The organism is Streptomyces sp. NPDC001843, from assembly GCF_042891955.1.
Lineage (GTDB): Bacteria > Actinomycetota > Actinomycetes > Streptomycetales > Streptomycetaceae > Streptomyces.
In genome coordinates, this window is the sequence record NZ_JBIATQ010000003.1 from 335,768 (window position 1) to 391,592 (window position 55,825).

Sequence of the window (55,825 nt, forward strand, 5' to 3'; positions counted from 1 at the left end):
CACGTCGGCATGTACATGGGACTGGACGACCAGGGCCGGCACCGCTTCTACTCCAGCCGCTCCGCCGCCAACGGCCCGACCCTGGGTGACCTGTCGGGCCACGCGCTGCTGGACGGCACCGACTTCTACGCCCGCGGCTTCCGGGCGGCGCGCCGGCTGTGACTCGGGGCGTGTGACTCACCGTGTGTGATGTCGCCGTAGGTGACGTCGCCCGTCTGTGACCGAAGCGCCCGAGACCGAGCCGCGTGTGCACCGCCGCCTCACCTGACCTGCTGATCCGAGGACCACTGCCATGACCGCCATCCCCGCCGCCCAGCCCACCGGAGTGCAGGAGAGCCGCCCGGCGGCGAACCGCCGCCCCGGCCGGCCGGAGGACGCCCCGCGCTGGGAGCGCCCGGCGCTCGCCGCGGTGCTGGCCGTCGCCACGGCGCTGTACTCCTGGGGGATCGGGCACGCCGCGCTCCACCCCTTCTACGGTGCGGCGATACGCTCGATGGCCACCAGTTGGCGTGCGTTCTTCTTCGGTGGTCTCGACGCCGCCGGCTCGATCAGCATCGACAAGCTGCCCGGCGCCTTCTGGCCCGACGCCATCTCCGTCTGGCTCTTCGGCCCGCACACCTGGGCCGTCGCGCTTCCGCAGGTCGTCGAGGGCGTGCTCACCGTATGGCTGCTGCACCGGATCGTACGGGCCTGGGCCGGGCCGTTCGCCGCGCTGATCGCCGCGCTGGTGCTCACCCTCACCCCGGTCACCGTGGTGCTCAACCGTGCCACCATCCCGGACACCGCGCTCACCCTGCTCCTGGTGGCGGCCGCCGGGGCGCTGCAGAAGGCGGTGCGCACCGAGCGGCTGCTGCCGATGATCACCTGCGGGATCTGGGTCGGGCTCGCCTTCCAGGCGAAGATGCTGCAGGCGTGGCTGGTGCTGCCGGTCTTCGCCGTCGTCTACCAACTCGCCGCGCCCGGCAGGCCGTTGCACCGGGCCGTGCGCCTCCTGGTGGGCGGGGCGGTCGCGCTGGCGGTCTCCTGCTCCTGGATGCTGATCGCCTCGGCGACACCGGCCTCCAGCCGCCCGTACCTCGACGGGACGTCCGACAACAACCCGTTCGCCCTGGTCTTCGGCTACAACGGCCTGAGCCGCTTCACCAGCGACCCCACCGCGTTCGGCGCCGTCGCGGGCACCGCCGCCAGCCGCACCACCGGCAACACCGGCTGGGACATGCTGATCAACGAAACGGTCGGCCCGCAGATCGCCTGGTTCCTGCCGCTCGCCGTACTGGCCGCGGTCCTGGGCGTCACCCGGCGCGCGGGCAGGCCGCGCACCGACCTGACGCGCGCGGGATTCCTGCTGTGGGGCGGCTGGCTGGCCATGCACGCCCTGGTGTTCAGCGTCTCCAACGGCAACCACGCCTACTACACGGCCGTCATCGCCCCGGCGCTCGCCGCCCTGGCCGGCGGCGGCCTCGCGCTCTTCCGGTCGGAGTACGAGGCGAAGTACGCGCCGGAGCGGGAGGCGGAACACGAGCCGGAGCCGGCGACGGAGCACGAGAGGGAGCGGGAGGCGGAGCACGAGACCGAGCTGGAGAGGACGTACGCGCTGAGGCTGCCGACGACGTACGCGCCGGAGCTGGACACGACGTACACGCCGGAGCGGGAGGCGGAGCACGAGACGGAGCCGGCGACGGAGCAGGAGGCGGCCGGCCGACGGCACCTGGTGCTGCCGGCGGCGATCGCGCTGACGGCGGCGTGGGCGCTGATGCTCGACTGGCCGACCCGATTCGTCTCCTGGCTGCTGCCGGTCGCCGTGATGCTCGCGCTGTGCGGTGTGGTGGGCCTGTGGAGCCGCGGGCCGCGCACCTCCCCGCGCATGATCCACGCCGCCCTCGCCGCCGGGATCGCGGCCACCCTGGTCGTACCGGCCGGCTGGGCCTTCTCCAGCCTCGACCCGCTCTACGCCGGCGCCACCACCTCGCCGATGACCGGTCCGGTCGGCAAGTCGTACAACGAGCATCCCCATCGCGCTCCGCGGAGGATAGGGCTCGACCAGCCCAGCGCCCGTGACACCGCCCTGCTCGACTACCTCACCAAGCACCGCCACGGCGAGAAGTACCTGCTCGCCACCCAGGCCGCCTACACCGCCGAGCCCCTGCTGCGCGCGAAGTCCGAACCCATCCTCGTCATGGGCGGCTTCACCGGCAGCACCCCCTTCCCGTCCGCCCAGCAGCTCGGCAACCTCGTGACCACCCATCAGCTGCGCTACGCGCTGCTCACCACCCAGCGCCCCACCACGCCCGCCACCACCTGGGTGAAGTCCCACTGCACCCGCATCCGGCCCACCGCCTACGGCCTGCGCACCGACGGCACCTTCACCCTCTACGACTGCGCCAAGCACAAGTGAGGCGCCGCCCGCGAACCCGGCGGCCGGACGTCCTTCCTCCCAGCCGACTCCCTATTGCACAGTCGTGACGGTGGGCGCACAGCGCCGTCACTCTCCGCTGGAAGACTTCCCTCATCGCGAAGGGCAGCAGGCCGATCGGACCGGTTGAGGTCCCGGGGACGGCGGGCGGTTCCCGCGACACCCTCATCAGCCTCATCGCCGAGTCACTCACACCACTGGGGGACCTGATGTCCGCTCGTAACCGTCACCGCCGGAGCACCGCAGCCGTCGTCACCGCGGGTACCGCCGCACTGCTCACCCTGGCCGGCACGGCCGCCACCGCGACGGCCGCTCCGTCCTCGAGCACACTCACCGTGCCCAGGGGACTCACCATCAGCGACGGCACCCGCCACGTCGTGGTCAACGGCAGATCGATCGACTTCGGCACCATCGTCCGTGACCTGGCCTGGAACCCCAGCGGCAGCAAGGCCGCCTTCATCGACGGGCACGGCGACCTCGTCGTCTCCGACCCCGACGGCAGCCACCGCGTCACCGTCGCCGCCAACCCGGGCGGGCAGACCTGGTCCCACCCCACCTGGCAGGTGACCGCCGCCGACCGGGCGAACCGGATCCCCGCGAAGAACAACCTCATCTTCTCGGCCAAGGTCCACGGCCACACCGTCCTGGAGGGCATCAAGGCCACCAGCAACCACGGCAAGCCCGCCAAGATCAGCCTGAACGGCGACCCGGGAGAGGGCAACGTCCCCCAGACCGACAACACCTGGCCGAACGTCGGCGGCAGCTACGGCACGGCCGTCTACGAGAACACCCACACCGGCGAGGTCTACATCCGCGACGACTACCTGCGGCAGCAGGGCGGCGCGCTGACCAAGGGTTCCGAGCCCGCGCTCGCCCCCGACGAGGAGGAGGTCGTCTTCGTCCGCTCCGTCCACGGGCACGACCACCTCTTCGTCGAGGACTTCGGCGGCTCCCACAAGGTGACCAAGGACGTCACCCCCGACGCCACCACCGACTACACCGAGCCCACCTGGTCGCCGAACGGCAAGACCATCGCCTTCCGCGCCCCGACCGGTACGTACACCATCACGAAGACCGCCCACGGCTTCGGCAAGCCCGTCAAGGTCTCCAGCCACACCGGTCTGCCCGCCTACCGCGGCTGACCGCCACCCAACCGGCCGCCGAGGCGGGCGAGTTCGGCCTGGAGCTCCGGCAGGTGCTGGTCGGCCGTGTCATGCGGCAGATACTCGACCACGTCCAGAAAGCGGAAGAGGACCTGGGTCTTGGTGACGGCGAACTCGTAGTCACCGAACCCCACCACGGCACCCATCACCCCACGAACGGCACCCCGGACGACATGCGCGGTCATGTCGTCCGGGTTCTCCGCCGTCAGCCCCCGGCGCGCGTTGGGGCGAGCCAGGTACGGGCAGACCATCGAGGCGTACAGCATGCACGCACGGTGCCCCGGAGCCTCCAGCGTCGCCGCCATGTTGCGGTACGGCCGCCCGGCAGCAAGCGCCTCGCGGATCGCGGAACTCTCCGCGGCCCCGACCACCCGCCACACCGGCCCCCTGGGGATCAGCGTGTTGCACACGGAACACAGACGCCGCCGTGCACACTCGGCGCTGCGCCCGTAGTCGGTGAGCGCGAACTGCGGCTCGTCACCCTCCCACGGGGTGATCGCGGGCACGGGATAACCACGGCTGTCACGAGGCCTGGCCTCGACGGTCGCCGGCATGGGAACGGAATCGAATCGCACACCTCATGTTCAACCACATGACTGCTCCCCGCGACGGTCAATCAGTCAAGTACCGGCCCGGTGTCCGGGCCATCCGGTGCTTCAGGTGGTGCGCGGCCGGCGCTGGCAGGTCACCTCGTGGCCATCGGCGAAGCCCGACCGTCGGTTGGGTCCCGGACGAGTCTCCGGTCCGCCCCCGGACAGGCCGGGGATGAAACCATCCCTCCGGAGCTGGAACCGTTCCGGCTCGGTCAGGGACGCCGTGACGACACGGCAGGGAGCCGCCACGGACCTGTGCACGCCAAGCGTTCGGCAAGCCCGTGACCGTCGCCTCACCCACTGCGGGTGAAACCCCACGCAGGCGTGCCAGATGCGTGCCAGACCCAGTGGGGAGCCACGGGGAACGGCGGGAGCCCACCCAGGTGGGAACATATCTCCAACACCACTCCGTCGCAGGTCAGCACAGTTGCCACCAGGAAACCCAGCTTCCCAAGCTGAGGTACCAAGTGCCCTGGGCGCAGACGAAGCCCGTAAGGTGCCGTCCATGGTGACTGCGACTGTCCGCGAGTGGAACGACGAGGAAGGCTGGGGCGTGCTCGACTGCCCCGAGACCCCTGGCGGCTGTTTCGGCCACTACTCCGACATCCAAGTGACCGGCTTCCGCACGCTGTCACCCGGGCAACAGGTGGACCTCGGGTGGGAGGCTCCCGGCTTCAAGCAGGACGGGTACGACTACCGTGCGGTGAGCATCGTGCCCCGGCCGGCCTGACATCCCCATCTGACATCCACGGCTGACATCAACGGGAGCGGTCACTGACGACCGGGGCGCCTCCTGAGCAGCCGATCCATGTGGCTCATGGCCTCCCGCTGCGTGTCCTGGACGACGTGGGTGTAGACGTCCATGGTGATGCTGATCTGCGGGTGCCCGAGGATCTCCATCACGACGCGGGGCGCGACTCCGGCCGCCGTGAGGAGCGTCGCGGTGCCGTGCCGCGGTAGAGGTTGCGCGGCTCGACCGGGCGACCAGTGCGGGTGGTGAAGACGTAGGCGGACTCCTGCCACCCCTCCCCCGCCTTGTGCCCAAACGGACTTGATGTCCTCTCAGGCAGGACGGCCCAGGCGCTCAGGGCGAGCGCGGCACTCCGCTGGGCAGGGGGGAGGCGGGGCCGGGCCGACTGGCACGAGCCCCGCCGCTGATCGTCGGGTTGTCCGTGAACTCCCCCGGAATTGTCCTCGGTCGGTAACGGACGTATCCAAGGGCCGTTCATCCTCGTCATGCTGATCAGAGGCACCGGGGAACGGTCGGGGAACAACGGGGAGCGGGGCGGAGATGGCGCGGCACGGCGGTAGGCGGGGCTGGTACGGCAAGGTGGTCGGTGCGGCGCTCGGGGTGACGCTGCTCGCTGCCGGTGCCTCGGTGTGGACCGCGCAGGCCGGTTCAGTGGGGGGCTCGTCGCCGAAGGCGGGCGCGTCGGCCAAGCGGGCCAGTGACGTCAAGCCGGTCGACGTGACCATCGCGCACGCCTCGGACAAGGGCGAGCACGGTGTCAACATCACCATCGACGACGGGCCCGACCCCGCGTGGACGCCTCAAGTGCTCGACGTGCTGCGGGAGTACGGGGTGAAGGCCACGTTCTGCATGGTGGGGACGCAGGCGCAGGCCCACCCGGACCTCGTGAAGAAGGTGGTCGCCGCCGGGCACCGGCTGTGCGACCACTCGGTGTCGCACGACACCACCATGGACAAGAAGCCCGAGGCCTACCAGTCACGGGAGATCCTCGACGCCGAACGCATGATCACCAAGGCTTCCGGGGGCGTACGGCCGATGTACTACCGGGCGCCCGGCGGGGCCTTCACCCCGTACAGCCGCAAGTTGGCCGCCTCCCGGGGCATGCGCCCGCTGGGCTGGAACGTGGACAGCAAGGACTTCGAGCGGCCGGGCACGGACGCCATCGTCGCCACCGTCGAGCAGGAGCTGTCCAACGGGCCGACGGTCCTCTTCCACGATGCGGGAGGCGACCGCTCCCAGACCGTCGAGGCCCTGCGCCGGGTCCTCCCCTGGCTCAAGGAACAGGGCTACTCCTTCGGCTTCCCGGTGCGGTGAAGCTTTAGCGTGCGGGTGGCGTCGTAGTGCTCGCAGGCGTGCCGTCAGCGCGCCTATGGGGAGTCGAATGCGTCACCTTCGCGGGAGGTGTTCGCCGGTGCTCCTCTGCCTGGACAGCGCGTTGGGCAACGGCAGCCCGATGATGGGGGGGCACCGCCGCGGCCGACGGCGCGATCGACGGACTCCCACCTGGACAGTCTGCGGATGACGAAGCGCTCCCCGCGGATCGCGGACATCGCGGCCCTGGCGACGTTCCTCGCCTCCGACGCCGGTGCCGCGGACCGCGCTCGGGGAAAAAATTCTGTACTCGCGACATGAGAAATCAACGCGGCACACGATAAATATTCCTGCGGCCACAGGCGGTACAGAATTACTTTCCGTGCAGGGTCGACACCGACGTGCTACTGTCGTCATCAGTTGCGGGTGTGGTTGCCAGTTAGGTTTTTCCGACGGCCGATCATCACGGCGACACGGAATGCGCACAGAGTGTATTCCTGACACCGTCTCCGAAGGAGAAACAAAATGGCTACTGGCACTGTGAAGTGGTTCAACTCCGAAAAGGGCTTCGGCTTCATCGAGCAGGACGGCGGCGGCGCCGACGTCTTCGCCCACTACTCGAACATCGCCACCCAGGGCTTCCGGGAGCTGCTGGAAGGCCAGAAGGTGTCGTTCGACATCGCGCAGGGCCAGAAGGGCCCGACGGCCGAGAACATCGTTCCCGCCTGACGCACCGGCACTGCCGCATACTTCGCAGCCGGGACCCGCACCTTGGGGTGCGGGTCCCGGCTCGCCGTATTCCCGGGGCGATTCACCCCCAACGTTTTCGGCCCGTTCTCGCGATTCCCTGCGCCGCTCATTCCGCTGCGGAAATTCCTTGACACGTGCCCGCATCAGGGAAGGTTCCGTATGAACCGCACACGCGCCACTCGCACCCAGAACAATCGCACGTACAGCCGTTTCGGGGAAAGTACGGCAACGGGCCGCTCCGGCGTTCCACGCCGCTCCAACGGGTACGGAGAGCGGCAGTCCGCAGGGGGCGAGTTCGCGCTTCCGGAGACGGTCACACCCGCATTGCCCGCTGTCGAGTCGTTCGCCGATCTCGCCATGCCGGCGCCGTTGCTGACCACGCTCGGCCAGGAGGGCGTGTCCGCGCCCTTCCCGATCCAGGCGGCGACCCTGCCGAACTCCCTGACCGGCCGTGACGTGCTCGGTCGCGGCCGCACCGGGTCGGGCAAGACCCTCGCCTTCGGCCTCGCGGTGCTGGCCCGTACGGCGGGCCGGCGCGGCGAGCCCCGCCGGCCACTGGCCCTGATCCTCGTCCCCACCCGTGAGCTGGCCCAGCAGGTCACGGACGCGCTCGCGCCCTACGCCCGCTCCGTGCGCCTGCGGCTCGCCACCGTCGTCGGCGGAATGTCCATCGGCAGGCAGGCCGGTGCGCTGCGCGCCGGCGCGGAGGTGGTCGTCGCGACCCCCGGTCGGCTCAAGGACCTCATCGACCGGGGCGACTGCCGGCTCACCGACGTCGGCATCACGGTTCTGGACGAGGCCGACCAGATGGCCGACATGGGCTTCATGCCCCAGGTCACCGCCTTGCTCGACCAGGTGCCCTCCGAGGGCCAGCGGATGTTGTTCTCGGCCACCCTCGACCGCAACGTCGACCTGCTGGTCCGCCGCTACCTGACCGACCCGGTCGTCCACTCGGTCGACCCGTCGGCCGGTGCCGTCCCCACGATGGAGCACCACGTGCTCCATGTGCGCGACGCGGACAAGCACCGCACGACCACCGAGATCGCGGCGCGGGACGGCCGGGTCATCATGTTCCTGGACACCAAGCACGCCGTGGACCGGCTGACCAAGGACCTGCTGAACAGCGGCGTCCGCGCCGCGGCCCTGCACGGCGGCCGTTCCCAGCCGCAGCGCACCCGCACCCTGGCACAGTTCAAGGACGGCCACGTCACCGTCCTGGTGGCCACCAACGTCGCGGCCCGCGGCATCCACATCGACAGCCTCGACCTGGTCGTCAACGTGGATCCGCCCAGCGACCACAAGGACTACCTGCACCGCGGCGGCCGTACGGCCCGCGCCGGGCAGTCCGGCAGCGTCGTCACCCTGGTGACCCCCGCGCAGCGCCGCGGCATGACCCGGCTGATGGCTTCGGCCGGCATCACCCCGCGCATCACCCCGGTCCGCTCGGGCGAGGCGGAGCTGAGCCGCATCACAGGCGCCCAGGCGCCCTCCGGGATCCCGGTGGTCATCACCGCGCCGGTCGTGGAACGCACCCGCCGCGCGTCGCCGTCCCGGGACCGTCGCGGCCGCACCGGCCAGGGCCGGCCCGTCGGCCCGGGGGTGCGCCGCAGGGCACAGCGGCGGCCCGGGAACGACTCGGCTGCCTAGGGTCCGTCCCCGGAGCCCCGTGGCCTCCCGGGAGCCGAAGTGACCGCAAGGGCCACCAAGCCGACCATCCTCACCCCAAGGAGACACCGTTGACGCCAGCGCGGCCGCAGTCCCGTATGCCGGAGCCCGCCCCCGTGACCATGGTCGAGGACATCGACGGGCACGGGCCTCGGGTATGTGACGACATGACCGTCGAGGTGGCTCTGGCCGTGATGGCGGGTGCCCGGGTCGAGTACCTGACCGTGTGCGACGGCGACGACCAGAGCACGGGTCTGATCACCCAGGTCCGGCTCACCGTTCTCCGCGACAGTCCCACATACACGGACCGAATCCGTCTGCGGGACGTCCTCGACGGATCACTGCCCTCGTCCGGCGCCCGTCCCGGCGGCATCGGTGCGTACGGGCGGGCTCCGGGCGCATGCGCCCTCTCGCGCTGATCCTCCCCGCCCTGGGCGGCCCGTTCTCCTCCTCCCCGCGACTTCTCCCGCCACTTCTCCCGCGACTTCTCCCCTGTGAGGCACCATGCGCTGCGTCATCGCCCAGTACCCGTTCGACCTGACCAAGGCCGGTGTGACGGCCGCGATGGAGGGCGTCCGGCCCGACCTCGTCACGGGTGAGTCCGTGACCATCGGCCGCCGCCGCTACCCCGTCAAGCAGGTGGGCCAGGTCATCACGCGACTGGACCCCCGTGACTTCACCGCCGGCGAAGTCACGAGGGCCATGACGCGCCTCGGCTTCACCTGCCACGGCCGCCCCGAGGCCGCACCCGTGGGCGTCAGCGGTCCCGGTCGCCTCCGCACCGCGTCCGCACTGCTCGGCGGCACCGGCCCCGGGGCGGTGTGAGGACGGGCGGGAATCCTCCCTCAGGAGCCCGGTGGGGGCCCTGCCGACGCGGGTCGGCAGGGCCCCCACCGCTGTGCCGCCGTCCGCTCGGAAACCGTGGGCCGGACAACGGAGTGGAGACGGTGTCTCACTCGTCGAAGTAGCTGAGGTCGCCCACGGTCCATGCGCTGACGTCCTTGATCGCGACTCGGTACATGCCGCCCGTCTCCGGGATCCCGAGGCTGCCCTGCAGGATCCGCGCGAGATGAAAGTGCAGATGCGTGGGCGCTGCACCGCGATCGGGGCGCTTGCCGCGCGGACCGCGCGCGAAGACGTCCGAGAACGGGCCGAGACGGTCCGAGTCCTTCAGTACCTCCGCCACCCGCTCCCGCCACACGGCCTCGGGAGCCAGCCGGCCGGTGATGACAGTGCCGCCGACGACCACGGTCAGCGACATCTGATTGCTTCCCTCGGACTCCACCGCGGCGCAGATCGCGACGAGCAGCTCATCAGGATTCGACATGGCAGCAGAGCATATTCGGCCCACCCGTACCGCCACCGCCCGAGGGGGGTGAAACAGGTGCGCCGACGGCAGGAGGAGGCGGTTCCGAGTAACTGAGAGTGCCGGTTGCGGCAGGCTTGCTCATCCGCTGGAAGGATGAAATCTACCTTTGCCAGAGTAGACATTCCCTCCTGGCGTGGATACGCTTTTTCTCATAGACAAGGTCGAACGGGACCCGCCAGACACGAAGTGGCGGGTGGCTGAATACGAAGTACGCAGGTCAGCAGTGGTTGATCCCGAGAAGGAACGGAGGACAGACGCCATCAGGATCGCCCGGCCCGAGACACTCGGCCCGGGTACCGCAAGACCCCGGATTGGATGGTGGTCCCCGGTCACGCAGCTGCGATCCCCCGCTCCGCCCTGCCGGGCCGGGTAGCGGAAACAGAAGGTCGGCACATCAGTAGGGCCGACAGATGGTGTTCAATTTCCTTCGGGGCCCTGGTGCCGTACGGCACCAGGGCCCCTCGACGCGTTGCACAGCGAGGTGACATGACATCGGACAACCCACTGAATGATCGTCTGGACGACGACGACTACCCCGCGTACACGATGGGCCGGGCAGCCGAGATGCTGGGCGCCACTCCCGCCTTCCTCCGAGCCCTCGGTGACGCTCGTCTGATCACTCCGCTCCGCTCGGAGGGAGGACATCGCCGGTACTCCCGCTACCAGCTGCGGATCGCCGCCCGCGCCCGTGAGCTCGTCGACAAAGGGACCCCGATCGAGGCCGCGTGCCGCATCGTCATCCTCGAGGACCAGCTCGAGGAAGCGCAGCGCATCAACGCCGAGTACCGCCGTGCCGCCGGCGAATCGGCGGGCAGTTCCAGCTCCGTCTGAACGCCCGGGCGCGGGGCCGCGTCCGGCGGCCGACGGAGGGCTGGCCCCGGAAAACGAACCGCCATCGGCCGAGCCGACGGTCAGCCGGTGAAGTACCGCTCGTCGAGCGCGATGGCCAGCAGCCGGTCCATTGTCAGCGCCGGCTCCGGGCGCGTCACGGGGGCGCTTTCGGCGTACGAGTTGACCTCCCGCACCGCCACCCGGCGGCCGTCCGGACGCAGGATGTCGACCAGCCACACGGTGGCCGAACCGCCCTTCTCCGAGTGCCCCTTGACCTTCTTCGCCTTGGTGCCGTCGGGCATGGTCCAAGCCTCGCAGTCACCGGCGACACCGGTGCAGCCCATGTCCTTGGCCAGCAAGGCGGTCATGTTGTACTGCGCGTCGACTTCCACCATGTTCTTCCCCCGGCCGTCGTCGTACACAAGCTCAACCAGGTCGTCGCTCGCGTCCAGGTCGGAGATGATCCCGGCATGGGGCAGGTGTGACTTCAGCACACTGGTCATACGGGTGCCGGGTACGTGCTTCGTCCCGGCCGAGGGGTCCGTGGAGTGGCCGTCGTCGGTCGGCAGCGCGGCGATCGCCCTGTCCCAGGACCGGCTGCGCGCGATGGAGGTCAACTGGTCGGTCGACAGGAGTGGTTCGGCTCCGCTGGTCGAGCCCTTCTCGCCGCCGCCACCGAACTCCTCCACCGTCACCTGCACCCCGTCGGCGGTGGTGTACACCACGTACCAGCGCTTCTGCCCGGTGTCGCTGTTGGGGTAGGTGAACGACTTCGTGGTGCTGAGCACCGCACCACCGGTGAGCTTCCGGGTGGTGCACTTGTCGTACGGGCGCACCTCGACCGGGAAGCAGAGACCATCGCCCTGTTGGTTCGCGGGGACGCCGGGATCCAGCCGCGCGAGGCGGATGTCGATGCCGGAGGACCCCTTGCCGGTGGAGTAGGTGAGTTCGGCGGTCGGTGAGACGAAGGGACCGTCCGACCGCGTCCCCCGTCCCGAGGCGTCGGAGACGGTGCCGCCGGGCGGCAGCAGACTCTTCAGCGTACTGACCATCTCCTCCCCGCTGATCGACACCGGCGCGCCGGAGGACGACCGCTCGGTGGAGTGCCCTGAGGCGCCGGGCCTCGACTGCCCCTGGGTGCCGTCACCACCCACGCCGTGCACGGCGCCCGTGGCGATCATGGTGCCCCCCACGGTGACCAGCGCGAAGACGGCCGTGGCGGCGGCGACCTGGGTGGCGCGGACCAGTTTCATCCGCCGGCCCCGCGCGACGGACCGCTGCACCAGGTCGGCGGAGTGGGGCGGGAACTCGCCGGCGGCGCGGCTCATGGCGCGGGTCAGCCCTTCGTCGAGGTCCTCGTTGCGTGACATGGTGGATCTCCGTTCGTGTGGGCGTCGGTCGGCCCGGGCGCGAGGAAGCGCCGCCGGACCGTGCTCGTCATGCGGTCAGGTCGGCCAACTGATCGCCGAGCAGGGCACGCAGCCGTTCCAGGGCACGCCTGCTCTGGGCCCGAACGGCTCCCGGCGACACGTGCAGGACCTGTGAGGTCTCCTCCACCGAGCGGTCCTCCCAGTAGCGGAGCACCAGTACGGCACGGTCCTTGGCCGTCATCCGGGCCAGGCCGTCCAGCAGGGTCATCCGCAGCTCCGCGTCCCGCGCCGGGCCGGCCGCCTCGGGCAGCCGGTCGCTGGGGCGCTCGGTGGAGCTGCGGCGGCGGCGCTGGGAGAGGAAGGTCCGCACCAGCACGGTGTCGGCGTAGGCCACCGGGGCTTCCACCCGGCTGATCCGCCGCCAGGACCGGTACATCTTGGCGAGGGTCTCCTGAACCAGATCCTCGGCGAGATGCCAGTCGCCTGTGAGCAGGCAGGCGGTCCGGAACAAAGGCCCGCTGCGGGCGGCTGCGAACTCCAGGTAGTCCGCGGGTGCTTCCCTCACGTGTGTCCCTTCATGGTCGGACGTCACCTCTTACACGCGGTGGGGGTGCTTCCGCGTTACGCGTCCGCCGTGATCGGCGCCGCGGATGTGGTGACGGCCGCGCCGGCGGTGATCCGCACGTACGGGACGTTCGACGGTACGGCCGCCCGGGCCGGTCATCGGCCCGGGCGGCCCAGGGGACGGCCGACGGATCAGCCCCAGGCCTTGTTGAGCTGGTCGGAGTAACCCGACAGGTAACCCTGCAGGTTCGGGTGGAAGACCTCGGACGCGTTGTTCAGGTCGTTGATCCACGCATCGGAGCCGCACGCCCCGTGGCCCTTGAACGTGTCGCGCATGTCGACGAACGTGACCGACTGCTGCGCCGCCGCGGCCTTGGTGCCCGCGGCCAGCGCGTCGGCGAAACCGTTCATGTAGCCGCGCTTGGCGGGGCTGAGGTCGATCACCGGGCAGGTCCCGGTCGGGGAGACCGCCTCCGGGTAGCCGAGGACGATGATTTTGGCCTGCGGGGCCCGGGACTTGATGTCCTTGTACAGACCGGCGAGCTCGGTCACCATCTGGTTCGTGGCGTAGGACGACATCCACGACGTGGCCGTCTTGCAGTAGCTGTCCGTGTTCAGCAGGCAGTCCTGGACCACGGTGGAGAACTGGGCGTCGTTGCCTCCCACCGTGAGGGTGACCACGTCGGTGTCGCTGTTCACGGCGGACAGTTGTTCGTTGCGTACGTCCGCGATCGTCGCGCCGCTGCAGGAGACGTCCTTCAGCGTGTACTGCGGGTGCGCGGCCTGCGACAGGGCCGGGTAGTCGAGCGTGCTGCGCTTGCAGTCACCACTGGCCGGGTCGTAGTAACCCGCGCCGACCCCGGATGCGTACGAGTCTCCCAGAGCCACGTACTGCGGATCTCCCGCGGCCTGGGCGGGGGCACCGGCCACCGTCGTCAGCCCGGCGAATGCCAGCACGGCGCCGGCGGCGATCGACGTCAATTTACGCATGAGTTCCTTCTGGAGCTTGGAGTCGAATGGCTGATCGAGATGTGGAGGGGGAGCGCACAGCAGGGCGCTCCTTCCAACTCACTTGTTAGACAGGGATGTTGGATTTTGCGTTGGGCCGTCCGAGCAATTCCGCTCACTGGTTCGGGTGACTTCCCGCGAGGCCTTCGCTCCGTCGGCGTACGCCGCGCGTGAACTGGGTCCTGTCACTCGACGAGGCCGGTCGTCCGGTCAGAAGGGAAAGGGACACCGGATGCGCGTACTGCGCGCCTTCGCGGGGAGCGTCCTCGCATCGCTCCTCCTGCTGACCGGCATCTCCCCGGCCACGGCCCAGACCGACCACACCCGGCCGGGGCACAGCACGTACTGCCCGACCGCCGAGCGCGCCCGCGGGACCAACTCCGCGCCGACGACGGCGCACGAGCGGTACTACCTCGACGACTGGCGGCTGGGGCCGAAGTACCTCCCCCAGTCGGGCGCCATCGGCGCGATGCTGAGGGGCTATCAGCGCACCGACGACACCTCCGCCTACTGGTTCCTCGGGTGCTACTGGCAGACGGATCCCACGACGGGGAAGTCGGGCTGGTGGTACCCCGACCACCAGGGCTTCGTGCTGGAGAACGGCAAGCCGGTCGAGCGTCCCGTGACACTCCGCAAGGGGCAGCTGGTCGACCTCTTCGGCAGCGGTCTCGGCAACTTCCTCGCCCCCGCGGGCACCCCGTACGTCAAGCGTGCGCTTCCGCCGAGCAATCTCGACACCTACGTCTCGAGGTATCCGTTCAGCTACCACCTCTACCGGGTGGACCAGCCGTTCACCGTCGAAGCCGGCCCGATCCGTCCCTGGTTCGGCCAGCCCGGTCTGGGCCTGCAGTACGTGACGACGGACACGATCCCCACGCTCGTCAGCGCGCACAAGCTGAAGGAGCTGACCTAGGGGCCCGATGGACAGAGCAGAACTCGTCGCGCGACTCCGCCAGGCGGGCGTTCCCGAGGCCTTCTACGAGATCGCCGGTGTCCACGACGTGCCCGTCCAGCCCGACGCCTACTACTTCCTGCGGCAGGAGGCGGATGCCTGGACCGTCGGCCTGCGGCAACGCTCCCAGGACAGTGTCATCCGGCGTTGTGACACCGAGGCCGAAGCCTGCGCGTACCTCTACGACACGCTGACGCGGCTGCCCGCTCCCTCCGCGACGGCCGCGGAGCCCCTGGAGGGGCTGCTGTCGGACGCCGAGGAGATCCAGCGGCAGGCTTGGGAGGACTTCCGCCGGGGCACCGGGGCGGCTGGTGAGGGTTGAGGCCCGGGCGTCGTCACCAGCTGACGGCGTCGTCCATCGACTGCTGCCAGTACGAGACCTTGAGCGAGTCGTCGACGTAGACGCCCTTCGCGGGGAGTGACGGGTGGGCGGCCGTGCCGGCGCTTCCGTTGCCTGAGCGGCCCTGGAAGTAGACGGTCAGGGTCTTCTCGGTGCGGCCGTTCGAGCCGCTGCCGTCGGTGGCGGACAGGCTCACCGACGCGTACCCGGACTCGCCCGGCTGGAGTGTGATGACCGCCTGCGGCTTCGACTCCTCGATGACCGGCGGCACGGACTGGGCCTCGCCGAAACGGACGGACGGGTAGCCGTAGAGGTAGCAGCTCTTGCTGCCGGTGTTGGTCACCGTGAGCAGCATGTGGTTCACGGGGCGGTTCAGGGGGGCCGCGACCGTCCGGGTGTTGGACCCCTCACAGGTGACCGGAGCGCCCGTGGAGGCGGGCGCCTTGGAGGAGACCGAGGTCTTCGAGAGGGACGAGCCGTTCGAGTGGGCGGAGCCCTTCGAGCCGGACGATCCCTTCGAGGAGGACGAGCCCTTCGATGGGGCCGCGGTGGTCAAGGAGGAGGAGCCCGCGGAGGGGGCGGCGGCGGAGTGGCTCGCGGAGCCGGCCGCCGGTCGGGGCTCGGTGTGGAGACCGGTCCCGTCGCTGCACGCGCTCAAGGAGAGCGCGGCGATGGCGACGGTCGCGGCGGCGCCGGCGAAACGGATGCGGGAGGTGCGGAGATTGGACATGTTGCGTGCCCCTTCGGTGTTCGGGTGGCGGTGGTGATTGGATGACCGAAGCTTGTGCGGTGATCCGTCCCAACCGCCACGCACAGCGGGGAGTTGGGGACGCTGGAACGCCGAAACGCGCTCTGACCAGGGGAAACGCAACGACCCTGGAACGCGCGACTGGAACGCGGGGAATGAGGGGAACGGGTGTCAGGGGCAGGGGAGGCCGAGGAGACCGAGGCGTTCGCACGGCGGCTGCGGGAGCTGAAGGACCGCTCGGGGCTGAGCTACGGGGCGCTGGCCAAGCGCCTGCACATGAGCACGTCGACGCTGCACCGCTACTGCAACGGCACCGCGGTGCCGGTCGAGTACGCACCGGTGGAGCGCCTCGCGAAGGTCTGCCGGGCGACGCCGCAGGAGCTGGTGGAACTCCACCGGCGCTGGATCCTGGCGGACGCGGCGCGTGGGCGCAGGGCGGAACAGGTCACGGAGCGGGAGCCGGCCCAGGACGCCGGTCCGGACGGTTCGGCCGATGTGGCGGATCCCGGACGGGGCGAGGGCGGGGCCGAGGAAAAGGTCGCATCCAATGACGGGGCCGAGGGCGAGACCGGCGGTGAGCCGGTCGTCATCGACACGGCGGCCGAGGCCGCGCTGTCTCGTCGTCCCTCCCGGCTGCGTCGTCGCGGTACCGCGCTGATCGCCTCCGCCGCGGTGGTCGCAGCGCTGGGCACCGTCGCGTACGCCCTGCACCCGACGCCCGTCCCGGCCGGGGACACCACGGCGCCGGCGTCCACCAGCCCCCTGGACGTCGGCGCCCCCGGGCAGCCCTCCACCTCCCCGTCCGCCGACGCGAGCGGACACGAGCCGTCCGCGTCGCCCACCAAGTCCCCCACCGCGGTGACCGGTTCCCGGAGCACCGGGCCCGGCGCCCCGAAGCGCGACGACAAGCAGGGTGCGGGACGGCCCGCCGGTGGGAGCACCTCCGACACCGTCCCGATCACCGTCGGCACCCGTCCCTACGTCTACGACAGCCCGTGCAGCCAGCACTTCCTCGTCGACAGCCAACCCGAGCAGGTCGGCCCGCCGGCGAGCGAGCAGGACGCCCCGCGCTGGGCCGCCGCGTACGGGGCGGTCTCCTCGGGCGAACAGCGGGTCGCGCTCACCGTCCAGGGCACCGGCGAGGACACCGTCGTCCTGCAGGCGTTGCACATACGGGTCCTCGCCAAGGGCGCGCCGCTCGCCTGGAACGACTACTCGATGGGCGTCGGCTGCGGCGGCGGCGTCGACACCAAGTCGTTCGACATCGACCTGGACGACGGCAGCCCCACGGTCACCGCCAAGAACGGCCAGCGCGACTTCCCGTACAAGGTCAGCGAGTCCGACCCGGAGGTCTTCTACGTCACCGCCCACGCCAGGGCGCACGACGTGCGCTGGGACCTCACCCTGGACTGGTCCAGCGGCAGCCGCCACGGCACCGTCCACATCGACGACGACGGCACCCCGTTCCGCACCAGCGCGGACGCGGGCCGCCCGGGGTACGACTACCCGCTGGGCGGCGGCGAGTGGATCGAACGGGACAACTGACCCGGTCCTCGCGCGCTCCGGGTCAGGGCGCGGGCGGGGCCGCCTGTACGAGGCCCGACTGGTAGGCGATGACGACCAGTTGGGCACGGTCACGGGCGCCCAGTTTCGTCATGGCCCGATGGATGTGGGTGCGCACGGTCAGCGGGCTGAGCGTGAGCTCCTCGGCGATCTCGGTGTTGGACTTCCCCTCCGCGGCCAGGGCCATGACCTCGCGTTCCCGGACCGTGAGCTCGGCGAGGCGTTCCGGCGGCGACAGGTGGGTGCCGCGGGCGGGGGTGGTGAGGAAGCGGGTGATGAGGGTGCGGGTGGCGCCGGGTGACAGGAGTGCGTCGCCGGAGGCCACGGTGCGCAGGCCGGCCAGCAGGGTGTCGGCGGTGACGTCCTTGCCGAGGAAACCGCTGGCACCGGCGTGCAGCGCCTGGGCGACGTAGTCCTCGGTCTCGAAGGTGGTGAGGATGAGGACGCGGGTGGCGGACAGCTCGGGATCGGCGCAGATGACGGACGTGGCGGCGAGGCCGTCCGTGCCCGGCATACGGATGTCCATGAGGACGATGTCGGGGTGGTGGGCGCGGGTCAGGTCCACCGCTTCGGCACCGTCGGAGGCTTCGCCGACCACCTCCATGTCGTCGCAGGAGTCGATCAGGATCCGGAAGGTGGCCCGCAGCAGAGCCTGGTCGTCGGCGAGCAGTACCCGGATGCTCATGGCGTCCTGCTTTCTTCTGCAGCGGCGGCGGCGGTGGCGGCGGCAGCCGTGGTGGAGGAGGGCTGGAGCGGCAGCGCGGTCGTGACCTCGAAGCCGCCCTCCGGGCGGGGGCCCGCGCACAGTTCGCCGCCGACGGAGTGGGCGCGTTCCCGCATGCCTATGACGCCGAAGCCCCGGCTCAGGGCCCCCTCGGGCGCGGCGGCGGCCGGACCGTCGTTGCTGACCGTGATCAGCAGACGGGAGCCGGAGTACACGAGCCGCACCTGGGCGGTCTCCGCCGCGGCGTGCTTGGTGACGTTGGTGAGCGCTTCCTGCACGATCCGGAACGCGGTCAGGTCCACCCCGGGGGACAGTCCTCGCGGCTCCCCCTCCGTGCCGACCGTGACGGTGAGCCCGGCGGACGCGCACGCCACGACCAGCTCGGGCAGCCGGGCGAGGCCGGGGGACGGCTCCAGCGTCGCGGAGTCGGGGTCGTCGTTCTGGCGCAGGAGCCCCAGCGTGGCCTTCAGCTCGCGCAGTGCGGAGGACGTGGTGCCGGTCAGGTCGGTGAGGATCTTCTTGGTCTGCTCGGGGCTGGTGAGGGCGAGGTGGGCGGCGGTGCCTGCCTGGGCGTTGGCCAGGGCCAGGTGATGGGCGACGACGTCGTGCAGTTCGCGGGCGATCCGCATGCGCTCCTCGGTGACCCGCAGCCGGGCCTCCTCCTCCCGTGTGCGCTCGGCGTGCTCGGCACGGGCCTGGACCGCCTGCAGGTAGGCGCGCCGCAGCCGGGTCATGTTGCCGGCGGCGAGCGGCAGCAGCAGCCAGAAGAACGGGCCGATCGTCCTGAGCAGCAGCGAGACGTGTCCCATGGAGTCGGAGAACACGGCCGCGACCACCAGCGCCGCCATGGTGGTGACGCCGTAGACGCGGGTGGTCCTCCGGTCGGTCTGCGTGGCCAGCCAGTAGAGCGCCGCCATGATCGGCGCCAGCAGCAGGGGGGTGAGCAGGTAGCCCAGCGCGACCGCGACCACCGTGCACACCGCGGTCACCGCGACGGAGGTGCGCGGGTGGCTCCGGTGCTTCAGCAGGGCGAGGCAGGACACGCCCATGAGGAGGGTGGCGGCCTTGTCCTGGTCGGGCGGGTCGGCGCCGGGCAGGGTGAGATTGCTGCCGAGGGTCGCGCAGCCCATCAGCGTCAGGGCCACCACGACGTCCACGGCGAGGGGGTGCCGGTCCGTGAACTGCTCCAGGCGGTCCGCGTAGCGGCGCTCCGGGCTGGTGGTGCTCATCGTGCTCTCCGGTCGGTGGGCTGGGTCCATCGTGGACGGCTCTGGGGACGAACGGCGAACGGGCCGCCCGTGTCCTTCGCCACGGGCGGCCCCTGGGTCCGGTGGTGTCAGGTGCGGGCCGCTTCCAGTTCGGCCGCCTCGGCCGGGGCCGGGTCCGCCTCGGTGCCGCGGCTGAGCGCCTCGCCCTCCACGTCGACGCGGGGCAGGACCCGGTCCAGCCACCCGGGCAGCCACCAGGCCCGGTCGCCGAGCAGGGCCAGCACGGCCGGGACGATCGCCATCCGTACGACGAAGGCGTCGAAGAGGACGGCGGAGGCCAGTCCGAATCCGATCATCTTGATCATGGATTCGCTCTCGCCGATGAACCCGGCGAACACCGCGATCATGATCAGAGCGGCGGCCACGACCACGCGGGCGCTGTGCCGGAAGCCGGACGTGACCGCCTGCCGGGACGGCTCCCCGTGGACGTACGCCTCCCGCATCCGCGAGACGAGGAACACCTCGTAGTCCATGGCGAGGCCGAAGACGATGCCCACCAGGAAGATCGGCATCAGACTCATGATCGGCCCGGTCTGTTCCACGCCGAGGAGTCCGGCGCCGTGGCCCTCCTGGAAGACCAGGACGACCACGCCGAGCGAGGCCAGCACCGACAGCAGGAAGCCGAGGGCCGCCTTGAGCGGGACGAGGAGGGACCGGAAGACCACCAGCAGGAGGACGACGGCCAGGCCGACGACGACCACGAGGTACGGGACCAGGGCGCCCTGCACCTTCGCGGCGATGTCGATGTTCACCGCGGTGGTGCCGGTGACCTCGAAGGTCGCCCCGGTCCTGGACTCGACCCCGGGACGCTCGTCCCGGATCGTCCGCACCAGGTCCTTGGTCTTCTCGTCGGTCGGCGCGGTCGAGGGCACGACCGAGAGGACCGCGGTGTCGCCGGCTTCGTTGAAGCGGGCCGGGGAGACGGACACGACGCCCTTCGTGGCGGCGATCTTCTCGGACACCGTCCGCGCCGCGCCCTTCGGGTCGGCGTCGCCCTTGGCGTCCACGACGACGGTCAGCGGCCCGTTGAAGCCCGGCCCGAACCCCTTGGCGAGGTCGTCGTAGGCCCGGCGCTGGGTGGTGGAGGTCGGCTTGGCCTCGTCCCCCGGCATGCCCAGGTCCAGGGACGTCACCGGTACCGCGAGGGCCCCGAGGCCCACCACGCCGAGGAGCAGCACGGGAACCGGGCGGCGCAGCACGAACCGCGCCCAGCGGGTGCCCCCGTTGTCCCCGGTGGTCTCCTCGACACGGCCGCTCCTGCGGGCCTTCCGCCTGAGCACCGCGTTCGGCCAGAAGCCGAGGAACGCCGGTACCAGCGTCAACGCGATGAACACGGCGACGACCACCGCGCCCGCCGCGGCCAGACCCATCTTGGTGAGCATCGGGATGCCGACCACCGAGAGCCCGGCCAGGGCGATGACGACGGTGAGTCCCGCGAAGACGACGGCGGAACCGGCCGTGCCGGCCGCGAGCCCGGCCGCCTCCTCGGGCGCACGGCCCTTGGCGCGCTCCTCGCGGTAGCGGGAGACGACGAAGACCGCGTAGTCGATGCCGACCGCCAGGCCCAGCATCATCGCCAGGGTGCCGGTCGTCGTGGACAGGCCGAGGGCGTGGGACAGGGCCAGGATCGTGGCCATGCTGACGCCGACGCCCATGACGGCGGTGAGCAGCGGCAGCCCGGCGGCGGCCAGCGAACCGAAGGTGATCAGCAGCACGACGGCGGCGATCGCGATACCGATCCCCTCCGCGGCGCCGCCCGCGCCACCGCGGTCGTCCACCGCGCTCCCGCCGGCCTCGACGGTCAGCCCGGAGTCACGGGCCGCGTCGACGGCCCGCTCCAGCCGGGTCTTGCTTTCGTCGCTGAGCTCGTTGCCCTTGACCTTGTAGGTGACGGTCGCGTACGCCGTCGTACCGTCCTTGCTGACCGCCTTCGCCCGGAACGGGTCGACGGCGCTCGCCACCTGCGGGCCGTGGGCCAGTTCGGTGACCGCCTTCTCGACGGTCCGCCTGTTCTCGGCGGCGGTCACCTTCTCACCGGCCGGTGCGACGAAGACGACGCGGGCGGTCGCGCCGTCGGCCCTGGCCCCGGGGAAGCGCTGCTCCAGCAGGTCGAACGCCTTCTGGGACTCGATCCCCGGCATGGAGAACCCCTCGTCGGCGGCCCCCGGGGCCTTGAGCGCGCCGAATCCGACGGCGGCCAGGACGGCCGCCCAGACAAGGGCGACGTACCAGCGCCGCCGGAAGGCCAGACGGCCCACTCGATACAGGAAGGTAGCCACGGCAGGAGGTCTCCACATCTGGTGCCGACTGTCCGCCAAGGCTCTCCGGGAACGTGCCCTCCTGTCGTCGTGCGCCTGCCGACACTTCCCGCTACTGAGAACGCAGTACGGACCGGCCGCCGGATCCCCCGCGGGTACTACCGCGGGGGACCTCCTGTACCGCTACCGGGACCTGCTAGTCGACGTCCACCGGGCCGTCGTTGGCCTTGCGCTCCTTGCCCGCGCGCAGCTGGAGAAGGGCGCTCTCCTTGTTCCGCTCGGAGTTCTGCTCCGGGCGGCGCTCGCCCGCGTCCTGGCCGTTCAGGTTCTGCCGGACCGAGTCGAGGATCGTCAGGCCCTGGGACACCAGGCCCGCGGCGATCTCACCGAGGCCGTCCGCGCCGTTCAGCACGTTGACGTTGGCGCCGGCCAGGCCGCCGGCGGCCTCCTTCACGATCTGCGGGAGCTGGTCGATCAGCATCCGGTCGAGCGCGACCCGGTCGTAGGAGGCCGCGGCCTCGGCCTGGATCTTCATGCGCTGCGCCTCGGCGGCGGCGAGGATCCTGACCCGTTCGGCCTCCGCCTCGGCCGGCTTGACGACCTCGGCCACCAGCTGCTGCTGACGCAGCTTGGCCTGGCGCAGCGCCAGCTCCGTCTGGGCGGCGAGCACCTCCTGCTGGGCGTGCGCCTGCGCCAGCGGTCCGGCCTGCGCGGACTGCGCCTGGGCGCGGTCCACCTCGGCCGAGTACTCGGCCTTCACGACGGCGGTCTGCCGCGCGTACTCGGCCTGCTTGCGGGCCGCCGCCTGCTCCGCCTCGACCGCGGCCTGCGTGGCCTGCGCCTGGGCGATCTGCGCCTGCCGCTGGATGGCCGCCTTGTGCGGCGCGGACATAGCGTCGATGTAGCCGGTGTCGCCGTCGTCGATCGACTGGATCTGCAGCGAGTCCACGATCAGGCCGATCTTCGCCATCTCCGTCTTCGAGGTGTCCAGGACCTCGGCGGCGAGCTTCTGCCGCTCGGTGACGATCTCCTCGACGGTCATCGAGCCGATGATGGCCCGCAGGTGACCGGCGAAGATGCGGCCGGTGAGCACCGACATCTGTTCCTGGTCGGAGAGGAACCGCTGGCCCGCGTTGATGATGCTCTCGTGGTCGTTGCCGACCTTGAAGGCGATGACCGCGCGGACGTGCAGCGATATGCCCTGTCTGGTCACACAGGTCTCGGTGACCTCGGACTCGCACATCGACAGGGTGAGGAACCGGACCTTCCGGAAGACCGGCAGCACGAACTTGCCGTGCCCCGTCACCACCCGGAACGGCGCGCCCCCCAGTCCCCGCCGGCCACCCGAGATCAACATCGCCTCGTCGGGGGCGGGTACGCGGTATCCGAACATTGCTTGTACTCCTCAACCGGCGCCGGCGGTGTCGTCGCCGAGCGCGTCCAATGGATCCACCCACTCGATGACACCGACCTCGCGGCATCCCCGTGATTCGATCACCAGCACCGTCGCCCCCGTGGGCAGGGGATCCTCCGACCAGGCGAGGAAGGTCTCCGAGCCGCCTCTGACCTTGACCAGGATCTCACCGGGGCCCGCGGATCCGCGGGTTCCGATGAGTACCTTCCCCGTGCAGCCGATCACGGCCTCGTCCTGCGGCATCACCGGCCGTCCTCCTCGTTCTGGCCCCGGCATTGACGACGATAGACCCAGCGGGGCCGGGGACCAACGGGAGGGACGCCGGCCCGTGATCGGCCCGCGCCCGGACGGGTCCGTCAGGCGTGGGAGCCGTTCCCGTCCGCCGCCGGCAGGGCGACCAGGAGCAGGGTGACGTCGTCGTCATGGGCGGCCGTGTCCGGGATGAGGGTGCCGATCAGCCGGGAGGCGGCCTCGTCGAGGATCCGCGGGTCCGCGGGAGCGCCCTTCAGCGTGACCTCGAGGGTGTGGGCGAGGACGTCGATCTGGACGTCGATGTCGGTGCCCGGCCGCTCGACCAGTCCGTCCGTGCACAGGGCGAGGGTGCTGCCGGGCGGCAGCGGCTGGGTCGTCTCCCGGAACGGCTCCCCACCGCCGCTGAGCTCGGTCACGCCCAGCGGCACACCGACCGGTGCCGGCAGCCGGTGGGCGGGCCCGTCCGGTGGCAGGGCGATGACCGGCAGATGCCCGGCGGAGCACACGGTGACCTCGCCGGCGTCCTGGTCGATCACCAGGTAGGCGCAGGTGACGAGCTGGTCCCCCAGGTCGCCGACGAACGCGTCCAGCCCGGTCATGAGCCGGCTGGGCGATACGCCCGTGCGGGCCAGCGCGTGGGACGCGGCGCGCAGCTGGCCCATGACGGCGGCGGCCTCGAGGCCCCGGCCCATCACGTCGCCGATGACGATGCCCGTACGGTCCCGGTCCAGGGGGATGATGTCGAACCAGTCGCCGCCGACTCCGGGGCCCTGGACGGACGCCAGGTACCGGTGGGCGCTGGGCAGGTGGGGCAGCCGGGGCGGTTCGCCCATGAGGCTGTGCTGCAGGGTGTAGGCGATGCGCCGTTGCTCCTCGTAGCGTTCGGCGCGGTCGGCCTCGGCCTGTCTGCGTTCGGTGATGTCCCGGACGGTCAGGAACACCAACGTCTCCTGTTCGGCCTGGAGGGTGCTGACGCTCACCTCCACGGGGAACTCCCGGCCGTCGCCGTGCAGCCCGTACAGGTCCCGGTCCAGGACCATCGGCTTGGTGTCGCGCAACCGGAGGTAACCGTCGAGGAGCGCGCTGTGCCTCCGGCGCCGCGGGCCGGGCACCAGGTCGACGACCTCGGCGCCGACGAGGTCGACCGACCCGCGGCCGAACAACCGTTCCACCTGTGCGTTGGCCATGACGATGGTGCCGTCGCCGTCCGTGATCAGGATGGCGTCGGGTGCGGATTCCAGCAGTGCGAGGAAGCGCCGGTGGGCCCGCTGGACCTCGCGCTGGGCCGCGACCCGTGCGGTGATGTCGGTGACCACGCCGCCCACGGCGTACGGTCTGCCGGACGGGTCGTTGAGCGGGAACAGCGAGGTGAGGACGTCCTTGGGGCCTGCCGGCAGGTCGAGCACCTCCTCCCGCTGCACCGGGGTGCCGCGGGCCAGCATGTCGACATCGGCGGTCCGCATGTGCCGTGCCAGGCCGGGCGGCAGGACGTCCCGGTCCCTCAGTCCCAGTGCCTGTTCGCGGGACAGGCCCGTCTCCTGCTCGAACCTCGTGTTGACCGCCAGGAAGCGGCCGTCGAGGTCCTTGACGAACACCGCCGCGGGCGTGTGGTCCATGAACGCCTGCAGCAGTGCGTTCTGCCGCACCTGCCGTTCGGCGCGGGCGTGCGCCACCTCGATACGGCGGCCCACGCCGAGGGCGGCGAAGATGACCGCGGCGAACACGGCCACGTGGCCGCCCACCAGCAGCGCGACGCCCAGCCGCGTCCCGTACAGTCCCGCGTCCTCGCCGGCCAGGACGGCCCAGCCCAGCAGTGGCGGCACGACGAGGATGGTGGCGAGCATCCGGCGGCCCAGCGCGCCCGTGGTGCCCGCGTTCATCAGCAGCCCCGCGGGGCCTTCCGCCGCACGGGCCAGGAAGACGGCGACGCCCAGCAGCACCAGGGCGAGCGCGGTGTGCAGGGCCATGGCCGTGTAGGCGCCGAACCGTTCCAGCTCGGGCACCCCGTAGGCGAACCCGTAGAGCCGGAGCATGCCCAGGGTGAGGACGGCGAGGCCGGGAATCTGGCTCGTCCAGGCGGGCAGTCGCGGTGCGCTCGCGCACAGTGACGCCACGCCCCCGAGCGTCAGCGCCGCGGCCGTGTTGGGTGCCATCCGTCCGGGTGTCCCCGTCGCCACCCTGGCGGTGTCGTCCCGGAAGAGAAGCTGGTCGATGCCCAGGTGCGCCCCGGTCACGTACTCCACGACGGTGAGCCCGCCGATCAGGCCGCCCAGGACCGCGGCCGAACGGGCCACGGCGACCGTCCGCGGGGTCAGTGGTCCTCGGGCCACCAGGAACACGGAAAGGGCCAGCGCCGGCAGGGCCACGGCCGTGTTCGGCTTCATGGACGCATCGACACCGGGCAGGACGCTCTTCAGGACGCCGATGTCGAAGATCCAGCCGCACAGGCCCACCGCGCCGATCAGGGCGGCCAGCAGACAGGCACCGAGGGCCACGACGCGGGCGGCGGCCAGGGCGGGCGCGTGGAACGACAGGACCGCGCCCTGCTCTGCTCCGGGTGCGGCGGTCGGCTCGGGCGCCTGTTGCTCTCGTTTCACCTCTCGCTTCACCGATCTATCACCTTTTGACCGAATTCCCCCATTAATATCATCCGGTTTAAGGGCGCGAAAGGGACACATCCGGGTGCGGTCATCAACCGCCGCACAGCCCACGGAGCCACCCTTCAGCCTGATCGCCTGAACCGGTCGCCGGGCTCAATTCCCTTGGCGATGCGGTGACTGGCGGTAACAGTCTCCTGAGAGCGGGCTGTGGAAGCCGTCCCGGAGGCAGCCCGGACGGGGCGCCGGCCACCGCCCCCCTCTTACCTGTTGTGACATTTCCGTGAGAACGGACGCTGGTCACCATGGGGCCGTCGATGCGCCGGAGCGCGGCGGACAACAGGGAACGCTGTGAAAACCGGTGCGAACGAGGACGGTCTTGGGCCAGGTACGGCAGCCCCGTCGCGTGCAGGCGTACGACGGGGAACTGGGCGCCGCGGTCGCGCGGGCACAGGACGGTGACGAGGCCGCGTTCGCGGTCGTCTACCGGATCGTGCAGCCGGGCCTGCTCGGCTATCTGCACGGGCTCGTCGGTGACGACGCGGAGGACGTGGCGTCCGACGCCTGGCTGGAGATCGCCCGTGACCTGGGGCGTTTCAAGGGAGACGGGGCCGGGTTCCGTGGCTGGACGGCGACGATCGCCCGGCACCGGGCCCTGGACCATCTGCGCCGCCAGCGCGTACGGCCCCGGGCCGGCGGAAGCGAACAGGACGTACTGGACCTGCCCGGCCCGCACAACACGCATGAGCAGGCGCTGGAGTCCCTCTCCACCGAGCGGGCCCTGGAACTGGTCCGCGGGCTGCCGCGGGACCAGGCCGAGGCCGTACTGCTGCGGGTCGTCGTCGGGCTGGACGGTCCCGCTGCCGCGCGCGTCCTCGGCAAGCGCCCGGGAGCGGTGCGCACGGCCGCCCACCGGGGCCTGAAAGGCCTCGCCCGCCAGCTCGGTCTGGGCGGCGAGGCGGGCGCGGGTGTGACGGATGAGGTTCCCCGGACGCTGGGGGAGTGAAGAGAACGACCGGTCGGACAGGAACGGAAGCGGACATGGGTGAACGGCTGAGCGGCGGCGGAGTTCCGGGCCGCCGGCGTGCGCACCCTGACGGCGCCGGATCCGGCCCATGGGACGCGCGGGACGCCGCGGCGCTGGAGACGGCGCTGGCCACCGCCCTGCGGGGCGGCGATCACGACCCCGTGGCCGAGCAGCGTGCCGTGGCCGCCTTCCGGTCGGCCCGGGGAGCGGACGGGCACCGGGCGCGTACCCGGCGCCGGGACGACTGGCGGGTGACAGCGGAGCGGCGTGCGGGGCGTTCCGTGCGGATGACGCTCGGCGTGGTCTTCGCCGGCCTCACGCTGGGTGGTGTGGCGGTCGCGGCCATCGGTTCGGGCGGCTCGTCCGCGGACGGGACCGGAGCCGGTGCCGGCCGGGAGACCGCCCGCCCGTCGGCCCTCGCCCCGGGCGGGCCGGGTGGTGCGGCCCCGTCGGCGTCCTCTGGCGGCCCCCGGCCGACGGACCGCCCGGCCCGCGCCCAGGACACCGAGGCCCACTGCCGTGCCTATGAACAGGTCGTCGGCCGCGGCAAGGCGCTGGAGGGGAAGGCCTGGCAGCGGCTCGTCGCGGACGCGGGCGGGAAGGACAAGGTCGCCGCGTATTGCTCCCGTGAGCTGGTGCGGGCGACGGCCGCGGCGAACGGGCACTCGCACAAGACCACTTCCGGCAACGGCACGTCCGGGAAGGGCACTTCGGGCAAGGGAACGTCCGGGAAGGGTACGTCGGGCCACGGCACGTCCGGGAACGGCACGTCCGGGAACGGCACGTCCGGGAACGGCACTTCCGGCAACACCTCCGGCGGCACGGACAGCGCGGGCGGGAACGGCCGGGCGAGCGGTGGCCAGGGCGGCGGGAAGCAGAAGTAGCCCGGGTGCGGCAGACGCCCTCACCGGATGAGCTGGGGCGCGTAGTCGCGCAGGGTGATGTCCTCGGCGGTCCTGCGGGCGATGTTCGACGCCATGTTCTTGCCCGGGAGGTAGGGCAGCAGCCGGTAGTAGCGGTTGAGGAACGCGGCCAGGGCGCGGCTGCCGGGGACCATCAGCCGGGCCACACCGTCGCCCATCTTCTGGCAGCCCCGCGCGTAGGCGCGCATCCGCTCCTCGTACTGCGCGAACGCCGCCGTGTGGTCGCCGTGTGCGGCGGCCAGTTCGCCCGCGAGGACGTACGCGCCGACCAGTGCCAGGCCGGAGCCCATCCCGGAGAGGGAGGACGGGCAGTGGGCGGCGTCGCCGAGCAGGGCGACCCGCCCCCGGGACCAGGTGTCCATGTGGACCTGGGCGACCGAGTCGAAGTAGAAGTCGGGTGCGTGCCGCATCGCCTCCAGCAGGCGGTCGCTCTCCCAGCCGTTGCCGGCGAAGTGTTCGGCGAGGACGGCCTGCTGGCGGGGCACGTCACGGCGGTGGAGGTCCAGGCGCGGTGAGGCGAAGTAGAAGACCGCCCTGGCCTCTGCGTTGTGGCGGGCGCTGTGGAGGCCGACGAACCTGCCCGCCGTGCGGAAGACGTGGCCGGTGTGGTCGAGGCCCAGGTAGTTGTCCGTGGTGAAGATCGCGCAGTGGACGCCGAGATGGCGGACGAACCGTTCCTCGGGGCCGAACACCAGGCGGCGGGTGGTCGAGTGCAGCCCGTCCGCGCCGATCACCAGGTCGAACCTGCGCGGCGCGCCGCGTTCGAAGGTGACGCTCACGCCGTCGGCGTCCTCGGTGAGCGAGGTGACGGAGTCACCGAAGACGTATTCGGTGTGCTCCTTGGTGGCGTCGTAGAGGATGCGGGACAGGTCGCCGCGCAGGACCTCGATGTCCCCGGCGAACAGGTCGGCGGGCATCTCGGCCACGGGCCTGCCCGCGCTGTTGACGTACTTCATGGATCCCGTGCCGGTCCGGGCGCGTTCCAGTTCCGGCAGGATGCCCATCGCCCGCAGGACGGACAGGTGTGCCTCACCGCGGAAGTCGACGGCGTAACCGCCGTCCCGCAGGGCGGGGGCGCGCTCCACGATCGTCGGGCGGAAGCCGTGGCGGTGGAGCCAGTAGGCGAGGGCGGGACCGGCTACGGAGGCGCCGGAGATCAGGACGTCGGTGTTCCTGGCGGTGTTCCTGGCGGTGTTCTCGGCGTTGTTCTTGACGTTGTTCTTGGCGTTCGTGGAGTTCGTCATGCCGTAGAGACTGCGCCCGGCCGCTCACCGGGCGGTCACCGCCGGCTCACCGCCTCGGTGAGCGCCTCGGGCAGGCCCAGCAGACGCAGCGCGTCCGGCAGGGCCGCCCTGGGCACGGCCGCCGCGGCGGACTCGGCGGCTTCCCGGTAGCGGGCCCGGGCCGCGGCGCGGTCGCCGCGTGTCTCGGCGATCCGGCCGAGCCCGGCCAGCGTACGGACCCGGTTGCCGAGGCCCTTCACCCAGTGCGGGTCGAGCTGTTCCAGGGCCTGGGTGTAGAGGTCCTCCGCCGTGGCCGGGTCCCGCTCCAGCAGGGCGAGGTCGGCCAGGCCGCGCTGGGCGGCGGCCAGCGCGGCCGGGCTGCCCGCGCGGCGGGCGAGGTCGGCGGCCCGCGTGTAGTCGGCGCGTGCCGCCGCCGGATCGGCGTCCACGCGGTGGTCACCCCGGTTGACCAGCAGGTCCGCGCAGTCCTCCAGGGCGCCCAGCCGCTCGGCGAGGCCGAGCGCCTCGTCCGTGAGGGCGACCGCCCGCTCGCGCTCGCCGCGCCCGGCCGCCAGACCGGCCAGCGCGTCCAGGGCCAGCGCGGCACCCCAGCGGTCGCCCAGCGTGCGGAACTCCTCAGCGGCCGTGCGGAACGCGTCCTCGGCGTCCGCCGTGTCGCCCTCGCCGAGAGCACCGAAGGCGGACACGTACCGGGCGGCCGCCCTGACCCATGGGTCGGACCGCTCCCGCTGGGCCGAGACCAGGGCGAGCGCGCCCGGGGCGTCGCCGTCGCCCGCGTTGTGCATCATCCAAAGCAGCAGGCCGGCCGGGTAGCGGCCCGGCCGGGCGGCCGACCACACCTCGGTCAGGGCCTTCCCGGCCGACGCCCGGTGCCGGTGCCACACCGCCCGGCCGCCCAGGCCGGACGCGGCGAGCAGCACGCAGATCGCGTACTCCTCGCCGAGCCCGGCCGGCGGGGTGCCGCCCAAGGTGTCGAGGAGGACACCCGCCTGCGGCGCCGCCGTGCCGGACGCACCGCGGATCCAGAGGTACGCCGAGGCCGAGGCAAGCAGTTCCAGCGCCACGCCGACCCCGTCCGCACGGTCCCGGTCCGCACCGCCCGCCGCCGCACCATCCCCCGCCGCACCGCACCGCGCCACCCCGACCGCCCAGCGCACCGCCGCCAGCAGGTCGGGCTGTTCCGCCGCGAGTGCCTCCAGCCACTGGAGTTGCTCGGCGCGCCGGAGCCACGGGTCGGCGGCGCGCAGCCGGTCCAGCAGTGTCGCGGCGTGGGCCCGCCGCACCGCGGCCGTCTCACCCTCGGCGTCCAGCCGTTCGGCGGCGTAGGCGCGGATCGTCGCGAGCATGCGGTACCGGCCGCCCGCCCGGTCCAGCAGGGACTTGTCGGCCAGCGACTCCAGCGTGTCCTCGTCGGCGCCGCAGACCCGGCGGGCGGACTCGGGGCTCGCGCCCGCCGCGAACACGGAGAAGCGCCGCGCGGCCCGGCGCTCCGGCTCGTCGAGCAGGTCCCAGCTCCACTCGACGACCGAGCGCAGCGTCCGGTGCCGTGCGTCGGCGGTGCGGCTGCCGCGCGCGGACACGGCGAGCCGGTCGTGGAGGCGCTCGGCGAGCTCGTCCAGGCTCAAGGTGCGCAGCCGGGCCGCCGCCAGTTCGATGGCCAGGGGCAGGTCGTCGAGGGCCGCGCAGATCCGCCGCACGGTGTCCGGGGCGGGGACGAACGCGCGGCGCACGGCGCGGGCCCGGTCGGTGAACAGCTCCGCCGCCGCCGCGTCGTCGAGCGGCCGTACGGGGTGGAGGTGCTCGCCGATGACGCCCAGCGGCTCCCGGCTCGTCGCCAGCACCCGCAGGCGCGGGCACGTCGTCAGCAGCCGGGCCGCCAGTGCGGCGGTCTCCTCGACCAGGTGTTCGCAGTTGTCCAGGACGAGCAGGAGCATCCTGCCCGACAGCGCGGCGACCAGCCGGTCCAGCGGGTTCCGGTCGCCGGCCGCCACATGCAGACCGTTCTCGCGCAGGCCGAGGGCGCCGAGCAGGGCCTGCGGCAGTACGGCGGGGTCGCGCAGCGCGCCGAGCTCCACGAAGCACACCTCGTCGGACTCCGCCCGGGCGACCTCCGCGGACAGCCGGGTCTTGCCGACACCTCCCGGCCCGGTCAGTGTCACCAGGCGGGCGGTGCGCAGGAGTTCGCCCACTTCGGCGACCTCGGCCGAGCGGCCCACGAAGGAGGTCAGCGGGGCCGGTGGGCCGGTGGGCGAGGGCGACGGATCGGCGTTCAGCAACTCGCCGTGCAGGCCGGTCAGTTCGGCGGACGGGTCGGCGCCGAGCTCGTCGGCGAGGTGTCGTCGTACCCGCTCGAACACCAGCAGCGCCTCGGCCTGCCCGCCGTCGGCGGACAACGCCCGCATCAGCAGCCCGGCGAGGCGTTCGCGCAGCGGATGGCGGTCGACGAGCTCGCGTAACTCCGGTACGGCCGCGCGGTGTTCGCCGAGCCGCAGCTCGGCCGCGATCCGGTCCTCCAGCGCGGTCAGCCGCAGCTCCTCCAGCCGTACGGCGGCGGCGCGGACCGGCTCGCTGTCGGCGGCGTCGGCGAACGCCTGGCCCCGCCACAGCCCAAGTGCCGTGCGCAGCAGGGTGGCCGCGCGCTCCGTGTCCCCCTCCCGCAGCCTTTCCCGGCCCTCCCGTGCCAGGCGTTCGAACCGGCCGGCGTCGACGTCGTCCGCGCCGACGACGATGCGGTAGCCTGCCCCGGCCCGCTCGATCAGCTCCGCCCGCCCCAGGGCCGACCGCAGCCGGGACACCTGCGACTGCAGCGCGTGCGGGGACGGGACCCCCTGTGTCCCGCCGCCCCCGGCCGCCGCCGCGGCTCCGGCGGCCGCGACACCGTCGGCGAGCCGGTCACCGGGGACGACCTCACCGGGCCTGACGAGCAGCAGGGTGAGCAGCGCCCGCCGCGCCGGCCCGCCCAGCGGCACCTCCGCCCCGTCGTCGCCCCACACCTGCGTCCCGCCGAGGATTCCGAAGCGCATGCGCGCGATTATCCACCCGGGTACCGAAGTTGGGGGGTGCCCCCCGGTCCGCCCGAGGGGCGCGCGCCGCCTCGTGCCTCACGCGATCGGGCCGAGATACGTGCCCCCGGACACGTCGATGGTCTGGCCGGTGATCCAGCGCCCCTGCGGGCCCGCCAGGAAGCCGACGACATCGGCCACGTCCTCGACCTCGCCGAGGCGGCCCAGCGCGGTGATCGCCTCTATCCCGGCGACCACTTCGGGAATCGAGGTGTAGCCGGCGGTCAGGTCGGTCCGCACGGCGCCCGGCGCGACCGTGTTCACCGTGATCCCGCGCCGGCCGAGCTCGTTGGCCAGGGACGGGGCCAGTGACTCCAGTGCCGCCTTGGTGACGGTGTAGCCGATCTGCGTGGAGACGGCGAACCGGCTGGCCGTCGAACCGATGTTGACGATGCGTCCGCCGTCGTTGAGCAGCGGCAGGGCCCGCTGGATCACGAAGAACGGCGAGGTGACGTTGACCGCCAGCAGCCGGTTCCACTCGTCGGCGGTCACCTGCCCGATGGAGTGCCCGGAGGAGATGCCCGCGTTGTTGACCAGGACGTCCAGCCCCCGGCCGTCGAGTCCCGTGCCCAGCTGCCGGAACAGCCGGTCCACCGCGCCCTCCTCACCGAACCGGGCCCGCACGGCGAACGCCCGCCCGCCGGCCTCCTCGATCCGCGCGACGGTCGCCTTGGCCGCCTCGTCGTCGCCGCCGTAGTGGACGGCGACCAGCGCGCCCTCGGCGGCCAGCCGCAGCGCCACCGCCCGGCCGATGCCCCGCGACGCACCCGTCACCAGTGCCGTCCTGCCCGTCAGTGCGGCCATCGTCAGCTCCTCACTCGGTGGCCGGTCCTCCGTTCGGAACCGGCGATGACCTCACTCTCGGGACGAGGGCTCACCGCGCGCTCACCGCCGGCTCACCGGGACGTCGGCCCACCGGCCGTCCTGCCCCTCCCAGAGGTCACCAGGAGCGGCACCCCGCTCGCGGACCGCCCCCTCGTCCTCGTCCTGACCACCTCGGTCGCTCCGGCATCGCCCTGGAACCCGCCCACACCGAACGCGAGGAGATCGAGGCCCGCACCCACCTCGCCCACGCCGGACTCGCCCGGCTGGAGGAGCTCGCCGAGCTGGAGGAGGCCCGGCTGACGGACGTCTGAAGACGCTCACCCGAGGACTTCCGCCGTAGACGCCCGCCCGAAGACGCCGCCCGCGTCTTAACGGACCCTTGACGCGTTCGGTGGTCTCTCCCGTGGGCCACGGCGTCACTCTCTGCTTACGCTGGTGCCGCCATCCGCGTGATGGCCGAAACCGCACGCCGAGCCGCACGTCAGAAGAGAGCACGCCGATGGCCACCACCGAGACTCCGCCGCAGAGCCGTCTGCGGACGTGGATGCTGGAGGGCCTGTCCGACATGGGCAAGCACGGCGGCCACACCGGGCCCCACGCCGAGCCGGAGCCGCCGCACAAGGGGCAGCGCTGGTACCGCGTGATGTGCCTGACCGGTGTCGACTACTTCTCCACCCTCGGTTACCAGCCCGGCATAGCGGCCCTCGCCGCCGGTCTGCTCTCCCCGATAGCGACCCTCGTCCTCGTCGTGGTCACCCTGGCCGGTGCACTGCCGGTGTACCGCCGGGTGGCCGAGGAGAGCCCACACGGCGAGGGCTCCATCGCCATGCTGGAGCGGCTGCTGTCCTTCTGGCAGGGCAAGCTGTTCGTCCTCACGCTGCTGGGCTTCGCCGCCACCGACTTCCTGATCACCATCACCCTTTCGGCCGCCGACGCCTCCACCCACCTCGTGGAGAACCCGCACCTGACCAGCGTGCTGCACGGCCAGGAGTTGTGGATCACCCTGTTCCTGGTGGCCCTGCTGGGCGCGGTGTTCCTCAAGGGCTTCCTGGAGGCGATCGGCGTCGCGGTCGCCCTGGTGGTCGTCTATCTCGGGCTGAACGCCGTGGTCGTGGTCGACGGCCTGTGGCACGTGCTGACCGCCGGGCACGTGGTCACCGACTGGACCAGCGCCCTCACCGCCGAGCACGGCAACGCCTTCGCCATGATCGGCGTGTCCCTGCTGGTCTTCCCGAAGCTCGCCCTGGGCCTTTCCGGCTTCGAGACGGGCGTCGCGGTGATGCCGCACGTCCAGGGCGACCCGGGCGACACGGAGGAGAACCCCAAGGGCCGGATCCGGGACACCAAGAAGCTGCTGACGGCCGCCGCGCTGATCATGAGCGTGTTCCTGATCGCGACCAGCTTCATCACGACGGTGCTCATCCCGGCGAAGGAGTTCAAGCCCGGCGGAGACGCCAACGGCCGCGCGCTGGCCTACCTCGCGCACCAGTACCTGGGCAACGGCTTCGGCACCGTCTACGACCTGTCGACCATCGCCATCCTGTGGTTCGCGGGCGCCTCCGCCATGGCCGGCCTGCTCAACCTGATGCCGCGCTACCTGCCCCGCTACGGCATGGCCCCGCACTGGGCCCGCGCCGTACGCCCCATGGTCATCGTCTTCACCCTGATCGCCTTCATGGTCACCTGGATCTTCGACGCCGACGTGGACGCGCAGGGCGGCGCGTACGCCACCGGCGTGCTGGTGCTGATGTCCTCGGCGGCGATCGCAGTGACCATCGCCGCCCGCAGGGCCGGGCAGCGCCACTGGACCATCGGCTTCGCGATCGTGGCGGCGGTCCTGCTCTACGTGACCGTGGCCAACGTCATCGAGCGCCCCGACGGTGTGAAGATCGGCGCCTGCTTCATCGTCGGGATCATCCTGGTCTCGCTGCTCTCCCGGCTGGCCCGCGCCTTCGAGCTGCGCGTGACGAGTGTGCAGCTCGACCCTATGGCGGAACGATTCGTCCGGGACATCGCCAGCCGCAAGATCCGGTTCATCGCCAACGACCCGGGCCGGCGCGACAAGGCCGAGTACCGCGACAAGATCGAGCAGATCCGGGCCGACAACGAACTGCCGGAGCAGGAGGACTTCGTCTTCGTCGAGGTCACGGTCACCGACCCGTCCGAGTTCGAGGCGGGGCTGACGGTCCGCGGCGAGGTGCTGCACGGCCGCTACCGGGTCCTCACCCTGGAGTCGTCCTCCATACCCAACGCCCTCGCGGCCCTGCTCCTGAACGTCCGCGACACCACGGGCTGCATCCCGCACATGTACTTCGAGTGGACCGAGGGCACCCCCTTCGCCAACTTCCTCCGCTTCTTCCTCTTCGGCCAGGGCGAGGTCGCCCCCGTCACCCGCGAGGTCCTGCGCGAGGCGGAACCGGACCGCGCCCGCCGCCCGCGCGTCCACACCGGCTGACACCACACCGGCCGGCGACCGGCCTGCGCGTAAGAATGCCGTCAAAGACGACTCCCGCCGCGTAAGAACACCGTCAGTACTCGTCGCACGGGGCCCGCCGCCGCCTAGCGTCGGTGTCATGCGAGGGAGCGGCCCGAGAAACGGCCCGATCGCCGACCGCCATTGGCGCGGCAGCGCCCGGCTCGCGGCCGCTTGCGCCCTCGCCTTCTGCGGGCTGGCCGGCCTCGTCGACTGGGACGCGCACACCCTCACCGCCGCCCGCGCCGTGGTGTGGATCGCCATGTCCGCCGCGGTCTTCGCCGTACTGCTGCCGCAGCGGGTCACGGCGGGCACCGGCTGGCTGACCGTGCGCGGCCCGGTGCGCCGACGGACGGTACGGACGGACGCGCTCGTGTCCGTACGACGTTCCGCCGGCGTCACCGACCGCCTCGTCCTGCGGGACGCCCACGGCGGACGCCTCGAACTCGACATCCGCGTCCTGACGGCGAACCCCCTGCTGTGGCACGAACTGGACACCGGCCTCCGCCGCTCCGTGCACCGCGGCACCCTGCACAGCGGGGCGGACACCTTCCGGCGGCTGGGCGAGCAGATCGACACGGAGACGGCGCGGGCGGTCCTCCGGGCGTCCGGACTGTCGTAGTCCGTCCTACGGGTGCGCCACGGCTCCGGCTCTGGCCGGGTCGAGCTCGCGGAGGATGCGGTGCAGATCGTCCGGGGCGGCCGCGAGGCGGACGGGGGTGCCGGCGTCGTCGAAATCGGCGATGTGCCAGCTGCTGGAGACGGTGTCGCCGTCGCCGCCCCGGGCGCGGCGCACGGCCTTGAGGGTGAGCCGCCCCACGGGGATCGGCTTGGCCGCGAACCTGCCGGGGCCGGGTGTCACCGCGGGCGGGCCGTCCCCGAGGGCGATGTGGGTGCCGAAGCCGTGCGGGTTGTAGTCGGTGGGCTCCAGGAAGCGGGCCGGCAGGAAGACCTCCTCACCCTCCCGCCCGACCGGCTCGTCGCTCACCGCGACCGGCCGGGGCACGCGCAGCCGGGTGGCACGCCAGGCCGCCGTGAAGAACACCAGCGAGGCGAGCGTGCCCGAGGCACCCCAGACGACCGGCACGGCAGAGGTGAACAGGGTCGTGGGGTGGAGGTAGCACAGCGGCAGCAGCCACAGGGCCGTGCCGGCGAGCGCGCCCGCGAAGGGGAGCGCCGACGGCAGGACCTCGTCGTCGGGCAGCCGGCGCCCCCGCAGGCGCAGCATCAGCTGGGCGGCGGGGTACCCGGCGGCGAGGGCGAGCACGGCGGCCCCGACGGCCAGGTCCCCGGCGCCGCCGCCATGGTCGTGCCACACGTAGTGCCGCCCGCTGACCTCCCGGACCTCCCCGCGCCATACGGTCAGTTCGACCCTGTCCCCGGGCCGGAACCCCTGCGCGGCCTCCCGGGTGACCTCGAGCCGCCTCAGCGGCCTGCTGTCGGTGAAGTACAGCCAGCTTTCGTTCCTCGGCCGGTTGGCGTCGGTCCGCTCGATCACGGCCGGCAGCGTGGCCAGGCAGTCGGTTCGGCCCCCGGCGGGCGTGCCGGCGGCGCACGGGCGGGCCGCGTTCCACGCCGCCTCCTCGGCCGCTGCCCGCGGCACGATCCACGCGGCCACGCCCGCGCCCGCGAGCAGCAGCACGCACACGATCAGCGATCCGGCCCAGCCACGGCCGGCGGTGCGGGAGGAGACGACGCGGAGGTGACTCGACTCGGGGGTGCCGTACCGGCGGTGCAGCGTGCGCAGCGCGTCCAGCGTGGCGTCGAACTCCGGGTCGTCGGACCTCCCGCTGAGCGGCAGCGGCAGGAGCAGCCTGCGGCCGTCGCGCAGGGCCGCACCGACGCGGCGGTACTCCCCGTTTCTCGTGTGCCTCAGATACACCCGCAGGTCGGCGACCTCGTGCCAGGCCACGCTCCGGCCGCCCCGCAGCGTCCGGATCCGCAGACCGGACGCGTCGGCGGTCACCCGGGCGGCGAGCGCGTGGAGCGCCATGGTCCCCGCCACGACGGACGCCAGGCCGACGCCCAGCCACAGGTACACGAGCCCGCCCCGGTACGCCAGACCCGTCACGGCCAGGACCGTCCCGGCCGCTCCGAGAGCGACGAGCGACCACAGGGTGCGCTTCCCCGGGGAAGGGCAGGTCAGTTCCCGGACATCGGTCATGCGCGGAATCCTGACATCGGCGGGGACGGGGCCGCTTGTGCCGTGTCCGGCAGTTTCCCGGCCCCCGTCGTTGCCGACGGGGCACCAGGAGCGCCCTGCGCGGAACGCAGGGGCCGGCTAGCCGTTCGCCTTGCCCGGTGTGTCGCCCCGGTGGTCGACCACGGCGCGTTCCATGACGGCGCTGACGCCCAAGAGGGTGGTGGGCCGCGGCTCCTTCTTCTTGTCCTTGGTGATGTACGAGCGGGCGCCCAGGTAGGTCAGGTCGTGCTTGTCGAAGATCCAGACGTCACGGATCCAGGACCGGGGGTCCTCGCGGGTGATGCCGATGCCGTGCCGGCCGGCGGCGTCGACGACGTCGGGGATCACGACCACGCCGGGGATCCTCGCGGCGGCCTTGTAGAGCGCGGCGTTGTTCGCGGCGGGCATGACGTCCCCCAGCAGTTCACCGATCTTGCTGAAGGCGGCCTGGTCGTGCGACTCGGTCTCGTCCCCCTTGGTCCTGGAGTAGATCAGGCGAAGCAGGGCGGCGGGGTCGGTCGGCAGGGAGGCCAGCCACTTGTAGGTAGGGCGGTCGAAGCCGGCCGGGACCGGGGCGCCGCCCTCCTCGATGGGGACCGTCTCACCGGGCATGATCGCGTCCTTGCCGGTTTCCCTGAGCCACCCGGCGGTCTTGACGGGGGCCGGGTTCTGCACCGTCCACGACTCCGACTGGTGCAGGGCACCGAGCTTCACCGGGCCTTCGAACGTGCCCTTGTTGGCGCGGAGCAGGGTTCTGACGTAGACCAACTGCCCGTCCTTCACCGGGCTGGTGCCGGTCTCCATGGCCGCGGCGGCGATCCGGCCGAGCGTCACGGACGCGCTGGCGCCGCCCTTGGCCGTCCCCGCGCTGCCGGTCGCGGCCCCCGGGGTGGAGCCGCCACCGCCGGAGAGGGTGACGACCAGCGCTCCGGCCAGCGCAAACGACGCGGCGGGCAGCAGCACGGCGGCGCGCAGCAGCAGCTTGCGGCGGGGCGGTGCCGCGGCCGTCCGCGCGGCAGGGTTCAGGTCCTGGTCGATGCGTCGCATGAGTACGTCCTTGTGGTGGAGGTGCCGGTTCCGCGGGAGGTCCCATTCCGCCGGGGCCGACAGCAGCTCCTCGGCCTCGCTCCGGGCGGCGGAGCCGGCGCGGGGCAGGTCGTCAGCGTTCATGGGGTTTCCTCCTGCAAGAACAGGGCCGCGAACGCGGCCTCACTCTCCATCTCTCCGCGGGTCCGGGGCGGTTCCGGTTTTTCCCGGTCGCCTTCACCGGGTGCGCTGAGCCGGGCCAGCCGTGCGCGGGCCCGGGACAGCCGGGAGCGCACGGTGCCGACCGGGATGCCGAGGGCCTCGGCCGCCTGCTGGTAGTCCAGCCCGGACGCCACACACAGGGCGAGCACCTCGCGGTCCTGGCGGCGCAGCCTGCGCAGCGCGTTGTGGACCAGGGCAAGCCGGCGGGCGTCGTCGATACGGCCCGCCGTCTCGTCCGCGAAGTCCTCGACCGGCCGGGGCTCCGGGCTGCGGGCCAGGAAGCCGATCCGCCGCCGTATCCCGCGGTTGGCGTTGCGCGCCTTGTGCGTGGCGATGCCGAGCAGCCACGGCTTCAGCGATCCGCCCTCCGGCTCCACCGTCTCCCGGGCACGCCAGGCGGCGAGAAAGGTCTCGGACATCGCCTCCTCGGCCTCCGACCAGTCACCGGTCAGCCGCAGGGCATGGTTGTAGACCGCCCGCGCGTAACTCTCGTACAGCTCGGCGAAGGCTTCACGGTCCCCTGCCCGTATCCGCGCACGCACTGACTCTCCTCGTTCCGTCTGCCGCCTCACACCTGTTACTCCCTGCGGAACGAGGGGAGTTCCTGTGCGCTGTGTCACATGATCGTGTGACAGGCGGCCGAGGACTCTCAGCCCGCCAGTTCGCGCGGTCCCGCCATCACCTCCGCGCCCGACGGGGCGTGTTCGGGTCCAGCAGCCCCTGGAGCGTCAGGCCGCCGAGGGGGGCGAGCGGTACCGGGCCGCCCAGGCCTGTCGGCTCACCCGCTGGACCGGCGCGGCCGCGAAGAGCAGGAGGAGGCGGTGCGGGCCGCGTTCGCCGGATGCGGCTGGGAGCCTACGTGGGTGACGGCCCGCAGTGGGTCACCTCACGCCGGCGGCCCGGAGACGAAGGCGCCGTTCTTGTCGTAGGGCCAGGCGTTGGCGACGCATCCGCGCAGGCCCTTGATCTGCTGCATCATCACGGGGGCCAGTTGTCCGGGGCCCGCGCAGGTCATGTGCGTGTAGCCCAGGAAGTGCCCCATCTCGTGGTTGACGATCAGCGCCCGGTAGTCGTGGATCGGACCGTCGAACATGGGTGAGCCCTTCACCCAGCGTTTGAGGTTCACCACCACCCCGTCGGGGATCTCGCAGTTGTACTCGCCCTGCGTGTTCTGGTGAATGCCCGCCCAGCACAGGGCGTCCGCCGTTCCCGGGGTCGCGATCTTCACCTTGAGGTCGTAGGGCTGCCCCGGGCTCACCAGCTGGAACGAGGAGAGCCCGTTTCGGGTCCAGCCCCGGGGAGCGGCGAGTATGTCGGCGATCTCGTGCGCCGCCTGGGCCGGCGAGATGCCGAGCCCGGTCTCGACCTGCACCACGTAGCGGAGCAGGTGTTCGCCGTGACCGACCTTCGCGCCACTGGCCTGCGCGGTGACGAACTTGCCGGTGCCCGTCGAGGGGACCGCGGTCTTGGGCGGGGGCGAGGCCGGGGTGGGCGTGGGCGTGGAAGTGGGAGTGGGGGGCGCGGTCGATGTGGGCGCGGGGGTGACGGCGGGGGTGCGGTGCACCGTGCTCCGCACGGGCGGTGCGGCGCTCGACGCGTCGCCTCGTCCGCCGTGCAGCAGGAACGCCGTCGAGCCGAGCAGGCCGACGGCCATCATCGCGGCGACCAGACAGTCCCGGCCCCGGCGGCGCGGACCGCCCCGGCGGTGGGCGGACCGGCGCCGGCGGTCGGCGCTCCGAGAGGGCCGGTGCGGACGGCCACCGCGGCGGGATGCCGCGGCGCTGCCGGTGGGCGGTGCGGGTTCCCGCTCTGGTACCGAATGCATGACAGCTCAAGCTGGTCATCTCAGATGATGGCCATGAGCTCAAACGGTCACGAAACGATAACGAACGATCTTCCAGTGATCCTCCGGCGAGGGCGTCGGGGCTACTCCGTGTCCGTGGTGGGCCGCGTACGGCCGACCTCCGGCAGCTCTCCCAGCGCGGCACGGGCGTGGAGGACGTCGCCGATGAAGAGGTCGTACACCAGGACCCCGATGACCCCGCCGATGAGTGGCCCGACGATCGGTATCCAGAAGTAGTTGCTGAACCATGGACCGTCCCCCGAGAAGGCCAGACTCTGCCAACCCGCCAGCCAGGTGAGCAGGCGCGGGCCGAAGTCACGGGCGGGGTTGATGGCGTAGCCGGCGTTCGCCCCGTAGGACATGCCGACGGCGGCCACCACCAAGCCGATCACGAACGGCCCCAAGTTCGCCTGCACCGCCGTGTTGCGCAGGTCGATGACGGCCACGACGAACATCACCAGGAAGGCGGTGCCGACGATCTGGTCGATCAGCGGTCCCCAGACACCTCCGTTGAAGTACGGCGCCGGGAAGGTGGCGAAGATCGAGAATGTGGCGAGTGTGTGCCCGTTGGTCTTCGGCGGTTTCGAGGCGGCGTCGAAGGCGTTGATCGCGTCGTGGTAGACGGCGAAGACCAGGGCCGCCCCGGCGAAGGCGCCGACCACCTGCGACAGCCAGTACGGGAGGACCTTGGTCCAGGGGAACTTGCGGCGCACCGCGAACGCCAGCGTCACCGCCGGGTTGATGTGCGCGCCGCTGACCCCGCCGGCCACGTAGATAGCGAAGACCACGGCCATCGCCCAGCCCCAGGTGATCAGCAGCCAGTCACCGGCGGCGAGGAAGATCGTGGTGGGCGTCGCCGCACGGCCCGAGCCGGGCAGCGCCGCGACGGCCATCGCGACCACGCCGCAGCCGAACGAGATCAGCACGAAGGTCCCCAGGAACTCCGCCATGCACTCGCCCAGCAGTCCGCCGCGCCGTCTGAGCATGGATGGCTTGATCAGGGGAGGTATTTCCACAGCCATGTCGGCCCCCTCAGTGAGAGCATCCGGCCATACGACCGATCGCAAAACCGGTCATATCCCCATGGTTGCTCATGAATGCGTCAAGGGACACCGGAGGCTCTCCGGGCGGCCGTTACGACGTCACGACGCGGCGACGGTCTCCGCCGCGCTCCCCGGGCCGCCGGTCAGGGCCGCCAGGCGCTCCCGCTGCGCCGCCGAGACGGCCCGCACGACGAAGGCACCGGCGATCGCCGCGCCGACCACCGCCGCGTCCGAGGCCAGCAGCGGCCAGACCTCGGTGTAGGCGCGCTCGATGATCTCGTCGGTGGAGTCCTCGTACAGCAGGCCGACCCCACTGAGCATCCCGAGCAGCCACAGCCCCCACCACACGTTCAGCGAGCGCGGCAGGGGCCGCCGGGGGGCACTCTTCTCGTAGGCGTCGGCGACGATGCCGCGCGGCACCCACAGATTCATGATCGGCAGGACCCATCCCAGGTAGACCCAGATCCCTGAATAGCGCGGCGGCTCGGCCGACAGGACGCGCGCGTCGTCCCGGACACGCCACAGCCAGGACAGGAACGCCAGCGCGCAGATCAGCGCGGCGCCGCCCCCCAGCGCGCTGACGACGTGGTACGAGTCCTCGAGTCCCGTCAGCGTCCGGTGCACGCCCTCCCCCTGGTCCGGCGGGCCCGAGGCGGGCTCCCCGGCCAGGAACAGCCGCACGTGCCACACCGCCCGGGCGGCCCAGGCGGCGCCCGCGAGCAGCAGCCCGCCCACGGCGCACCGCTCCACCCCCCGGCCCGGCCGCGGACCGGCGAATCGCTCCGTGTCGTCGTCGTGGGCTTCGTGTTCGTCGTTCACCCTGGGCATCCTGTCGTACGCAACTTTTGATTACGCCATGCCAGACGCAGAACAGGGCGCCATGGTCACAGACGACCGCAGGGCTGGTACGCCGTACGGATGGCCGGACGTGCGGACCCGCGGCCCCGGTCCTTGACTGGACGGGAGAGCGGCGGGGGCCACGGACGGAGGCGGGATGACGGGTCTACGGACAGGTGCGGCGCTGACGCTCGCCGCATGTCTGGGCGCCGGGCTGAGCGGCTGCTCGAACGGCGACGGCGGCAGCCCCTCGTCCGCGGTCAGCAAGGCGGCGTCCTACGCCTCGCAGGGCGCGTCGGCACTGGCCTCGGCGACCGCGGAGGCGGGGAAGCGGCTGGACGACGTGAAGAACGGTGTCGACGCCAAGGCCGCGGTGCGGTTGGGCACACCGACCACGACCTCCGACGGCCACATGTCGGTCCAGGTCACGGCGGACAACAAGGCGGACGGCACCAAGTCCTTCGCCGTCCAGGTCGACTTCAAGGACAACAGCGGCAACCTCCTGGACACGACCGTCGCCACGGTCGCGAACGTCCCCGCCGGAAAGTCGGGCAAGGCGACGGCCCAGAGCCACCGCACACTGTCGGGACAGGTGAAGACGGAGGTGGCGAGGGCGCTCCGGTACTGAACGGCCGGGCCTGAGCGGCCAGGTACCGAGCGGCTCAGGCCATCCAGAAGAAGACCGCCGTCATCCGCTTCTCCTCCAGCGTCCGGCCGCAGTAACCGGTCGCGCTGTGCACGAGGTTGGCGTTGTAGAGGAGCAGTCGGTTGTACCGGTGCGGGACGCGCACGTCCTCCTCGAAGGCGTCCGGTGCCACGAAGCGGGTGCCGAGGGCCTCGACCAGGTTGTTGTGCGGGGACTGGACGACGTTGCCGCCGAGGCGTCCGCCGGGCAGGGACTGCCGGTAGAAACTGGTGCCGCAGTCCTTCGGCACGCCCGGGTTGAGATACAGCACGGCCGCGTACCGGCACAGCGCGCGCGAGTCGGTGTGCGGCCGGGGCTCGCTCTCCCCCTCGCCCACCACCTGCACGCAGTTGTGGTTGAGGGTGCCGCCGCCGGGCGCCCGCTGCACCCACAACTCCTCGGCCCCGGTGGCCTTCTTCACCAGCCGCTCGATCCGCCCCAGTTCCCCCGCCTCCAGCCCCGGCATGGCGCGCAGGCCCGGCCAGGTCTCCTGCGTGTACGGATATCCCTCGACCCAGTCCTCCTTGGCGAGACACCGCTGCCGTACGGCGTCCACGTCCGGCAGGACGTCGTCCAGGACCCAGTAGTCACGGCCCTTGGTGGGCTTGCGGTAGGGGAGTACGGGCAGGGAGGCGGCAGCCCTCGCGGGATGCCCGGGTCGCGATGGCATGGACATGCAGCGAACGTATAACCGGGTTCGCCCGGACTCCCCCACCGGCCGGTCAACGTTCGGTCAACCTGCGGTCCGGCAGGTTTTACCAAAACCAATGAGTCCTATCGCTTCCCCATCCGTACTCCTGTGCGTCCGAACCGCTCGTCCCGCTAGAGCGGTTACCCCTACCGGGCAGGAGGCACGGTGCGACTTTCGCGTAACGCGACGGGAACTCTCTTCGTGGGCGGAGCCATGGCGGTGACCCTTGTGGCGCTCGCCTACCCGAGCATGCTCGGGGTGAGCACCGTCTCCTCCGACCAGTCCCGCATCATCGCGAACACCCAGTGGGGGCCGCTGACCGAGGGCGACCGCGACTTCGTGGTGAAGGTGCGGGCGGCCGGGCTCTGGGAGTACCCGGTGGGCCAGATCGGTCTGCAGAAGGGCCAGTCGCCGGCGGTCAAGACGGCCAGCGAGCACCTGATCGACGGTCACGCCGCGCTGGACGTCTCCTGCCGCAAGATCGCGCCGATGCTGAACATCACGCTGCCCAACATCGCGAGCCCCCAGCAGGAGGGCTTCGTCAACCAGTTGAAGGGCGACAGCGGCAAGCAGTTCGACATCGACTTCGCCAACATCCTGCGGATGACGCACGGTTCGATCTTCAACACCATCGCGAAGGTCCGCTCCACCACCAAGAACTCGCTGGTGCGCGCCCTCGCCGACCAGGCCAACGACACGGTTCTGGACCACATGACGGTCATGGAGAAGACGGGCGACGTCGACTTCGACACGACCCTCAACACCCAGACGAACCCGCCGAAACTGCCGTCCACCGACGTGACCCCGCCGCCGCCGCCCGCCGGACAGCCGGAGGTGGTGCTCACCGCGCCGCCGACCGAGACGTCCACCCCGCTGGACCTCAGCGGACTCCTCGGCGGCTCGGCCGGCGGTGCGGCCGGCGGCGGCGCCGGCGCTCCCGCCAGCCCCAGCCCGTCGGCGGGCTAGGCAGGCCCCAGGGGCAGGCTTCAGGCGAGCCACACCGTGGTGTCGGCCGGCAGCATCCCGCCGTCCGGCACCGGTGTGCTGCTCAGCAGCAGTTCACCGGGCGGCAGCGGCACGGCCTCGGCCGAGAGGTTGGTGACGCACCGCCAGCCGTCCGAGCGGGCGAAGTCCAGGACACCGGCGGGCGCGTCCGGGGCCCAGGCCAGTGACTCCCCCTCGATGAGCTTGCGGCGCAGGCGCAGCGCCCGGCGGTAGAACTCCAGGGTGGAGCCCTCCAGCCCGTCCTGCGCCTGGACGGCGTACGACGCGAAGACCGGCGGCTGCGGCAGCCAGGCACCCCCGGAGCCGAAGCCGTACGACGGTCCACCGGTCGTCCACGGCAGGGGTACCCGGCAGCCGTCGCGGCCCTTGCGGACGTGCCCGGTCTGTTCCCAGATCGGGTCCTGGAGGACCTCGGTGGGCAGGTCGGCCACCTCGGGCAGGCCGAGTTCCTCGCCCTGGTAGACGTACGCGGACCCGGGCAGGGCCAGCATCAGCAGGGTCGCCGCCCGCGCCCGGCGCAGGCCCGCCGCCTCGTCGACCCGGGGCGCGTGACCGCCGGAGAGCAGCCAGGCGTTGTCGTCCGTGCCGGGCGGCAGCATCAGGCGTGAGGTGTGGCGTACGACGTCGTGGTTGGACAGCACCCAGGTGGCCGAGGCGCCGACCGTACGGGCCGTGTCCAGGGAACCGGTGATGACCCCGCGCAGCACCTCGGCGTCCCAGCCGGCCTCCAGATACTCGAAGTTGAAAGCCTGGCCCAGTTCCTCCGGGCGGGCGTACAGGGCGCGTCGGGCGTCCGGGACCCAGGCCTCGGCGACCGCGGTGCGGGGCGGGGTGTAGGCGTCGAAGATCTTGCGCCAGTCGCGGTAGATCTCGTGGACCTCGTCGCGGTCCCAGTAGGGGTGGCTGCCGGGCGGCAGGTGCGGCAGCGCGTCCTCGCCGGTCGCGCCGATGTCCCCGACGTCGCGCAGCGGATCGTCGAGGTCCTTGGCCAGGCCGTGGGCGACGTCGACGCGGAAGCCGTCGACGCCCCGGTCGGACCAGAAGCGCAGGGTGGTGCGGAAGTCGGCGCGGACCTCCTCGTTTCCCCAGTTGAGGTCGGGCTGCTCGGGGGCGAAGAGGTGGAGGTACCACTGGCCGTCGGGGACCCGCTGCCAGGCGCTGCCGCCGAAGACGGACTGCCAGTCGGTGGGCGGCAGTTCGCCCTGCTCCCCGCGTCCGGCGCGGAAGACGTAGCGGTCGCGGGCGGCGGAGCCGGGGCCGGCGCGCAGGGCCTCCTGGAACCAGGGGTGCTGGTGGGAGGTGTGGTTGGGGACGATGTCGACGATCACCTTCAGGCCCAGCCGGTGGGCCTCGGCGACCATGGCGTCGAAGTCGTCCAGCGTGCCGAGGCGTGGGTCGACGTCCCTGGGGTCGGCGACGTCGTAGCCGCCGTCGGCCAGTTCCGACGGGTAGAAGGGGCTCAGCCACACGGCGTCGACGCCCAGCGCGGCCACATGGTGCAGACGCTCGGTGATGCCCCGGATGTCACCGAGCCCGTCACCGTCGGCGTCGGCGAAACTGCGGGGGTAGACCTGGTAGATGACGGCCTGGCGCCACCAGTCGGGATTCCTGGACGAAAGGTCGGTCACATCGGCTCCCTCGGAGAGGACGACAGAGGCAATCCTGTCCACATCGCCGGGAAAGCGAAACTTCAGGGCAGGTCGACCGTGCCTCCGTCGGCCGTGCAGTGCTTCAGCAGCCCCTGCACCTCGGCGTCCACCACCCGGTACCTGACCACCCGCCCCTCCTTCTCACCCTCCACGACCCCCGCCGCCCTCAGCAGCCGCAAGGCCTGTGAGACGGCGGGGTCGTTCATCCCGGTCGCGATGGCCAGGTCGGACACGGCGAGCGGCCCGGTGCGGTGCAGCGCGAGCAGCAGCGCGAGCCGCTTGGCGTCGGCGAGCAGGGAGAAACGGTCGGCCCAGGTGCGTACATGACCGGGTTCGCCGATCGCGGCGATGGCGTCGCACACCCGGTGGCCGTCGATGGTGCGACGGTCCGCGCGGTCGGCAGGCACGAGATGCATGACGCCATAGTGGCAGGCGCCGTTCTGTGATCTTTCATACCTGCGCAGGTACGCAGCTATGCAGGGAACCGCTTGCACCCCTACGGTGGGCACGCCGTGGTGTTCGGGAAGTCGATGCGATGTCGACGCGGCCCTCGCCACTGTGATCGGGGAGTTCCCGTCCCGTCCGGCACCCGCCGGGCCACTGGTCGTACGACCGGGAAGGCAGGGACGGCGGACGCACGACCCGTAAGCCAGGAGACCGGCCACGGCAGCTCACGAAGTGATCCACGAGGTGCTGGAGCGTGAACCGGATGACCCTGCCCGCGAAAACCGCCCCCACGACGACGACGGTGCCCGCCTCCTTCAGGTGGCGGCGCGAGGACACGATCAGGACGGCCGGGCTGCTGGCGGTGATCCTCGCCCTGCACGTCGTCGCGTTCGGCATCCTCTTCCTGCTCGTCGTCCCCGAGCACTACAAGGTCGGCACCAAGGCGTTCGGGATCGGCCTGGGCATCACCGCCTACACCCTCGGCATGCGGCACGCCTTCGACGCCGACCACATCGCCGCCATCGACAACACCACCCGCAAGCTCATGGCCGACGGCAAGCGCCCGGTGTCGGTGGGCTTCTGGTTCGCGCTCGGGCACTCCAGCGTGGTCGTGCTGCTGGCCGCGCTGATCGCGGGCGGCACCCAGCTCGCCGGCAAGGTGATGAACGAGGGCTCGCGCACCCACCAGGTCCTCGGCTTCATGGGCACGACGATCTCTGGGACGTTCCTCTACCTCATCGCCGCCCTGAACCTGGTCGCCCTGATCGGCATCCTGCGCGTGTTCAAGGCGATGCGGGCCGGCACGTACGACGAGACGGAGCTCGAAGCCCACCTGGACTCCCGGGGGTTCATGAACCGTATCCTCGGCCGCCTGACGAAGTCGGTCTCCCGCCCCGGCCAGATGTTCCCCCTGGGCTTCCTCTTCGGCCTCGGCTTCGACACCGCCACCGAGGTCACGCTGATGGTGATGGCGGGCTCGGGCGCGGCGGCCGGCCTGCCCTGGTACGCGATCCTCTGCCTGCCCCTCCTCTTCGCCGCCGGGATGAGCCTGTTCGACACCCTCGACGGCACGTTCATGAACTTCGCCTACCAGTGGGCGTTCTCCAACCCGGTGCGCAAGGTCTTCTACAACCTCACCATCACCGGGCTGTCCATCGCCGTCGCCTTCTTCATCGGCACCATCGAGCTGGTCGGCGTCCTGCACGACAAACTCGACCTGCGCGACGGCCTCACCGGCTGGATCGCGGACCTCGACCTGGACAACGTCGGCTACATCATCGTCGGCCTGTTCGTGGTGGTGTGGGCGGCGGCCCTGACCTACTGGAGGGTGGCCCGGGTGGAGGAACGGTGGGGAGCACCGGCGCCGGCCCCCGCCACCACCGACTAGGCGGCTAGGGACGCTCCACGGTCTCCAGGTACAGCTTCACGAACCGGTCGACGTCCACCTCCAACGCCACGTCCACAAAGGCCTGTTCGCGGACGCCCTCGTGAATCTCGGACTCACCCGGACGGGGGCGGCGGTCGACGACGGTCTGACCCCGCGTCGGGCCCGGGGCGAGGGAGACCTCGACGGGCAGCAGGCTGGTGCTGATGCCCTCCGGGTCGGCGACCGCGCAGACCGCGCCCGCGTCACCGAGACCGCCCGCCGCCTCGGCCTCGGCGGGGCCGCCCTGCGCCGTCGGCCGGTGGGCGAGCAGCTCACCGGCCAGCCGGGTGCCGGGCTCGGCACTCGCCCGCAACCGCCGCACCTCGACCCCGGGTACGACGACCTGGTGGAAGACGTCCAGCCCGTACATGGTGATCGGCACCCCGGCGGTGAGCAGGATCGCCGCCGCCTCCGGGTCGTGCCAGACGTTGAACTCGGCGACGGGCGTGGCGTTCCCGGTGGCCACGGCCCCGCCCATGAACACGATCCGCTCGATGTTGCGGGTCACCTCCGGGTGGGTGCGCAACAGCAGGGCGATGTTGGTGAGCGGGGCCGTCGGGATCAGGGTGACCGGGCGGGGCGAGGCGAGGATCTCGCGGCGCAGCAGCGTCACCGCGTCCACGGCGGCCGGGGCCCGGGTCGGCACGGGCAGCCCCAGGTCGCCCATCCCGTCGTGACCGTGCACATGCCGTGCCGAGCGGGCCGGCTCGATCAGCGGCCGCTCGGCCCCCCGGGCCACCGGAACGTCCGGCGCGCCGGCCTGCTCCAGCACCGTCAGGGTGTTGCGGACGACCCCGTCGACGTCCGTGTTCCCGGCCACGCACGTCACCGCCCGCAGATCCAGGTCCGGGTGGCGGACGGCGAACAGCAGGGCCAGGGCGTCGTCGACCCCGGTGTCACAGTCGATGATCACGGGTATGGGCTGACCGGTCACGGCTGGACTCCTTCTGTCGTTCCGCCCCCAGGATCGTCCAGGACACGGCCTGCGTCACCGGGTCACTCCCACAGCGCGGTGCTCCGTGCGGCCACCCGGTCGGCGATCCGCCCCAGAAGTTCGTCGACGGGGAGCGCTCCGGGCCGCCGACCGTCCCGCAGCCGTACGGAGGCCAGACCGGCACCGGCCTCCCGGTCCCCGATCACCGCCTGGTACGGCACCAGACGTGCGGCGCGGATCCGGGCGCCGAGGGTGCCGTCCTCAGGCCCGGACAGTGCGGCCCGCAAGCCCCGGGCGGCGGCCTCCCGCACGACGGCCTCGGCAAGGGCGTACTGCGCCTCGGCAACCGGGAGCACGGCCAGCTGCACCGGCGCCAGCCAGGCCGGGAAGGCACCGCCGTGCTCCTCGATCAGGTGCGCGACGGCACGCTCCATGCTGCCGATGACGCTGCGGTGCACCATGACCGGGCGGTGCCTTGCGCCGTCGGCGCCCACATAGTGCAGGTCGAAGCGTTCGGGCTGGTGGAAATCGATCTGGACGGTGGACAGGGTGGCCTCACGGCCGGCGGGATCGGCGATCTGCACGTCGATCTTGGGACCGTAGAAGGCCGCCTCGCCCTCCACCTCCTCGTACTGGAGCCCGGACTCGTCCAGTACCTCCCGCAGCAGCGCGGTCGCCCGCCGCCACAGGGCCGGGTCGGCGACGTACTTGCCGCCGTCCCCGGGAAGGGAGAGGCGGTACCGGGCGGCGCGGATGCCGAGGTCGGCGTAGGCGCGGGCGATCAGGGTCAGCGCGGCCCCGGCCTCCTCGACCACCTGGTCCAGGGTGCAGAAGACATGGGCGTCGTTGAGCTGGATGGACCGCACCCGGGTCAGCCCGCCGAGCACACCGGACGGCTCGGAACGGTACATGGCCCCCAACTCGGCCAGGCGTAGCGGAAGTTCCCGGTAGCTGCGGGAGCGGGCGCGGTAGATGAGCGCGTGGTGGGGGCAGAGACTGGGACGCAGGACGACCTCCTCCGCGCCGAGCCGCATGGGTGGGAACATGTCGTCGCTGTAGTGGCCCCAGTGACCGGACAGCTCGTACAGCTCCCGTTTGCCGAGGGCGGGCGAGTACACGTGCCGGTACCCGGCGGCGCGCTCCGCCTGACGGACGTACTCCTCCAGGGTGTGCCGCACGGCGGCCCCGTCCGGGAGCCAGTACGGCAACCCGGCGCCGATCAGCGGGTCGGTGTCGAACAGGTCCAGTTCACGGCCGAGCCGGCGGTGGTCGTGCATGGCGGTCTCCTCGCGGTGATGTGGTGGCCGGGACGAGGAACCGGGAGGCGCACACACCGAAGCCCCGGGGCACTCGCCCCGGGGCTTCGGACTCAAGGTCAGCTGTCAGCGCGCCGGGACGTACTCCGGCGTCGTCGTGCGGGACGAGGACTGGGCGCGCTTCATGGAAGGACGGTAACAACGGCGCCCGGCAGGAGGCGACGCGTTTTTCGAGGTTCAGGCCGAAGCGGGGTCGGGGGCGGAGCCCCGGCAGCGCCCGGGGCGGCCCCTCACCCGGACGGCCCGGACGGCTGGTGGACCGCCGGAGGCAATGGTGCCGTGAGTACATGCCCCGCCCCTCGGTCATCCGCCGCCCCGCCGCCGTCCTGCTCACCGCGGCCACGCTGCTCAGTGCCTCCTCCTGTCTGGTGCGCACACCGGACCAGGCCCGGGATCCGGTGGCCACCTCGGCGCTCACACCGGACGCGCAGGACGGCCCCGACCCCGCCCTGACCGGCGCCCAGGCCCGCTCCGCCCTGGTCGGCGAGGCTGATCTCGGCGCGCCGTGGGCGCCGTCCGAGGGGGCGGCGACCTGGCGGGACGGGATGCTGAAGGCGACGACGAACGCGGCGCCCGACTGTCAGCGGTTGCTGGAGGCGCTGTACACCGAGGAGCTGTTCGGTTCGCCGTGGGGCAGCGAGGCCGCCGTGACCGCCCTGGACGACACCGACGACCTCGCCCAGTTGCGCTACCAGGTCGCCGCCCACCGCCCGGCGGACGTGGACCGCGCGCTGGCCTGGCTGCGGACGCTGCCGGGGAGCTGCGGACAGTTCCTGGCGACGACCACCCGCTCCGGCGCCGAGGCCGTCCAGGTGGAGGAGCTGCCGCTGCCGGCTGTCGGGGACGCCCGGCAGGGCCTGCGGATCACGCTGACCGGCGAGGCCGGCACGGACGGCGACGCGCCCGTGCTCAGCGTGGACCTCGCCGCCGTACGCGTCGGGGACCAGTCGATCGTGCTCACCCTCGGCGCGCCCGGCACCGTGCTCCCGGACGACACCGCCCGCCGGGCCCTGGAAGTCGGCGCCCAGCGCCTGGCCCAGGTCCGCGACGAGGCCCGCGCCCAGGCCTGACCGCCGTCAGGGCCGGTCCCTGTCGAACCGTGTGTGATGCCCGACCACCTCGTGCGCCACCTCCAGCGCCGTACGCCCGCAGGCGAACGCGTGCCCGCGCAGCCGGGCCAGCGCCTCGCCCGCGTCGACCCCCAGCTGGGCCATGATCATGCCGATGGCCTGCTGGATCTCGCTGTGTTCGGTGGTCAGGCCGCCCAGCCGGACGGGGTCCGAGCGGCCGGTCTCCGCATCGTCCCGGAGCAGCGACGTCAGCGCCGTGGTCAGGGCGCTCGCCAGCAGCCGGGCGGTGTGCAGGTCGGGGCCGGCCAGCTCACCGGGATCCGTGCCGTACAGGTCGAGGGTCCCCACGCACACCGTGGTGTCGCCGAGGGGCAGTGAGTAGGCCGCGCGGACCCCCGCGGCCGTCGCCTGCTGCGCGTACACCGGCCAGCGCGCCACGGCCGGTCCACCCGTCAGGTCGTCCGCGAACACCGGTGCGGTGGTCTCGGCGGCGCACGCGCAGGGTCCCTCACCGAGCGTGGCCTCCATCTCCGCCATGCCGGCCGCGTGGTCGTCGCTGGCCCCGACCAGCACGGGCAGCCCCTCGCTGAGCAGTGACACGCTCGCGCCGGCCACCGGAAGCAGTTCGACCGCGGCCGCGCACAGCCGTCGGGGCAGTGCCTCGGGCGCCGCTCCCCGCACCGCCTCGGCCAGGGCCTGCGCCGGGTCCGCCCGGTGCGGTGCCGTGTCACCGGGCGCACTCGCGGGGCGCCGGTCCTGCTGTGGGCCGTCGAAACCGTCCGCGTATGCGCCGTCGTCCCTGGGCCGCACCTCCACCGCCTCCTTCAGCCCCGGCCCGGCCGTACTCGAAGGCCCGGGAACGGGTGTCCCCCGCCCCCGGGAGGAGTCCCGACTACCCGTGGCCGGGTGCCCGAAACGGCCTGCGGTCACCCCGCGCGGGCTCACAGTGACGAGTCGCGTGGATGCAGCGGCCGGGGGGCGGGGGGAACGCCGCTGACCTGGGCGACGACCTCCGAGGCCACGTCACGGAGCTTGATGTTGTGCTGCTGCGAGAGGCGCTTGAGGATCTCAAGGGCCTTGTCGGGCTCGCAGCGCCGCTGCGACATGATGATGCCGAGGGCCTGGTCGATGACCGTGCGGGAGGTGATCGCCCGCTGCAGGTCGGTGCTGAACTGCAATTGGCCGGCGATCTTCAGCGCCACGCTCAGCGCGCCTGAGGCGTATCCGGCGAAGACGGCGGCCTGCTCCCGTACCGGCTGTGTGAAAGCGTTGCGCTCGCTGGAGTAGAGGTTCATGACGCCGCTGACCCGCTGGCGCGGCGGCGTCAGCGGCAGCGAGAGCATGCTGCACATGCCGTACTCGTTGCAGAGGTCGGGGAAGGGGCCGAAGCGGTCCTCCGCCTCCAGGTCCGGGATGTCGTGCGGCGTCCCGGTGCGCAGGGTCGACAGACAGGGCCCGTCGTCGATCTCGTACTGCCGCTGGTCGAACAGTTCCACCTCCGGGTCGCTGGCGGCCGCGGTGGTGGGCTGGTCGCCACCCTCGGGACTGAGGGTGACGGAGCAGTGGGCGGGGACGGGCAGGGCCTGCGCGGTGAGGGTGACGACCTCCTCCAGGAAGTCCTCGAGGCGGTCCGACTCCACCAGCAGCGTCTGTAGCCGGGCCAGCACCTGCTCTCCTTGGCCGGCTCGGTCGGTGCGTGCGTCCGTCATGACGAGCCTCCAGCGGAGTCGAACGGTCGTACGACCCCTCGAGTATCCCTCCTCCGAGGGCTCTCCCGCAGTTCAGCGCCCGCCCACACCTGCCGAGCGGCCCGCCTCGGCCGCCCGGCTCACAGCGGCGGCTGGGCCGGGGCAGGACCGAGAGTGGTGGTGCCGGGGGCCGTGCGGTGCCCCAGGCCCGTCCGGTAGGCGTCCAGCGCGGCCTCCACCCGCCCCGTCCGGCGCAGCAGGTCACCGAGCAGCCGGCACAGGTCGGCGAGGTCGCCGGCGGCCCCGGCCCGCTCCAGCAGGCTCAGCGCCCGTACGTAGTGCTCCTCGGCCGCGTCCGTCTCCCGGGCGTCCTCGGCGATGATCCCCAGCAGCCGGTGCGCGGCCGCGGAGTGCACGGCGCCCCGCTCCGAGGAGAGGTCCCCGAGCACCCCCTCCAGCAGCTCGGCGGCCTGCTCCGACTTGCCGCGCCGGTGCAGCACGTCGGCGAGCTCGACGGCGACCTGGCTGCTGTAGAGGGCGGCGCGGGTGGCGGAGAGCATCGCGAGCGCCTCGCGCAACTCGTCCTCGGCACGGCCAAGTTCACCGTCCTGGGCGTACACGTACCCGCGCATCCAGTGGCAGTTGGCGAGCTCGGTCCGCAGCTGCAGCTGGCGGTACAGCTCGGCCGCCTTGGCCAGGGAGGCGTCGGCCTCGGCGACCCGGCCCTCGGCGAGCAGGGTGCGGGCGACGGAGCGGTGCATCCGGGCGAGCAGCGCGGGGTCCTCGACCTGCGGCGCGAGGGCGAGGGCGAACTCGGCGGCCTGGGCGGCGCGGGCGTGGGCGCCCATGTCCATGTAGGGGCCGATGACGCTGGCGTAGAGCAGGAGGAGGGCGTCCGGATCGTGCAGCCCGCCACGGTTGAGCTCGTCGAGGGCCGACTCCAGCAGGTACACGGCGTAGCGGAGCTCACCCGCCAGGTAGTGGGCGACCGCGCGGCCGCGCAGGGCGGGCACCCGCACCGGCAGCGGCTCACGGGCCGTCACCTCCTCCGCGCGCTCGAAGTACTCCCTGGCCTCGGCCAGGTCACCGGTCTCCAGCGCGCACTCCCCGAGACCGAGCAGCGCGGCGGCCTGCTCGGCGGCGAGCCCGTGCGCCTCCGCCTCCGCGAGCAGGGCGGCGTACTGGACGGCGGCCTCCTTGGCCTCACCGGTCGCCAGGGTCCGCTGCGCCTCGGTGAGCCGCAGCCGCAGGCCGGTGGCCAGATGCGGGGACCGCCCGACGGCCAGTTCCTCGAACGCGACGCCGAGCCGGCCCGCGATGTGCCTGAGCGCCTCGTCGGAGGCCCGCACCCGCCCCGCCTCCAGCGTCGAGATATAGGCGGGCGTGTACGCGGGCTCCGCCAACTGCCTCTGTGTCAGGCCCCGTTCTGCCCGCAGCTGCTGCACCCGTCGTCCGACGGTCTCTGGATCGTCACGCTCCGACACCCCCAACTCCCCTTCCACCCCTTGCCGTTCGGCTTGACCAGCCCCTAGGTTAAGCGTCGCATTAAACATGCTTAACATGCCGCTGTTGTTGCGAGGTTGCCGTGCTCGGACGCTCATCCGCACGCTACGGACGCCCCACCGCACGGTACGCCAGAGGCGTCGCCGCAGCCGTGGTCGCCGTCGCCGCCCTCATCACGGCGGCCAACGCGGGCCCGGCCAGGGCCATCCCCGAAACACCTTCCGCCCAGCATGCCCAGCACCGCTAGACAACCCCTAGGGTCGTCCCCATGACCTCCCCCGCCGCCCGGACCGCCCTGGAACTCACCGCCGACCTCCCGGTGGCCGCACTGGAGGACCTCTACCGGGATCTGCACCGTCACCCGGAGCTGTCGCTGGCCGAGCACCGCACGGCCGGCAGGCTCGCCGAGCGGCTGCGGGCGGCCGGGTTCGAGACGGCTGAGGGGATCGGCGGTACCGGGGTCGCCGGGGTGCTGCGCAACGGGGACGGCCCGGTCGTGCTGCTGCGGGCGGACATGGACGCACTGCCGGTCGTGGAGCGGACGGGGCTGCCGTACGCGTCCGAGACGGACGGCGTGATGCACGCCTGCGGGCACGATCTGCACGTCACCTGGCTCGTGGGCGCCGGGCAGGCGCTGGCGGCCGGGCGGGAGACGTGGTCGGGGACGCTGCTGGTGGTCGGGCAGCCCGCCGAGGAGACCGGGCAGGGCGCGGCCCGCATGGTCGCGGACGGACTGTACGAGCGGTTCGGGCGGCCGGACGTGCTGCTCGGGCAGCACGCGGCGCCTGGTCCGGCCGGGC

The 55,825-nt window shown here is 72.0% G+C and carries 51 protein-coding genes, 2 pseudogenes and 1 riboswitch (2 of these 54 cut by a window edge); of the genes and pseudogenes, 23 read left to right on the forward strand and 30 right to left on the reverse strand.

Features of this window, described 5'->3' with window-relative positions; all coding sequences use genetic code 11:
• The 3 genes from ACFYZQ_RS10030 to ACFYZQ_RS10040 all read left to right on the forward strand — a co-directional run.
• Window positions 1-162 carry the end of an NlpC/P60 family protein gene (locus ACFYZQ_RS10030; RefSeq protein ID WP_389144051.1) on the forward strand. The gene continues 924 nt to the left of window position 1, outside the view, so only the last 162 of its 1,086 coding nucleotides appear in the window; its start codon lies off the left edge, out of view; the stop codon is at window positions 160-162.
• 130 nt (window positions 163-292) lie between these two features.
• Window positions 293-2,395, forward strand: coding sequence for an ArnT family glycosyltransferase (locus ACFYZQ_RS10035; protein ID WP_389144054.1), 2,103 nt, complete (start codon window positions 293-295; stop codon window positions 2,393-2,395).
• 227 nt (window positions 2,396-2,622) lie between these two features.
• Window positions 2,623-3,555 carry a hypothetical protein gene (locus tag ACFYZQ_RS10040; protein ID WP_389144057.1) on the forward strand — a complete coding sequence of 311 codons (933 nt, stop codon included), beginning with the start codon at window positions 2,623-2,625 and terminating at the stop codon, window positions 3,553-3,555.
• On the opposite strand, the gene ACFYZQ_RS10045 is transcribed toward ACFYZQ_RS10040, so the two are convergent.
• On the reverse strand, window positions 3,543-4,082 hold the full coding sequence (locus ACFYZQ_RS10045) for a hypothetical protein (RefSeq protein WP_389144060.1): 540 nt from the start codon (window positions 4,080-4,082) through the stop codon (window positions 3,543-3,545). The genes ACFYZQ_RS10040 and ACFYZQ_RS10045 overlap by 13 nt on opposite strands.
• A gap of 592 nt (window positions 4,083-4,674) precedes the next feature.
• Between ACFYZQ_RS10045 and ACFYZQ_RS10050 the strand changes: the two genes are divergently transcribed.
• On the forward strand, window positions 4,675-4,899 hold the full coding sequence (locus ACFYZQ_RS10050; protein ID WP_389144063.1) for a cold-shock protein: 225 nt from the start codon (window positions 4,675-4,677) through the stop codon (window positions 4,897-4,899).
• A 41-nt stretch (window positions 4,900-4,940) separates the two neighbouring features.
• Here the strand turns inward: ACFYZQ_RS10050 and ACFYZQ_RS10055 are convergent.
• Window positions 4,941-5,338, reverse strand: a pseudogene (locus ACFYZQ_RS10055) (tyrosine-type recombinase/integrase); the annotation flags it as partial.
• A gap of 122 nt (window positions 5,339-5,460) precedes the next feature.
• Between ACFYZQ_RS10055 and ACFYZQ_RS10060 the strand changes: the two are divergent.
• The 5 genes from ACFYZQ_RS10060 (at window position 5,461) to ACFYZQ_RS10080 (ending at window position 9,471) form a co-directional block, all read left to right on the forward strand.
• Window positions 5,461-6,234, forward strand: coding sequence for a polysaccharide deacetylase family protein (locus tag ACFYZQ_RS10060; RefSeq protein WP_389144066.1), 774 nt, complete (start codon window positions 5,461-5,463; stop codon window positions 6,232-6,234).
• A 522-nt stretch (window positions 6,235-6,756) separates the two neighbouring features.
• Window positions 6,757-6,960, forward strand: a complete 204-nt coding sequence (locus ACFYZQ_RS10065; RefSeq protein WP_184848139.1) for a cold-shock protein — start codon at window positions 6,757-6,759, stop codon at window positions 6,958-6,960.
• Window positions 6,961-7,140: 180 nt separating this feature from the next.
• Window positions 7,141-8,628: a DEAD/DEAH box helicase gene (locus tag ACFYZQ_RS10070; RefSeq protein ID WP_389144069.1), complete on the forward strand. Its 1,488-nt coding sequence runs from the start codon at window positions 7,141-7,143 to the stop codon at window positions 8,626-8,628.
• Window positions 8,629-8,744: 116 nt separating this feature from the next.
• Complete coding sequence (locus ACFYZQ_RS10075; protein WP_389144738.1) at window positions 8,745-9,065, forward strand: CBS domain-containing protein; 321 nt, start codon at window positions 8,745-8,747, stop codon at window positions 9,063-9,065.
• A gap of 85 nt (window positions 9,066-9,150) precedes the next feature.
• On the forward strand, window positions 9,151-9,471 hold the full coding sequence (locus ACFYZQ_RS10080; RefSeq protein ID WP_389144071.1) for an SCO5918 family protein: 321 nt from the start codon (window positions 9,151-9,153) through the stop codon (window positions 9,469-9,471).
• A 127-nt stretch (window positions 9,472-9,598) separates the two neighbouring features.
• On the opposite strand, the gene ACFYZQ_RS10085 is transcribed toward ACFYZQ_RS10080, so the two are convergent.
• Window positions 9,599-9,973: a hypothetical protein gene (locus ACFYZQ_RS10085; RefSeq protein WP_389144074.1), complete on the reverse strand. Its 375-nt coding sequence runs from the start codon at window positions 9,971-9,973 to the stop codon at window positions 9,599-9,601.
• 528 nt (window positions 9,974-10,501) lie between these two features.
• Between ACFYZQ_RS10085 and ACFYZQ_RS10090 the strand changes: the two genes are divergently transcribed.
• Entirely contained in the window at window positions 10,502-10,846 is a 345-nt protein-coding gene (locus ACFYZQ_RS10090; RefSeq protein ID WP_389144077.1) for a MerR family transcriptional regulator, read from the forward strand.
• A gap of 80 nt (window positions 10,847-10,926) precedes the next feature.
• Here ACFYZQ_RS10090 and ACFYZQ_RS10095 read toward each other — a convergent pair whose 3' ends face one another.
• The 3 genes from ACFYZQ_RS10095 to ACFYZQ_RS10105 all read right to left on the reverse strand — a co-directional run bounded on the left by ACFYZQ_RS10095 (window position 10,927) and on the right by ACFYZQ_RS10105 (window position 13,770).
• Window positions 10,927-12,216, reverse strand: coding sequence for a hypothetical protein (locus ACFYZQ_RS10095; protein WP_389144080.1), 1,290 nt, complete (start codon window positions 12,214-12,216; stop codon window positions 10,927-10,929).
• Between the two features lie 67 nt (window positions 12,217-12,283).
• Complete coding sequence (locus ACFYZQ_RS10100; protein ID WP_389144083.1) at window positions 12,284-12,781, reverse strand: SigE family RNA polymerase sigma factor; 498 nt, start codon at window positions 12,779-12,781, stop codon at window positions 12,284-12,286.
• A 191-nt stretch (window positions 12,782-12,972) separates the two neighbouring features.
• Entirely contained in the window at window positions 12,973-13,770 is a 798-nt protein-coding gene (locus ACFYZQ_RS10105; RefSeq protein ID WP_389144086.1) for an SGNH/GDSL hydrolase family protein, read from the reverse strand.
• A 250-nt stretch (window positions 13,771-14,020) separates the two neighbouring features.
• Here ACFYZQ_RS10105 and ACFYZQ_RS10110 point away from each other — a divergent pair, with 250 nt between their 5' ends.
• Both ACFYZQ_RS10110 and ACFYZQ_RS10115 read left to right on the forward strand, forming a co-directional pair.
• Window positions 14,021-14,701: a TNT domain-containing protein gene (locus tag ACFYZQ_RS10110; protein WP_389144089.1), complete on the forward strand. Its 681-nt coding sequence runs from the start codon at window positions 14,021-14,023 to the stop codon at window positions 14,699-14,701.
• 7 nt (window positions 14,702-14,708) lie between these two features.
• Window positions 14,709-15,062, forward strand: a complete 354-nt coding sequence (locus tag ACFYZQ_RS10115) for a hypothetical protein (RefSeq protein ID WP_389144091.1) — start codon at window positions 14,709-14,711, stop codon at window positions 15,060-15,062.
• Between the two features lie 13 nt (window positions 15,063-15,075).
• On the opposite strand, the gene ACFYZQ_RS10120 is transcribed toward ACFYZQ_RS10115, so the two are convergent.
• Window positions 15,076-15,810, reverse strand: a complete 735-nt coding sequence (locus ACFYZQ_RS10120) for a DUF4232 domain-containing protein (RefSeq protein ID WP_389144094.1) — start codon at window positions 15,808-15,810, stop codon at window positions 15,076-15,078.
• 186 nt (window positions 15,811-15,996) lie between these two features.
• On the opposite strand from ACFYZQ_RS10120, the gene ACFYZQ_RS10125 reads away from it, so the two are divergent.
• On the forward strand, window positions 15,997-17,373 hold the full coding sequence (locus ACFYZQ_RS10125; protein WP_389144097.1) for a helix-turn-helix domain-containing protein: 1,377 nt from the start codon (window positions 15,997-15,999) through the stop codon (window positions 17,371-17,373).
• A 22-nt stretch (window positions 17,374-17,395) separates the two neighbouring features.
• On the opposite strand, the gene ACFYZQ_RS10130 is transcribed toward ACFYZQ_RS10125, so the two are convergent.
• The 6 genes from ACFYZQ_RS10130 to ACFYZQ_RS10155 form a co-directional block, all read right to left on the reverse strand.
• Window positions 17,396-18,076, reverse strand: coding sequence for a response regulator (locus ACFYZQ_RS10130; RefSeq protein WP_389144100.1), 681 nt, complete (start codon window positions 18,074-18,076; stop codon window positions 17,396-17,398).
• Window positions 18,073-19,344: a sensor histidine kinase gene (locus ACFYZQ_RS10135; RefSeq protein ID WP_389144102.1), complete on the reverse strand. Its 1,272-nt coding sequence runs from the start codon at window positions 19,342-19,344 to the stop codon at window positions 18,073-18,075. Before ACFYZQ_RS10135 ends, ACFYZQ_RS10130 begins: the two co-directional genes overlap by 4 nt.
• 107 nt (window positions 19,345-19,451) lie before the next feature.
• The gene (locus ACFYZQ_RS10140) at window positions 19,452-21,662 is read right to left on the reverse strand and encodes an MMPL family transporter (RefSeq protein ID WP_389144105.1); all 2,211 of its coding nucleotides are present in this window, start codon (window positions 21,660-21,662) and stop codon (window positions 19,452-19,454) included.
• Between the two features lie 175 nt (window positions 21,663-21,837).
• On the reverse strand, window positions 21,838-23,034 hold the full coding sequence (locus ACFYZQ_RS10145) for an SPFH domain-containing protein (protein ID WP_389144108.1): 1,197 nt from the start codon (window positions 23,032-23,034) through the stop codon (window positions 21,838-21,840).
• 12 nt (window positions 23,035-23,046) lie between these two features.
• Window positions 23,047-23,298 (reverse strand): hypothetical protein, encoded by a 252-nt coding sequence (locus tag ACFYZQ_RS10150; RefSeq protein ID WP_388792770.1) that lies wholly within the window; start codon window positions 23,296-23,298, stop codon window positions 23,047-23,049.
• A gap of 113 nt (window positions 23,299-23,411) precedes the next feature.
• The gene (locus tag ACFYZQ_RS10155) at window positions 23,412-25,916 is read right to left on the reverse strand and encodes a SpoIIE family protein phosphatase (RefSeq protein WP_389144111.1); all 2,505 of its coding nucleotides are present in this window, start codon (window positions 25,914-25,916) and stop codon (window positions 23,412-23,414) included.
• Window positions 25,917-26,283: 367 nt separating this feature from the next.
• Here ACFYZQ_RS10155 and ACFYZQ_RS10160 point away from each other — a divergent pair, with 367 nt between their 5' ends.
• Both ACFYZQ_RS10160 and ACFYZQ_RS10165 read left to right on the forward strand, forming a co-directional pair.
• Window positions 26,284-26,910, forward strand: coding sequence for an RNA polymerase sigma factor (locus ACFYZQ_RS10160; RefSeq protein WP_389144114.1), 627 nt, complete (start codon window positions 26,284-26,286; stop codon window positions 26,908-26,910).
• 35 nt (window positions 26,911-26,945) lie between these two features.
• Entirely contained in the window at window positions 26,946-27,815 is an 870-nt protein-coding gene (locus ACFYZQ_RS10165; RefSeq protein ID WP_389144117.1) for a hypothetical protein, read from the forward strand.
• Between the two features lie 20 nt (window positions 27,816-27,835).
• Here the strand turns inward: ACFYZQ_RS10165 and ACFYZQ_RS10170 are convergent, their stop codons facing one another.
• From ACFYZQ_RS10170 to ACFYZQ_RS10180, 3 genes are all read right to left on the reverse strand, one after another.
• Window positions 27,836-29,098, reverse strand: a complete 1,263-nt coding sequence (locus ACFYZQ_RS10170; protein ID WP_389144120.1) for an FAD-dependent monooxygenase — start codon at window positions 29,096-29,098, stop codon at window positions 27,836-27,838.
• 35 nt (window positions 29,099-29,133) lie between these two features.
• Entirely contained in the window at window positions 29,134-32,121 is a 2,988-nt protein-coding gene (locus tag ACFYZQ_RS10175) for an ATP-binding protein (RefSeq protein WP_389144123.1), read from the reverse strand.
• A 78-nt stretch (window positions 32,122-32,199) separates the two neighbouring features.
• On the reverse strand, window positions 32,200-32,964 hold the full coding sequence (locus ACFYZQ_RS10180) for an SDR family NAD(P)-dependent oxidoreductase (RefSeq protein WP_389144126.1): 765 nt from the start codon (window positions 32,962-32,964) through the stop codon (window positions 32,200-32,202).
• A gap of 17 nt (window positions 32,965-32,981) precedes the next feature.
• On the opposite strand from ACFYZQ_RS10180, the gene ACFYZQ_RS10185 reads away from it, so the two are divergent.
• From ACFYZQ_RS10185 to ACFYZQ_RS10195, 3 genes are all read left to right on the forward strand, one after another.
• On the forward strand, window positions 32,982-33,296 hold the full coding sequence (locus ACFYZQ_RS10185; protein ID WP_389144129.1) for a hypothetical protein: 315 nt from the start codon (window positions 32,982-32,984) through the stop codon (window positions 33,294-33,296).
• A gap of 188 nt (window positions 33,297-33,484) precedes the next feature.
• On the forward strand, window positions 33,485-35,440 hold the full coding sequence (locus tag ACFYZQ_RS10190; RefSeq protein ID WP_389144132.1) for an amino acid transporter: 1,956 nt from the start codon (window positions 33,485-33,487) through the stop codon (window positions 35,438-35,440).
• A gap of 118 nt (window positions 35,441-35,558) precedes the next feature.
• Window positions 35,559-36,080 carry a hypothetical protein gene (locus ACFYZQ_RS10195; protein WP_389144135.1) on the forward strand — a complete coding sequence of 174 codons (522 nt, stop codon included), beginning with the start codon at window positions 35,559-35,561 and terminating at the stop codon, window positions 36,078-36,080.
• Window positions 36,081-36,086: 6 nt separating this feature from the next.
• On the opposite strand, the gene ACFYZQ_RS10200 is transcribed toward ACFYZQ_RS10195, so the two are convergent.
• From ACFYZQ_RS10200 to ACFYZQ_RS10225, 6 genes are all read right to left on the reverse strand, one after another.
• Window positions 36,087-37,622, reverse strand: coding sequence for a PH domain-containing protein (locus ACFYZQ_RS10200; protein ID WP_389144137.1), 1,536 nt, complete (start codon window positions 37,620-37,622; stop codon window positions 36,087-36,089).
• 117 nt (window positions 37,623-37,739) lie between these two features.
• Window positions 37,740-38,810 (reverse strand): CU044_5270 family protein, encoded by a 1,071-nt coding sequence (locus tag ACFYZQ_RS10205; protein WP_389144140.1) that lies wholly within the window; start codon window positions 38,808-38,810, stop codon window positions 37,740-37,742.
• Window positions 38,807-39,430, reverse strand: coding sequence for an RNA polymerase sigma factor (locus ACFYZQ_RS10210; protein WP_389144143.1), 624 nt, complete (start codon window positions 39,428-39,430; stop codon window positions 38,807-38,809). Before ACFYZQ_RS10210 ends, ACFYZQ_RS10205 begins: the two co-directional genes overlap by 4 nt.
• A gap of 344 nt (window positions 39,431-39,774) precedes the next feature.
• Window positions 39,775-40,713, reverse strand: a complete 939-nt coding sequence (locus ACFYZQ_RS10215; protein WP_389144146.1) for a DUF3152 domain-containing protein — start codon at window positions 40,711-40,713, stop codon at window positions 39,775-39,777.
• 101 nt (window positions 40,714-40,814) lie between these two features.
• Window positions 40,815-41,753 (reverse strand): MIP/aquaporin family protein, encoded by a 939-nt coding sequence (locus tag ACFYZQ_RS10220; RefSeq protein WP_389144149.1) that lies wholly within the window; start codon window positions 41,751-41,753, stop codon window positions 40,815-40,817.
• A 120-nt stretch (window positions 41,754-41,873) separates the two neighbouring features.
• Window positions 41,874-42,593, reverse strand: coding sequence for a DUF4328 domain-containing protein (locus tag ACFYZQ_RS10225; RefSeq protein WP_389144151.1), 720 nt, complete (start codon window positions 42,591-42,593; stop codon window positions 41,874-41,876).
• Window positions 42,594-42,768: 175 nt separating this feature from the next.
• Between ACFYZQ_RS10225 and ACFYZQ_RS10230 the strand changes: the two genes are divergently transcribed.
• Entirely contained in the window at window positions 42,769-43,239 is a 471-nt protein-coding gene (locus tag ACFYZQ_RS10230; RefSeq protein WP_389144154.1) for a hypothetical protein, read from the forward strand.
• A 34-nt stretch (window positions 43,240-43,273) separates the two neighbouring features.
• On the opposite strand, the gene ACFYZQ_RS10235 is transcribed toward ACFYZQ_RS10230, so the two are convergent.
• Entirely contained in the window at window positions 43,274-43,966 is a 693-nt protein-coding gene (locus ACFYZQ_RS10235; protein ID WP_389144741.1) for a DUF6445 family protein, read from the reverse strand.
• Between the two features lie 222 nt (window positions 43,967-44,188).
• Here ACFYZQ_RS10235 and ACFYZQ_RS10240 point away from each other — a divergent pair, with 222 nt between their 5' ends.
• Complete coding sequence (locus tag ACFYZQ_RS10240) at window positions 44,189-44,953, forward strand: DUF4142 domain-containing protein (RefSeq protein ID WP_389144744.1); 765 nt, start codon at window positions 44,189-44,191, stop codon at window positions 44,951-44,953.
• 20 nt (window positions 44,954-44,973) lie between these two features.
• Here the strand turns inward: ACFYZQ_RS10240 and ACFYZQ_RS10245 are convergent, their stop codons facing one another.
• Window positions 44,974-46,620 (reverse strand): glycoside hydrolase family 13 protein, encoded by a 1,647-nt coding sequence (locus tag ACFYZQ_RS10245; RefSeq protein WP_389144157.1) that lies wholly within the window; start codon window positions 46,618-46,620, stop codon window positions 44,974-44,976.
• A 62-nt stretch (window positions 46,621-46,682) separates the two neighbouring features.
• Window positions 46,683-47,057, reverse strand: a complete 375-nt coding sequence (locus tag ACFYZQ_RS10250) for an ArsR/SmtB family transcription factor (RefSeq protein WP_389144160.1) — start codon at window positions 47,055-47,057, stop codon at window positions 46,683-46,685.
• Window positions 47,058-47,137: 80 nt separating this feature from the next.
• Window positions 47,138-47,322, forward strand: a riboswitch (cobalamin riboswitch).
• A gap of 28 nt (window positions 47,323-47,350) precedes the next feature.
• Here ACFYZQ_RS10250 and ACFYZQ_RS10255 point away from each other — a divergent pair.
• Window positions 47,351-48,475 (forward strand): HoxN/HupN/NixA family nickel/cobalt transporter, encoded by a 1,125-nt coding sequence (locus ACFYZQ_RS10255; protein WP_389144746.1) that lies wholly within the window; start codon window positions 47,351-47,353, stop codon window positions 48,473-48,475.
• A 4-nt stretch (window positions 48,476-48,479) separates the two neighbouring features.
• Here the strand turns inward: ACFYZQ_RS10255 and ACFYZQ_RS10260 are convergent, their stop codons facing one another.
• Together ACFYZQ_RS10260 and thrS are read right to left on the reverse strand one after the other, a co-directional pair.
• A complete protein-coding gene (locus ACFYZQ_RS10260; protein WP_389144162.1) occupies window positions 48,480-49,448 on the reverse strand; it encodes a nucleoside hydrolase in 969 nt (322 codons plus the stop codon).
• Between the two features lie 62 nt (window positions 49,449-49,510).
• Complete coding sequence (gene thrS, locus ACFYZQ_RS10265) at window positions 49,511-50,782, reverse strand: threonine--tRNA ligase (protein WP_389144165.1); 1,272 nt, start codon at window positions 50,780-50,782, stop codon at window positions 49,511-49,513.
• 269 nt (window positions 50,783-51,051) lie between these two features.
• Here thrS and ACFYZQ_RS10270 point away from each other — a divergent pair, with 269 nt between their 5' ends.
• Complete coding sequence (locus ACFYZQ_RS10270) at window positions 51,052-51,834, forward strand: hypothetical protein (protein ID WP_389144167.1); 783 nt, start codon at window positions 51,052-51,054, stop codon at window positions 51,832-51,834.
• Between the two features lie 6 nt (window positions 51,835-51,840).
• Here the strand turns inward: ACFYZQ_RS10270 and ACFYZQ_RS10275 are convergent, their stop codons facing one another.
• From ACFYZQ_RS10275 to ACFYZQ_RS10285, 3 genes are all read right to left on the reverse strand, one after another.
• Window positions 51,841-52,644, reverse strand: a complete 804-nt coding sequence (locus tag ACFYZQ_RS10275) for a GAF and ANTAR domain-containing protein (protein ID WP_389144170.1) — start codon at window positions 52,642-52,644, stop codon at window positions 51,841-51,843.
• Window positions 52,645-52,775: 131 nt separating this feature from the next.
• On the reverse strand, window positions 52,776-53,543 hold the full coding sequence (locus ACFYZQ_RS10280; protein WP_389144173.1) for an ANTAR domain-containing protein: 768 nt from the start codon (window positions 53,541-53,543) through the stop codon (window positions 52,776-52,778).
• A gap of 119 nt (window positions 53,544-53,662) precedes the next feature.
• The gene (locus ACFYZQ_RS10285) at window positions 53,663-55,006 is read right to left on the reverse strand and encodes a helix-turn-helix domain-containing protein (protein ID WP_389144176.1); all 1,344 of its coding nucleotides are present in this window, start codon (window positions 55,004-55,006) and stop codon (window positions 53,663-53,665) included.
• A gap of 287 nt (window positions 55,007-55,293) precedes the next feature.
• On the opposite strand from ACFYZQ_RS10285, the pseudogene ACFYZQ_RS10290 reads away from it, so the two are divergent.
• Window positions 55,294-55,825, forward strand: a pseudogene (locus ACFYZQ_RS10290) (amidohydrolase) (it continues 709 nt past the right edge of the window).

Excerpts from the sequence above, each read along its gene's own strand:
- ACFYZQ_RS10035 (WP_389144054.1), top strand. The coding sequence starts at position 293 with ATGACCGCCATCCCCGCCGCCCAGCCCACCGGAGTGCAGGAGAGCCGC.
- ACFYZQ_RS10040 (WP_389144057.1), top strand. The coding sequence starts at position 2,623 with ATGTCCGCTCGTAACCGTCACCGCCGGAGCACCGCAGCCGTCGTCACC.
- ACFYZQ_RS10050 (WP_389144063.1), top strand. The coding sequence starts at position 4,675 with ATGGTGACTGCGACTGTCCGCGAGTGGAACGACGAGGAAGGCTGGGGC.
- ACFYZQ_RS10060 (WP_389144066.1), top strand. The coding sequence starts at position 5,461 with ATGGCGCGGCACGGCGGTAGGCGGGGCTGGTACGGCAAGGTGGTCGGT.
- ACFYZQ_RS10065 (WP_184848139.1), top strand. The coding sequence starts at position 6,757 with ATGGCTACTGGCACTGTGAAGTGGTTCAACTCCGAAAAGGGCTTCGGC.
- ACFYZQ_RS10070 (WP_389144069.1), top strand. The coding sequence starts at position 7,141 with ATGAACCGCACACGCGCCACTCGCACCCAGAACAATCGCACGTACAGC.
- ACFYZQ_RS10075 (WP_389144738.1), top strand. The coding sequence starts at position 8,745 with ATGCCGGAGCCCGCCCCCGTGACCATGGTCGAGGACATCGACGGGCAC.
- ACFYZQ_RS10080 (WP_389144071.1), top strand. The coding sequence starts at position 9,151 with ATGCGCTGCGTCATCGCCCAGTACCCGTTCGACCTGACCAAGGCCGGT.
- ACFYZQ_RS10085 (WP_389144074.1), bottom strand. The coding sequence starts at position 9,973 with ATGTCGAATCCTGATGAGCTGCTCGTCGCGATCTGCGCCGCGGTGGAG.
- ACFYZQ_RS10090 (WP_389144077.1), top strand. The coding sequence starts at position 10,502 with ATGACATCGGACAACCCACTGAATGATCGTCTGGACGACGACGACTAC.
- ACFYZQ_RS10095 (WP_389144080.1), bottom strand. The coding sequence starts at position 12,216 with ATGTCACGCAACGAGGACCTCGACGAAGGGCTGACCCGCGCCATGAGC.
- ACFYZQ_RS10105 (WP_389144086.1), bottom strand. The coding sequence starts at position 13,770 with ATGCGTAAATTGACGTCGATCGCCGCCGGCGCCGTGCTGGCATTCGCC.
- ACFYZQ_RS10110 (WP_389144089.1), top strand. The coding sequence starts at position 14,021 with ATGCGCGTACTGCGCGCCTTCGCGGGGAGCGTCCTCGCATCGCTCCTC.
- ACFYZQ_RS10115 (WP_389144091.1), top strand. The coding sequence starts at position 14,709 with ATGGACAGAGCAGAACTCGTCGCGCGACTCCGCCAGGCGGGCGTTCCC.
- ACFYZQ_RS10120 (WP_389144094.1), bottom strand. The coding sequence starts at position 15,810 with ATGTCCAATCTCCGCACCTCCCGCATCCGTTTCGCCGGCGCCGCCGCG.
- ACFYZQ_RS10130 (WP_389144100.1), bottom strand. The coding sequence starts at position 18,076 with ATGAGCATCCGGGTACTGCTCGCCGACGACCAGGCTCTGCTGCGGGCC.
- ACFYZQ_RS10135 (WP_389144102.1), bottom strand. The coding sequence starts at position 19,344 with ATGAGCACCACCAGCCCGGAGCGCCGCTACGCGGACCGCCTGGAGCAG.
- ACFYZQ_RS10145 (WP_389144108.1), bottom strand. The coding sequence starts at position 23,034 with ATGTTCGGATACCGCGTACCCGCCCCCGACGAGGCGATGTTGATCTCG.
- ACFYZQ_RS10150 (WP_388792770.1), bottom strand. The coding sequence starts at position 23,298 with ATGCCGCAGGACGAGGCCGTGATCGGCTGCACGGGGAAGGTACTCATC.
- ACFYZQ_RS10165 (WP_389144117.1), top strand. The coding sequence starts at position 26,946 with ATGGGTGAACGGCTGAGCGGCGGCGGAGTTCCGGGCCGCCGGCGTGCG.
- ACFYZQ_RS10170 (WP_389144120.1), bottom strand. The coding sequence starts at position 29,098 with ATGACGAACTCCACGAACGCCAAGAACAACGTCAAGAACAACGCCGAG.
- ACFYZQ_RS10175 (WP_389144123.1), bottom strand. The coding sequence starts at position 32,121 with ATGCGCTTCGGAATCCTCGGCGGGACGCAGGTGTGGGGCGACGACGGG.
- ACFYZQ_RS10180 (WP_389144126.1), bottom strand. The coding sequence starts at position 32,964 with ATGGCCGCACTGACGGGCAGGACGGCACTGGTGACGGGTGCGTCGCGG.
- ACFYZQ_RS10190 (WP_389144132.1), top strand. The coding sequence starts at position 33,485 with ATGGCCACCACCGAGACTCCGCCGCAGAGCCGTCTGCGGACGTGGATG.
- ACFYZQ_RS10195 (WP_389144135.1), top strand. The coding sequence starts at position 35,559 with ATGCGAGGGAGCGGCCCGAGAAACGGCCCGATCGCCGACCGCCATTGG.
- ACFYZQ_RS10200 (WP_389144137.1), bottom strand. The coding sequence starts at position 37,622 with ATGACCGATGTCCGGGAACTGACCTGCCCTTCCCCGGGGAAGCGCACC.
- ACFYZQ_RS10205 (WP_389144140.1), bottom strand. The coding sequence starts at position 38,810 with ATGAACGCTGACGACCTGCCCCGCGCCGGCTCCGCCGCCCGGAGCGAG.
- ACFYZQ_RS10215 (WP_389144146.1), bottom strand. The coding sequence starts at position 40,713 with ATGCATTCGGTACCAGAGCGGGAACCCGCACCGCCCACCGGCAGCGCC.
- ACFYZQ_RS10220 (WP_389144149.1), bottom strand. The coding sequence starts at position 41,753 with ATGGCTGTGGAAATACCTCCCCTGATCAAGCCATCCATGCTCAGACGG.
- ACFYZQ_RS10230 (WP_389144154.1), top strand. The coding sequence starts at position 42,769 with ATGACGGGTCTACGGACAGGTGCGGCGCTGACGCTCGCCGCATGTCTG.
- ACFYZQ_RS10235 (WP_389144741.1), bottom strand. The coding sequence starts at position 43,966 with ATGCCATCGCGACCCGGGCATCCCGCGAGGGCTGCCGCCTCCCTGCCC.
- ACFYZQ_RS10250 (WP_389144160.1), bottom strand. The coding sequence starts at position 47,057 with ATGCATCTCGTGCCTGCCGACCGCGCGGACCGTCGCACCATCGACGGC.
- ACFYZQ_RS10255 (WP_389144746.1), top strand. The coding sequence starts at position 47,351 with ATGACCCTGCCCGCGAAAACCGCCCCCACGACGACGACGGTGCCCGCC.
- ACFYZQ_RS10270 (WP_389144167.1), top strand. The coding sequence starts at position 51,052 with ATGCCCCGCCCCTCGGTCATCCGCCGCCCCGCCGCCGTCCTGCTCACC.
- ACFYZQ_RS10280 (WP_389144173.1), bottom strand. The coding sequence starts at position 53,543 with ATGACGGACGCACGCACCGACCGAGCCGGCCAAGGAGAGCAGGTGCTG.